At 62.8% G+C, this 54,638-nt stretch carries 58 protein-coding genes (2 of these 58 only partly in view); 40 read left to right on the top strand and 18 right to left on the bottom strand.

What is annotated here, in order from left to right; translation table 11 throughout:
* A protein-coding gene (locus NKJ46_RS21565) for a LabA-like NYN domain-containing protein (protein ID WP_023677774.1) crosses the window boundary here: on the bottom strand, positions 1-141 show its beginning. Its footprint begins 441 nt before the window's first position; the window shows 141 of its 582 coding nt (coding positions 1-141); the start codon lies at positions 139-141; the stop codon falls past the left edge of the window.
* Between the two features lie 279 nt (positions 142-420).
* On the opposite strand from NKJ46_RS21565, the gene rpoZ reads away from it, so the two are divergent.
* The 9 genes from rpoZ to era all read left to right on the top strand — a co-directional run bounded on the left by rpoZ (position 421) and on the right by era (position 7,939).
* Complete coding sequence (gene rpoZ, locus NKJ46_RS21560) at positions 421-822, top strand: DNA-directed RNA polymerase subunit omega (protein WP_352667364.1); 402 nt, start codon at positions 421-423, stop codon at positions 820-822.
* A 111-nt stretch (positions 823-933) separates the two neighbouring features.
* On the top strand, positions 934-3,162 hold the full coding sequence (locus tag NKJ46_RS21555) for a RelA/SpoT family protein (RefSeq protein ID WP_352667361.1): 2,229 nt from the start codon (positions 934-936) through the stop codon (positions 3,160-3,162).
* Between the two features lie 101 nt (positions 3,163-3,263).
* Positions 3,264-3,842 (top strand): orotate phosphoribosyltransferase, encoded by a 579-nt coding sequence (pyrE, locus tag NKJ46_RS21550; protein ID WP_352667359.1) that lies wholly within the window; start codon positions 3,264-3,266, stop codon positions 3,840-3,842.
* Between the two features lie 13 nt (positions 3,843-3,855).
* Positions 3,856-4,236 (top strand): VOC family protein, encoded by a 381-nt coding sequence (locus NKJ46_RS21545; RefSeq protein WP_352667356.1) that lies wholly within the window; start codon positions 3,856-3,858, stop codon positions 4,234-4,236.
* A gap of 231 nt (positions 4,237-4,467) precedes the next feature.
* Positions 4,468-5,049, top strand: coding sequence for a DUF2062 domain-containing protein (locus tag NKJ46_RS21540; protein ID WP_352667353.1), 582 nt, complete (start codon positions 4,468-4,470; stop codon positions 5,047-5,049).
* Entirely contained in the window at positions 5,046-5,459 is a 414-nt protein-coding gene (gene acpS / locus NKJ46_RS21535) for a holo-ACP synthase (protein ID WP_023719885.1), read from the top strand. Before NKJ46_RS21540 ends, acpS begins: the two co-directional genes overlap by 4 nt.
* A 77-nt stretch (positions 5,460-5,536) precedes the next feature.
* Positions 5,537-6,286, top strand: a complete 750-nt coding sequence (lepB, locus tag NKJ46_RS21530) for a signal peptidase I (protein ID WP_352566173.1) — start codon at positions 5,537-5,539, stop codon at positions 6,284-6,286.
* A 4-nt stretch (positions 6,287-6,290) separates the two neighbouring features.
* Complete coding sequence (gene rnc, locus NKJ46_RS21525; protein ID WP_352667350.1) at positions 6,291-7,016, top strand: ribonuclease III; 726 nt, start codon at positions 6,291-6,293, stop codon at positions 7,014-7,016.
* Entirely contained in the window at positions 7,013-7,939 is a 927-nt protein-coding gene (gene era, locus NKJ46_RS21520) for a GTPase Era (protein ID WP_023677765.1), read from the top strand. The genes rnc and era overlap by 4 nt, the downstream gene beginning before the upstream one ends.
* Positions 7,940-7,983: 44 nt before the next feature.
* On the opposite strand, the gene NKJ46_RS21515 is transcribed toward era, so the two are convergent.
* Both NKJ46_RS21515 and NKJ46_RS21510 read right to left on the bottom strand, forming a co-directional pair.
* Positions 7,984-9,480: a winged helix-turn-helix domain-containing tetratricopeptide repeat protein gene (locus NKJ46_RS21515; RefSeq protein WP_352667347.1), complete on the bottom strand. Its 1,497-nt coding sequence runs from the start codon at positions 9,478-9,480 to the stop codon at positions 7,984-7,986.
* Positions 9,481-9,587: 107 nt separating this feature from the next.
* On the bottom strand, positions 9,588-10,391 hold the full coding sequence (locus tag NKJ46_RS21510; RefSeq protein WP_352667345.1) for a CPBP family intramembrane glutamic endopeptidase: 804 nt from the start codon (positions 10,389-10,391) through the stop codon (positions 9,588-9,590).
* 341 nt (positions 10,392-10,732) lie between these two features.
* Here NKJ46_RS21510 and NKJ46_RS21505 point away from each other — a divergent pair, with 341 nt between their 5' ends.
* The 10 genes from NKJ46_RS21505 (at position 10,733) to NKJ46_RS21460 (ending at position 21,393) form a co-directional block, all read left to right on the top strand.
* Positions 10,733-11,434, top strand: a complete 702-nt coding sequence (locus NKJ46_RS21505; RefSeq protein ID WP_352667342.1) for an antitoxin Xre/MbcA/ParS-like domain-containing protein — start codon at positions 10,733-10,735, stop codon at positions 11,432-11,434.
* Positions 11,435-11,794: 360 nt separating this feature from the next.
* Positions 11,795-12,883: a porin gene (locus NKJ46_RS21500; protein ID WP_292658018.1), complete on the top strand. Its 1,089-nt coding sequence runs from the start codon at positions 11,795-11,797 to the stop codon at positions 12,881-12,883.
* A gap of 115 nt (positions 12,884-12,998) precedes the next feature.
* Positions 12,999-13,787 (top strand): DNA repair protein RecO, encoded by a 789-nt coding sequence (recO, locus tag NKJ46_RS21495; protein ID WP_352667339.1) that lies wholly within the window; start codon positions 12,999-13,001, stop codon positions 13,785-13,787.
* Between the two features lie 144 nt (positions 13,788-13,931).
* The gene (locus NKJ46_RS21490; protein ID WP_352667336.1) at positions 13,932-14,057 is read left to right on the top strand and encodes a hotdog fold domain-containing protein; all 126 of its coding nucleotides are present in this window, start codon (positions 13,932-13,934) and stop codon (positions 14,055-14,057) included.
* An 84-nt stretch (positions 14,058-14,141) separates the two neighbouring features.
* On the top strand, positions 14,142-16,859 hold the full coding sequence (locus NKJ46_RS21485; RefSeq protein WP_352667333.1) for a DUF2339 domain-containing protein: 2,718 nt from the start codon (positions 14,142-14,144) through the stop codon (positions 16,857-16,859).
* A gap of 153 nt (positions 16,860-17,012) precedes the next feature.
* Positions 17,013-17,525 carry a sigma-70 family RNA polymerase sigma factor gene (locus tag NKJ46_RS21480; protein WP_292657948.1) on the top strand — a complete coding sequence of 171 codons (513 nt, stop codon included), beginning with the start codon at positions 17,013-17,015 and terminating at the stop codon, positions 17,523-17,525.
* Between the two features lie 2 nt (positions 17,526-17,527).
* Entirely contained in the window at positions 17,528-18,322 is a 795-nt protein-coding gene (locus NKJ46_RS21475; protein ID WP_352667331.1) for an anti-sigma factor family protein, read from the top strand.
* A gap of 208 nt (positions 18,323-18,530) precedes the next feature.
* A complete protein-coding gene (locus NKJ46_RS21470; protein WP_352667328.1) occupies positions 18,531-19,637 on the top strand; it encodes a peptidase C39 family protein in 1,107 nt (368 codons plus the stop codon).
* Positions 19,634-21,097 carry a RimK family ATP-grasp domain-containing protein gene (locus NKJ46_RS21465; protein ID WP_352667325.1) on the top strand — a complete coding sequence of 488 codons (1,464 nt, stop codon included), beginning with the start codon at positions 19,634-19,636 and terminating at the stop codon, positions 21,095-21,097. The genes NKJ46_RS21470 and NKJ46_RS21465 overlap by 4 nt, the downstream gene beginning before the upstream one ends.
* A gap of 23 nt (positions 21,098-21,120) precedes the next feature.
* Entirely contained in the window at positions 21,121-21,393 is a 273-nt protein-coding gene (locus NKJ46_RS21460) for a DUF3303 domain-containing protein (protein WP_352566187.1), read from the top strand.
* A gap of 76 nt (positions 21,394-21,469) precedes the next feature.
* Here NKJ46_RS21460 and NKJ46_RS21455 read toward each other — a convergent pair whose 3' ends face one another.
* The 3 genes from NKJ46_RS21455 to ygfZ form a co-directional block, all read right to left on the bottom strand.
* A complete protein-coding gene (locus tag NKJ46_RS21455) occupies positions 21,470-23,608 on the bottom strand; it encodes a putative bifunctional diguanylate cyclase/phosphodiesterase (protein ID WP_352667322.1) in 2,139 nt (712 codons plus the stop codon).
* 64 nt (positions 23,609-23,672) lie between these two features.
* Entirely contained in the window at positions 23,673-24,305 is a 633-nt protein-coding gene (locus tag NKJ46_RS21450) for an HD domain-containing protein (RefSeq protein WP_352667319.1), read from the bottom strand.
* Positions 24,305-25,165: a CAF17-like 4Fe-4S cluster assembly/insertion protein YgfZ gene (gene ygfZ / locus NKJ46_RS21445; RefSeq protein WP_352667317.1), complete on the bottom strand. Its 861-nt coding sequence runs from the start codon at positions 25,163-25,165 to the stop codon at positions 24,305-24,307. Before ygfZ ends, NKJ46_RS21450 begins: the two co-directional genes overlap by 1 nt.
* Positions 25,166-25,248: 83 nt before the next feature.
* Here ygfZ and NKJ46_RS21440 point away from each other — a divergent pair, with 83 nt between their 5' ends.
* Positions 25,249-26,580 (top strand): dihydroorotase, encoded by a 1,332-nt coding sequence (locus tag NKJ46_RS21440; RefSeq protein WP_352667314.1) that lies wholly within the window; start codon positions 25,249-25,251, stop codon positions 26,578-26,580.
* A 34-nt stretch (positions 26,581-26,614) separates the two neighbouring features.
* Here the strand turns inward: NKJ46_RS21440 and NKJ46_RS21435 are convergent, their stop codons facing one another.
* From NKJ46_RS21435 to NKJ46_RS21420, 4 genes are all read right to left on the bottom strand, one after another.
* A complete protein-coding gene (locus NKJ46_RS21435; RefSeq protein WP_352667312.1) occupies positions 26,615-27,418 on the bottom strand; it encodes a hypothetical protein in 804 nt (267 codons plus the stop codon).
* Positions 27,419-27,499: 81 nt separating this feature from the next.
* Positions 27,500-27,757, bottom strand: a complete 258-nt coding sequence (locus NKJ46_RS21430) for a hypothetical protein (protein WP_023677749.1) — start codon at positions 27,755-27,757, stop codon at positions 27,500-27,502.
* Between the two features lie 375 nt (positions 27,758-28,132).
* Complete coding sequence (locus NKJ46_RS21425; RefSeq protein ID WP_352667309.1) at positions 28,133-28,510, bottom strand: TIGR02301 family protein; 378 nt, start codon at positions 28,508-28,510, stop codon at positions 28,133-28,135.
* A 48-nt stretch (positions 28,511-28,558) separates the two neighbouring features.
* Positions 28,559-28,984: an NUDIX hydrolase gene (locus tag NKJ46_RS21420; protein WP_352667306.1), complete on the bottom strand. Its 426-nt coding sequence runs from the start codon at positions 28,982-28,984 to the stop codon at positions 28,559-28,561.
* Positions 28,985-29,107: 123 nt separating this feature from the next.
* On the opposite strand from NKJ46_RS21420, the gene NKJ46_RS21415 reads away from it, so the two are divergent.
* Positions 29,108-29,869 (top strand): SOS response-associated peptidase, encoded by a 762-nt coding sequence (locus NKJ46_RS21415; RefSeq protein ID WP_352667303.1) that lies wholly within the window; start codon positions 29,108-29,110, stop codon positions 29,867-29,869.
* Between the two features lie 57 nt (positions 29,870-29,926).
* Here NKJ46_RS21415 and NKJ46_RS21410 read toward each other — a convergent pair whose 3' ends face one another.
* Positions 29,927-30,076 carry a hypothetical protein gene (locus NKJ46_RS21410; protein ID WP_023677745.1) on the bottom strand — a complete coding sequence of 50 codons (150 nt, stop codon included), beginning with the start codon at positions 30,074-30,076 and terminating at the stop codon, positions 29,927-29,929.
* A 413-nt stretch (positions 30,077-30,489) separates the two neighbouring features.
* Between NKJ46_RS21410 and cysS the strand changes: the two genes are divergently transcribed.
* The 8 genes from cysS to rarD all read left to right on the top strand — a co-directional run bounded on the left by cysS (position 30,490) and on the right by rarD (position 37,590).
* Positions 30,490-31,959, top strand: a complete 1,470-nt coding sequence (cysS, locus tag NKJ46_RS21405; RefSeq protein ID WP_352667301.1) for a cysteine--tRNA ligase — start codon at positions 30,490-30,492, stop codon at positions 31,957-31,959.
* Positions 31,960-32,240: 281 nt separating this feature from the next.
* Positions 32,241-32,648 carry an endonuclease domain-containing protein gene (locus NKJ46_RS21400; protein WP_352667298.1) on the top strand — a complete coding sequence of 136 codons (408 nt, stop codon included), beginning with the start codon at positions 32,241-32,243 and terminating at the stop codon, positions 32,646-32,648.
* Complete coding sequence (locus NKJ46_RS21395) at positions 32,645-33,031, top strand: VOC family protein (RefSeq protein WP_352667296.1); 387 nt, start codon at positions 32,645-32,647, stop codon at positions 33,029-33,031. Before NKJ46_RS21400 ends, NKJ46_RS21395 begins: the two co-directional genes overlap by 4 nt.
* A 6-nt stretch (positions 33,032-33,037) precedes the next feature.
* Positions 33,038-33,529, top strand: coding sequence for a GFA family protein (locus tag NKJ46_RS21390; RefSeq protein WP_352667293.1), 492 nt, complete (start codon positions 33,038-33,040; stop codon positions 33,527-33,529).
* Positions 33,526-34,002 (top strand): GFA family protein, encoded by a 477-nt coding sequence (locus tag NKJ46_RS21385; protein ID WP_352448982.1) that lies wholly within the window; start codon positions 33,526-33,528, stop codon positions 34,000-34,002. The genes NKJ46_RS21390 and NKJ46_RS21385 overlap by 4 nt, the downstream gene beginning before the upstream one ends.
* Positions 33,999-34,955, top strand: coding sequence for a prolyl aminopeptidase (gene pip, locus NKJ46_RS21380; protein ID WP_352667291.1), 957 nt, complete (start codon positions 33,999-34,001; stop codon positions 34,953-34,955). Before NKJ46_RS21385 ends, pip begins: the two co-directional genes overlap by 4 nt.
* Positions 34,952-36,574 (top strand): citramalate synthase, encoded by a 1,623-nt coding sequence (cimA, locus tag NKJ46_RS21375; protein WP_352667289.1) that lies wholly within the window; start codon positions 34,952-34,954, stop codon positions 36,572-36,574. The genes pip and cimA overlap by 4 nt, the downstream gene beginning before the upstream one ends.
* Positions 36,575-36,657: 83 nt before the next feature.
* The gene (rarD, locus tag NKJ46_RS21370; protein ID WP_352667286.1) at positions 36,658-37,590 is read left to right on the top strand and encodes an EamA family transporter RarD; all 933 of its coding nucleotides are present in this window, start codon (positions 36,658-36,660) and stop codon (positions 37,588-37,590) included.
* Between the two features lie 55 nt (positions 37,591-37,645).
* Here the strand turns inward: rarD and NKJ46_RS21365 are convergent, their stop codons facing one another.
* Positions 37,646-37,936 (bottom strand): muconolactone Delta-isomerase family protein, encoded by a 291-nt coding sequence (locus NKJ46_RS21365; RefSeq protein WP_352490924.1) that lies wholly within the window; start codon positions 37,934-37,936, stop codon positions 37,646-37,648.
* A gap of 118 nt (positions 37,937-38,054) precedes the next feature.
* Here NKJ46_RS21365 and NKJ46_RS21360 point away from each other — a divergent pair, with 118 nt between their 5' ends.
* A complete protein-coding gene (locus NKJ46_RS21360; protein ID WP_352667283.1) occupies positions 38,055-38,942 on the top strand; it encodes a LysR family transcriptional regulator in 888 nt (295 codons plus the stop codon).
* A 94-nt stretch (positions 38,943-39,036) separates the two neighbouring features.
* On the opposite strand, the gene NKJ46_RS21355 is transcribed toward NKJ46_RS21360, so the two are convergent.
* On the bottom strand, positions 39,037-39,648 hold the full coding sequence (locus NKJ46_RS21355) for an LOG family protein (protein ID WP_254820219.1): 612 nt from the start codon (positions 39,646-39,648) through the stop codon (positions 39,037-39,039).
* A gap of 114 nt (positions 39,649-39,762) precedes the next feature.
* On the opposite strand from NKJ46_RS21355, the gene NKJ46_RS21350 reads away from it, so the two are divergent.
* The 4 genes from NKJ46_RS21350 (at position 39,763) to NKJ46_RS21335 (ending at position 44,039) form a co-directional block, all read left to right on the top strand.
* Positions 39,763-41,262, top strand: a complete 1,500-nt coding sequence (locus tag NKJ46_RS21350; protein WP_352667280.1) for a LysM peptidoglycan-binding domain-containing protein — start codon at positions 39,763-39,765, stop codon at positions 41,260-41,262.
* Between the two features lie 59 nt (positions 41,263-41,321).
* The gene (locus NKJ46_RS21345) at positions 41,322-41,696 is read left to right on the top strand and encodes an ArsR/SmtB family transcription factor (protein ID WP_352667277.1); all 375 of its coding nucleotides are present in this window, start codon (positions 41,322-41,324) and stop codon (positions 41,694-41,696) included.
* A 20-nt stretch (positions 41,697-41,716) separates the two neighbouring features.
* A complete protein-coding gene (locus NKJ46_RS21340) occupies positions 41,717-43,603 on the top strand; it encodes an ABCB family ABC transporter ATP-binding protein/permease (protein WP_352667275.1) in 1,887 nt (628 codons plus the stop codon).
* A gap of 88 nt (positions 43,604-43,691) precedes the next feature.
* Positions 43,692-44,039 (top strand): antibiotic biosynthesis monooxygenase, encoded by a 348-nt coding sequence (locus NKJ46_RS21335; protein WP_352667272.1) that lies wholly within the window; start codon positions 43,692-43,694, stop codon positions 44,037-44,039.
* A 5-nt stretch (positions 44,040-44,044) separates the two neighbouring features.
* Here the strand turns inward: NKJ46_RS21335 and NKJ46_RS21330 are convergent, their stop codons facing one another.
* Positions 44,045-44,911 carry an SMP-30/gluconolactonase/LRE family protein gene (locus tag NKJ46_RS21330; RefSeq protein ID WP_352667270.1) on the bottom strand — a complete coding sequence of 289 codons (867 nt, stop codon included), beginning with the start codon at positions 44,909-44,911 and terminating at the stop codon, positions 44,045-44,047.
* 399 nt (positions 44,912-45,310) lie between these two features.
* On the opposite strand from NKJ46_RS21330, the gene NKJ46_RS21325 reads away from it, so the two are divergent.
* The 4 genes from NKJ46_RS21325 to NKJ46_RS21310 all read left to right on the top strand — a co-directional run bounded on the left by NKJ46_RS21325 (position 45,311) and on the right by NKJ46_RS21310 (position 48,627).
* On the top strand, positions 45,311-46,468 hold the full coding sequence (locus tag NKJ46_RS21325; RefSeq protein WP_352667267.1) for a DMP19 family protein: 1,158 nt from the start codon (positions 45,311-45,313) through the stop codon (positions 46,466-46,468).
* 127 nt (positions 46,469-46,595) lie between these two features.
* On the top strand, positions 46,596-47,294 hold the full coding sequence (locus tag NKJ46_RS21320) for a phosphatidylserine decarboxylase (protein ID WP_023677729.1): 699 nt from the start codon (positions 46,596-46,598) through the stop codon (positions 47,292-47,294).
* A 3-nt stretch (positions 47,295-47,297) separates the two neighbouring features.
* Positions 47,298-48,113 carry a CDP-alcohol phosphatidyltransferase family protein gene (locus tag NKJ46_RS21315; RefSeq protein ID WP_023719846.1) on the top strand — a complete coding sequence of 272 codons (816 nt, stop codon included), beginning with the start codon at positions 47,298-47,300 and terminating at the stop codon, positions 48,111-48,113.
* Positions 48,114-48,363: 250 nt separating this feature from the next.
* On the top strand, positions 48,364-48,627 hold the full coding sequence (locus NKJ46_RS21310; RefSeq protein WP_352667264.1) for a hypothetical protein: 264 nt from the start codon (positions 48,364-48,366) through the stop codon (positions 48,625-48,627).
* A gap of 122 nt (positions 48,628-48,749) precedes the next feature.
* Here the strand turns inward: NKJ46_RS21310 and NKJ46_RS21305 are convergent, their stop codons facing one another.
* Both NKJ46_RS21305 and NKJ46_RS21300 read right to left on the bottom strand, forming a co-directional pair.
* The gene (locus NKJ46_RS21305) at positions 48,750-50,972 is read right to left on the bottom strand and encodes an AMP-binding protein (RefSeq protein ID WP_352667261.1); all 2,223 of its coding nucleotides are present in this window, start codon (positions 50,970-50,972) and stop codon (positions 48,750-48,752) included.
* Between the two features lie 141 nt (positions 50,973-51,113).
* The gene (locus tag NKJ46_RS21300; protein WP_023677725.1) at positions 51,114-51,521 is read right to left on the bottom strand and encodes a tautomerase family protein; all 408 of its coding nucleotides are present in this window, start codon (positions 51,519-51,521) and stop codon (positions 51,114-51,116) included.
* 114 nt (positions 51,522-51,635) lie between these two features.
* Between NKJ46_RS21300 and NKJ46_RS21295 the strand changes: the two genes are divergently transcribed.
* Positions 51,636-52,490 carry a LysR substrate-binding domain-containing protein gene (locus NKJ46_RS21295; protein ID WP_352667258.1) on the top strand — a complete coding sequence of 285 codons (855 nt, stop codon included), beginning with the start codon at positions 51,636-51,638 and terminating at the stop codon, positions 52,488-52,490.
* A 136-nt stretch (positions 52,491-52,626) separates the two neighbouring features.
* Here NKJ46_RS21295 and NKJ46_RS21290 read toward each other — a convergent pair whose 3' ends face one another.
* Positions 52,627-53,595, bottom strand: a complete 969-nt coding sequence (locus tag NKJ46_RS21290) for a DMT family transporter (RefSeq protein WP_502903426.1) — start codon at positions 53,593-53,595, stop codon at positions 52,627-52,629.
* A gap of 318 nt (positions 53,596-53,913) precedes the next feature.
* Here NKJ46_RS21290 and NKJ46_RS21285 point away from each other — a divergent pair, with 318 nt between their 5' ends.
* On the top strand, positions 53,914-54,420 hold the full coding sequence (locus tag NKJ46_RS21285; RefSeq protein ID WP_352667256.1) for an OsmC family protein: 507 nt from the start codon (positions 53,914-53,916) through the stop codon (positions 54,418-54,420).
* Between the two features lie 157 nt (positions 54,421-54,577).
* On the opposite strand, the gene NKJ46_RS21280 is transcribed toward NKJ46_RS21285, so the two are convergent.
* Positions 54,578-54,638, bottom strand: partial view of a hypothetical protein gene (locus NKJ46_RS21280; protein ID WP_292662211.1) — the end only. The gene runs 161 nt beyond the window's last position; 61 of the gene's 222 nt are visible here — the last part of the coding sequence; the start codon falls outside the window, past its right edge; the stop codon is at positions 54,578-54,580.

The raw sequence follows: 54,638 nt of genomic DNA, 5'->3' as shown, positions 1-54,638 counted from the left end.
ATAAGCGCGCAGCAGATAGCCGCGTTTCTGGAAGCTCGCCAGAAGTTTGCGGTAGTCGATGTCGAAGCCCAGCGCGCGCGAGGTGGCGTAGAGATTGGCACCGTCGATAAAGAGAGCGATTTTTTCACGAGGATCGAACATGGAAAAATGTCCTTTTTCGAAATAAGCAGTCGTCTAAATGCGTGGCGACTATCGGCCGGTCTGATAATAAACCTGTTGGCCTTCATCGTTCGAGATAACGCCAGTTTTACGGCAATCCAAGGCACCATGCCGCACCGCAAGCAATTGTGATCGGCGCTGTGTCGTCGCAGGCGGCCCGCGTCAGAGCTGCGCACCGCCATAAAAGCTTGTATTTTGGCGGCGTTCGGGTTATGGACCGCGCCTGTTTTCCATCAAATCCAGGCATGAAAGGGGCAACTCATGGCCCGCGTAACCGTTGAAGATTGCATCGACAAGGTCGACAACCGCTTCGAGCTGGTGCTCCTGGCCGGCCACCGCGCCCGTCAGATCAGCCAGGGCGCGCAGATCACCGTACCGCGCGACAACGACAAGAACCCGGTCGTTGCGCTCCGCGAAATCGCCGAAGAGACGCTGTCGCCGGACGACCTCAAGGAAGATCTCATCCATTCGCTGCAGAAGCATGTCGAGGTCGATGAGCCGGAAGCCGATGGCGAGGCGATTGCCGACCAGACCGGTAGCGCCGTTGTGGCCACCGATGCCGACGACGCCGAGGACAACGTCACCTTCGATCGCATGACCGAAGAAGACCTGTTGGCCGGCATCGAGGGCCTGGTGCCACCGGAAAAAAGCGACGACTATTGATCTTAGCGACAACTGCCGACACTTTCGCGTCGGCAGTTTCGTGGCTATCTATGACATGCGCCGTACGCCAGTGCGGCGCATGATTCATTTCAGCATTGCGAGATCCCGCCCATGATGCGGCAGTATGAGCTTGTCGAGCGCGTGCAGCGCTACAAGCCTGACGTCAACGAGGCGCTGCTCAACAAGGCGTATGTCTACGCCATGCAGAAGCATGGCCACCAGAAGCGTGCCTCCGGCGATCCCTATTTCTCGCATCCGCTCGAAGTCGCCGCCATCCTCACCGAAATGCACATGGACGAGGCGACGATTGCCGTTGCCTTGCTGCACGACACGATCGAGGACACCACGGCGACCAGGGCCGAGATCGACGAATTGTTCGGCCCGGAAATGGGCAAGCTGGTCGAGGGCCTGACCAAGCTGAAGAAGCTCGACCTCGTCTCGAAGAAGGCCGAGCAGGCGGAGAACCTGCGCAAGCTGTTGCTGGCGATCTCGGAAGACGTGCGCGTGCTTCTGGTCAAGCTCGCCGACCGCCTGCACAATATGCGCACCCTCGACCATGTGCCGGAAGCCAAGCGCCTGCGCATTGCCGAAGAGACGATGGACATCTACGCGCCGCTGGCCGGCCGCATGGGCATGCAAGGCATGCGCGAGGAGTTGGAAGAGATCGCCTTCCGCTTCATCAATCCGGAAGCCTACCGCGCCGTCACCGCACGGCTCGCCGAAATCTTCGAGCGCAACAAGGGCGTGCTGTCCGAGATCGAGAAGGCGCTCTCCACGCTGTTCGACAAATATTCGATCAAGGCCGAGGTCAAGAGCCGGCAGAAGAAGCCGTGGTCGGTATTCCGCAAGATGGAGGCCAAGGCGCTGTCGTTCGAGCAGCTGTCCGACATTTTTGGCTTCCGCGTCGTTGTCGAGACGGTCGAGGACTGCTATCGCGCGCTCGGCGCCATCCACACCACCTGGTCGATGGTGCCCGGCCGCTTCAAAGACTACATCTCGACGCCGAAGCAGAACGACTACCGCTCGATCCACACCACCATCGTCGGCCCATCGCGCCAGCGCGTCGAATTGCAGATCCGTACCTATCAGATGAACAAGATCGCCGAATACGGCGTCGCCGCTCATTCGATCTATAAAGATAGCGGCGGCAAGATGAATGGTGCCGCCCATGCGATCTCGAAGGAAACCAATGCCTATGCCTGGCTGCGGCGCACCATCGAGCAGCTTGCCGAAGGCGACAATCCCGAGGACTTCCTCGAAAACACCAAGCTGGAACTGTTCCAGGACCAGGTATTCTGCTTTACGCCGAAGGGCATGCTGATCGCGCTGCCGCGCGGCGCCACGCCGATCGACTTTGCCTACGCCGTCCACACCGACGTCGGCGACACTTGCGTCGGCGCCAAGGTCAATGGCCGCATCATGCCGCTGATGACGGAGCTGAAGAATGGCGACGAGGTCGAGATCATCCGCTCGAAGGCGCAGGTCCCGCCGGCGGCGTGGGAATCGGTGGTCGTTACCGGCAAGGCACGCTCGGCCATCCGCCGCGCCACCAAGAACGCTATTCGCAAGCAATATTCGGGTCTCGGTATCCGCATTCTGGAGCGCGCCTTCGAACGGTCCGGCAAGACCTTCACCAAGGAAAGCCTGAAGCCGGTGCTGCACCGGCTGGCGCGCAAGGACATCGAGGATGTGCTGGCCGCGGTCGGCCGAGGCGAACTTGCCTCCACCGATGTCATGAAGGCGGTGTTCCCCGACTACAAGGACGAGCGCGTCACGCTGGTCGCGCCCAAGCAGCGCGAGGAGGGCTGGTCGAAGATCCGCAACGCCGCCGGCATGCTGTTCCAGATTCCGGGCCGCGCCGCGCGCAAGGACAAAAACCAGCCGCGCGACGATGCGGTGCCGATCCGCGGCGTGCGCGGCGATCTGCCGGTGCGCTTCGCGCCGGAAGGGGCAGTGCCTGGCGACCGCATTGTCGGCATCGTGCAGCCGGGAACCGGTATCACCATCTATCCGATCCAGTCGCCGGCGCTGCAGGCCTTTGACGACCAGCCCGAGCGCTGGATCGACGTGCGCTGGGATATTGACGAGCGCACCAAGGAGCGGTTCCCGGCGCGCGTCTCTGTCACCGCCATCAACGCACCGGGTTCGCTCGCCGACATTGCACAAGTCGTCGCATCCAACGATGCCAACATCCACACTTTGTCGATGGTGCGCACCGCGCCCGATTTCACCGAAATGCTGATCGATCTCGAAGTGTGGGACCTCAAGCACTTGAACCGGCTGCTGTCGCAGCTAAAGGACAATTCGAGCGTCAGCGATGCAAGGCGCGTGAATGGGTGAATAGTGAATAGTGAATAGTGAATAGTGAATAGTGAATAGTGAATAGTGAAAGAGAGTGCTCTCACTACCATTCACCATTCACCATGGGCATGGAGCGAACAATGAACACCGATGAAGTGCTAGGCATTTTCCGCGAGGCCGGCGCCGTTCTCGAAGGGCATTTCATCCTGACGTCGGGCCTGCGCAGCCCGGTCTTCTTGCAGAAGGCGCGCGTTTTCATGCATGCCGACAAGACAGAGCGCTTGTGCAAGGCACTCGCCGAAAAGATCCGCGCTGGCGTGCCCGGCAGGATCGACTACGTCGTCGGCCCCGCGATCGGCGGGCTGATCCCGGCCTATGAGACCTCGCGCCATCTTGGCGCGCCGGCGATTTGGGTCGAGCGGGAAGGGGGCGAATTCAGGCTGCGCCGTTTCGAGATCGCCAAGGGATCGCGCGTTGTCATTGTCGAGGACATCGTCACCACTGGCCTGTCGATCCGCGAGACCATCGACTGCCTGCGCGGCCTTGGCGCCGAGGTCGCAGCCGCCGCGTGCATCATCGACCGCTCGGCTGGCAAGACCGATGTCGGCGTGCCGCTGATCGCGCTCGCCGAATATGAAGTTCCGGCCTATCCAGCCGACAGGCTGCCGCCCGAACTCGCCGCCATACCGGCGATCAAGCCCGGCAGCCGCAATATATGACGGAGGCGCTGCCGTGATTGCCGGTATCGATCATTTCGTGCTGACAGTTCGTTCGGTGGACGATACCTGCGCCTTCTATCAGCGCGTGCTTGGCTTCGAGCGTCTCGACGAGCCGGATCGACCAACGGCGCTGCTGTTTGGAACGCAAAAGATCAATGTGCATCAGGTCGGGCGTACCTTCGAGCCGAAGGCCAAGGCGCCGACGCCGGGCTCCGGAGATTTCTGCTTGATTGCTAGCCGGCCGCTCGCCGAGATATGTGCCAGCCTCGCCGCCAATGGCGTGGTGATAGAGGTCGGCCCGGTCGAGCGCGCCGGCGCTCGTGGCGCGATGATATCGGTCTATTTCCGTGACCCGGACGGCAACCTCGTCGAGGTCAGCGAATATCGAACCTAAGCGGCGCTCCTTAAATTCGCCGCGATCATACCCTGTTCAGAACGGCGATACCCAGGGCTGGCGCGACCGGCCACCGAGCGGATGCCCTCGGCCTCGTTGTTCTTCGGCCAGCGCATCGCTATATCAAAGTCGTAGTTGCTTTTCGGCGACCGCAGAGCGCAGCATGGGCTGTCGCGCCTGGCTGGAAAAGCCGGCGATGAAGCCATCGATGGAACTAGGAACAGGAACAGAGTGCTTTTTCGACGGCGCAAGCCTGATGGTTTTTTCGAGCGGGTGCGTACTTATTTGTGGCCGCGCCGCTCGTTCTCGCGCTCGCTGCGGTATTTTTCCAAGCGCATCCTGCGGCTTAGGGCCACGCCGCACGCAGTGGCCGCCGGTGTTGCGGCGGGCGTATTCGCGTCGTTTTTCCCGCTTGGCTTCCACTTCATCATTGCTGCCATCCTGTGCTGGCTAATCGCCGGCAATCTGGTCGCGGCGGCACTCGGCACGGTCTTCGGCAACCCCCTGACCTTTCCGCTGCTATGGGCCGCCTCCTGGGAGGTCGGCAAGCTGATCCTGCATGAACACCTGCCGGCGCATGGCCCACCCGCGCATCTCGGCGACATGCTGCATAATCTTTCCTTTGCGCAGTTGTGGGGACCGGTGCTGAAGCCGATGACAATCGGCGCAATACCGCTCGGCCTGGCTTTCGGCCTGCTGTTCTACGGCATCACCCGCTGGGGCATGGTCACTTTCCAGGAGCAGCGCCGCAAGCGGCTGGCCGAAAGAGCGGCAAAGGCTGGAAAAACCGGGCCGGAAGTTCCCGCCGAATGATTATCGGTATCGGCAGCGACCTCATCGACATCAGACGCATCGAGAAGTCGCTGGAACGTCATGGCCAACGCTTCATCCAACGCATCTACACCGAGATCGAACAGGCGCGCTCCGAAAACCGCGCGGCGCGTGCGGCCTCCTACGCCAAGCGTTTCGCCGCCAAGGAAGCCTGCGCCAAGGCATTGGGCACCGGTCTGGCGCAGGGTGTGTTCTGGCGTGACATGGGGGTCGTCAACCTGGCCAGCGGCAAGCCGACCATGGCGCTGACCAACGGGGCGGCAGCGCGGCTGGACGAAATCCTGCCTGAAGGGCATCGCGCGGTGATCCACCTCACCATCACCGATGATTTTCCGCTCGCTCAAGCCTTTGTGATCATTGAAGCGTTGCCGGTCGAAGAAGCGCCACATTGATTGCATCTGACCACCGGCATGACGTTGCCCAGCGCGCGCCGAGACTCTATACCATCCAACGCACAATCGAGGACGACATGAGCGTGGCTGAAAAAACCCAGAAGAAATCCGGCGGACTTGGCGAAACCGTCAGCGTCATCGTCCAGGCCCTGCTGCTTGCGCTGGTGATCCGCACGCTCCTGTTCCAGCCGTTCTCGATTCCGTCAGGCTCGATGCGGCCGACTTTGCTCGAAGGCGATTATCTCTTCGTCACCAAATGGTCCTACGGCTTCTCCCGCTATTCTCTGCCGTTCGGGCCGAACATCTTTTCGGGCCGCATCTGGGGCTCCGAGCCGAAGCGCGGCGATGTGGTGGTGTTCAAGTTTCCGCCGGATCCTTCCGTGGACTATATAAAGCGCGTCGTCGGCCTGCCGGGCGACAAGATCCAGGTCAAGGATGGCCAGCTCTTCATCAACGACGTAGGTGTGCCGCGCGTCAAGGTCGGGCAGATCGACAACCGCGACATCACCGAGGAGAACGGGCCGGTCGATGTCTATCGCGAAACGCTGCCGAACGGCGTCACCTACGACACGCTCGACCTGACGCAGGCTTCGATCGGCGACAATACCAAAGAGTTCAAGGTGCCGCCCGGCCACTATTTCATGATGGGCGACAATCGCGACAACTCGTCGGACAGCCGCTTCACCGTCGGCTTCGTGCCGGACGAGAATTTGGTCGGCCGCGCCAACCTCATTTTCTTCTCGATCGGCGGCAGCGCCAGCCCGCTCGAAATCTGGAAATGGCCGTCGCTGATGCGCGCGTCGCGCCTGTTCCATTTCGTCAATTAGGGCCATGGCGGCGACGAAACGGCTGACCGCCGATGCGCTCGCCGAGGCGCTCAGGGAGCGTACTGGCCACAGTTTTGGCGACCATCAGCGCCTGCAGCGGGCGCTGACCCATGCCAGCGCTCGCGGCAGTCATGCCGGCATCGACTACGAACGTTTCGAATTCCTGGGCGACCGCGTTCTCGGACTTGTCGTTGCCGATATGCTGCTGGCGGCATTTCCCGACGCCGCCGAGGGTGAGCTGTCGCTGAGATTGAATGCGCTGGTCAACGCCGAGGCCCTGGCGGAGATCGCCGAGGAGATCGGCCTGCCGGAACTTATTCGCGCCGGTTCGGACGTACGTGGCCTCGATGGGCGCAAGCGCGTCAATCTGCGCGCCGATGCATTGGAATCGCTGATCGCCGTGCTCTATCTCGACGGCGGGTTGGAAGCGGCCCGTGCCTTCATCCACAGATACTGGCAGCCGCGTTCGCAAGCCATTGACGCCGCCCGTCGCGATGCGAAAACCGAACTCCAGGAATGGGCGCATCAGGCGGCAGGCGCAGTGCCGGTTTACATAATCGACAGCCGCGAGGGACCGGACCACGATCCGCTGTTCACCGTCAGCGTCAAGGTCGGCGCCTATCCGCCGGCGACCGGCAGCGGGCGCTCCAAGCGCGAGGCGGAGCAGGCTGCAGCCGCGGCGCTTCTGCAGCGGGAAGGCGTCTGGCTTAATCAAGGGAGTGCCGCATGACCGCCACCGAAGCTCCGGCAACAGAAGCTCCCGCTACCCGCTCCGGCTTCGTCGCGCTGATCGGTGCGCCCAATGCGGGGAAATCGACGCTGGTCAACCAATTGGTCGGCGCCAAGGTGTCGATCGTGACGCACAAGGTGCAGACCACGCGCGCTATCGTGCGCGGCATTGCCACCCATAACAACGCGCAGATCGTCTTCGTCGACACGCCGGGCATATTCAAGCCGAAGCGCCGGCTGGACACCGCGATGGTGACGACCGCGTGGGGCGGTGCCAAGGACGCCGATATCGTGCTGCTCTTGATCGATGCCGAGCGCGGCATCCGGGGCGATGCCGACGCCATCCTCGAGCGGCTGAAGGACGTCCGGCAGCCGATGGTGTTGATCCTCAACAAGGTCGATCGGGTCAAGCACGAGACGTTGCTCGCATTGTCGGCGGCAGCCAATGAAAGGGTGCCGTTCAAGCGCACCTTCATGGTTTCGGCGCTGACCGGGTCTGGCTGCAAGGACCTGCTCGACTATCTCGCCGAGACCTTGCCGGCCGGCCCCTGGTACTATCCGGAAGACCAGATCTCCGACTTGCCGATGCGCCAGCTCGCGGCCGAGATTACCCGCGAAAAGCTCTATCTCAGGCTGCATCAGGAACTGCCCTATTCCTCCCACATCGAGACCGAGAAATGGGAAGAGAAGAAGGACGGCTCGGTGCGCATCGACCAGACCATCTATGTCGAGCGCGACAGCCAGAAGAAGATCGTGCTCGGCCATAAGGGCGAGACGATCCGCGCCATCGGCCAGGCCGCGCGCATGGAAATCGCAGGCATACTCGAGCAAAAGGTGCACCTCTTCCTGTTCGTCAAGGTGCGCGAGAACTGGGGCGACGATCCCGAGCGCTACCGTGAAATGGGGCTCGAATTTCCGCACTGAGCCTATTGGGCGATCCGCCGAGCGGCCTGTTGGCCGCCTCAGGATTACCCAAGTGCTAGCGACACGCCGTCGGCAAGATGTTCGGCGTCGGAGGCGTTTTCGAACGGGATGCCCGTTCTTGCATAGTCGAGTGGCGAGAAATCGGAGCCGTCGGCGTTGATCAGCGCAGCCTGGCGCCTTGCCGCCTGCATGTCGCCGAACTGAGCGTAACAGGCGGCAAGCCGAGTGCGGATCCACGGCGTCGGTCGCGTCGCCAGCTCCAGCGCCTCGGCAGCCGTGCGGTATTCGCCCAGCATGTATAGCGCAAGCGCGCGATCGTACTGATACCAGTGAGGATGCAGCGGGTTGATGCGGATGGCACGCGCCAGCCAGGCGAGCGCGTCGAGCGGCCGGCCGCGCATCGTCAACAGATGCCCCATCTGCTCGATACAGTCTGCGTCGCCCGGATTGAGCTCGAGCGCGATGCGCAAATGATGCTCGGCCGCCTCGTGGTCGCGCATATTGAGCCGCACCAGCGACTGGATGCGGTGTGCCGTTGCCTGGTCCGGCGACAATGCGATGCCCCGGTCGGCCAGGTCGCGGGCCTTCGTCAGAACGGCGTCGCTGATGGGCCCGAATTCGCTGTTAAGTACATGCGACAGCGCCAGATAGGTGTAAGCAAGGCCATAGGCCGGGTCCCTGACGATCGCCGCTTCGAAAAACGCTGCCGCTTCTTCCAGTTCGCTTTGCGCCGGATCGCGCAGCAAAGCGACGCCGCGCAGCACCAGTTCATGGGCGGCGAGGCTGGCTACCGGCTGCCGCGAGGCACGTTGCAGGCCGGCATTGTTCGCCCGAACCACCAGCCGGCCGACGATCTTTTCGACGATCTCCTGCTGGATGGCGGACAGCCCGGCGTAATCGGCCTGGTAGCGATCGCCCCAGAGCTGGGAAGCGCTGGCTGCGTCAACGAGATTGACCGCACAGACGATGCTGCCTGCCTGCCGCCGCACCGAACCCTCGACGAGATAATCGGCGCCGATACGCGAACGCACGACAGGCCATTCACTGGGCGAATAGGAGGCAAACGAGAAGCTCGAATTGCGCGCCAGCACTGTCAGCGTGCCGAAGCAGGCGAGACCGTTGATAATGTCTTCGGCAATACCGTCGACGATCGCTTCGTCGGCCGGATCGGCGCCGTCATTGCGGAACCTGAGCACCGCCACGATCGGCTGCGCGCCGGGTTCGGGCACCGGTTCAATTTCAGGGATCAGCATGTAGCCGCGCTTCGATACGGTCCGTATCGTTTCCTCGCCGAGCACCCTGCGGATCTCGCGAATCGACTGCGTCAGCGAGTCCTCGGTGACGAAAACACCCGGCCAGACCGCATCCATCAATTCCGACTTCGGCACCACACGGCCGATGTGGCGGGCGAGATGCGTCAGCAATGCGTAGGCTTTCGGCCGCAGGAAGGCCGGCTGTTCGGCCCGGCCGAGCGTGCCTTTGCCCAGATCGAGCGTGAAACCGCCGAACTGAAAAACCTGATCAGTGGCCGAAACCGCCATCGAAATGGCCCGCTCCCTGAAGCCGTGCCTGTATTGGCCTACGGCTGGGGGGCTGGGTCAAGGTCTGTCGCCGCCGAAAGCGGTGCTTTGGATTTGGGCGCCGCAAATTAGACGGCGCCAGCGAGGGCGGGCTGCATTGCCGACCTGCGGACGAAGCTCTCGGTGCCGTAGACGGCAACGATGGCGACCGCAGCCACCGCCCAGATCGCAACACCGATCCATTGCTGCTGCACATGGTCGGCGTCGATGAACACCTTGCCCAGGAAGCGTACGCTGTTCTGATGGGTGACATGCATCAGAATGGCGAGAAGCACACTACCGGTGTTCTGATAGAGCCAGGTGAACACCACTGCCGCCAGTAGGACGTTAATCGTGCCGTAGACGCTGAGATCGCCGACCAGGCCGAGCGGAAAATGCCAGATCGCCCAGATCGCGCCGAGGATCAGGCTTCCGGCCAGCGCCGAATGCTTGGCCAGAAGACGCGGTGTCGCAAAGCCGCGCCATCCCGGCTCTTCGCCAAGCGGGCCGCTGAACACCGCATAGAGCGCGATGATCGGCAGTATCTCAGTGACGGCTGGAATATTGCTCCAGGCCGGCGTCGCCGAGCCAAACAGCGGATTGACCAGGATCGAGGCAAGCTGCGTGCCCAATGGCAGGCCGAATGCCACCAGATACCACAACGGAGATACCCGCCACTTCACCATGGAAGCGAGAATGGCCTTGACCGAAGTCCAGCCTCCGGAAAGGGCTGCGACAACGAATCCGGAGATCATCGGGCCGAAGGTAAACCAAGGAATGCTATCGCCGCTCGACAGGTAGAACGGGATGAAGGCAAACCAGGTAAGGGCAAGCGCCAACGAAAAGAAGGCAGTCAACTGATGCTGCCGCACCAGGCGCAGGAACGAAGTCATGTCGGGCCTCTCACGGGCAGATGACAATGAGAGGTCGCCGGACTGCCCAATCGGTCGACTTGCATCTTGAACCGCCGGCCGAATCCCTCCGGGAGGCCATGCGTCGACCACCCTCGGTCGACCCGTTTCTTATTGGCACCGGCGCGACACGAAATCCTGAGCGGGTTCTGAGAAATTTCCGATATTTCATGCAGAACCGGACCGGCTGGAGCACCTGCCGACATTGCAATCGTGCACGGTTCCCGTTTGTCGTCTCTCCGTCATACACCCTGCCTATACGCTGTTCGAAAGACCCGCTTCCGAGCAAACCGGAACCGGCAGGCAAGCAGCCAGATCAGGACATGACCGGGACTTGGAATCGCATCGACCCCATCCGTCAGATCGAGTTTGCAAACGCCGTCGCTGTTGAGATCGAGCGCGTGCTGGCGCGGCAAGGCAAGGTGACGAACAGCGATGCGGTCGTTGCAGCGGGCAGGATCGCCGGGGCCGTTGCCGCCGCCGTCGCCCTGCTTGCACCGACCGACATCAGGGCGATCGACACCATGCAGGAAAGATTGCCCGGCATGGCCTCGCGGTTCGTGCGGATATTGGCGGCCGAAGCTGCGGAACGCAGTGCCCGGACGCGTCTGTCGAGCGCACACCGAGCCCAAGGGACGGACGTCCAACCGGTTGGAAGCGGCGACCTTGACGCGATGCGGGTCGAGGACTGGGCCGGTCGGGTCGCCGGGTCGACGTTCCTGCAGCAAAATCTCGGCATATCGCGCTCGACCCTGCATCGCTGGCAGCGGAGCGGCACGGTCGTTGCGTTGCGCACCGGTGGCCGCAAACATGTATTTCCCCTGGCCCAGTTCGTCGACGGCAGGCCGGCTCCGGGTATCAAGGAAGTCTTGTCCGCGATGCCCGAGCCACGGCATGCCTGGGCGTGGCTGATCGGCCCCGCGCCCGGCCTCGCCGGACGTACTCCCATTGAAATGCTCAGGCAGGATCTGGTGGCGGAAGTCGTTCTTGCCGCACAGAACGCAGCGATGGCGAAGTTGGCTTGATCTCGCTGCCAACGTTAGAAGTCCATTCCAAAAAAAGAACACGTAAAAGGAATGTCTGTCGGATTCCGATCGGTTTGCCGGCTAATGGTACAAGTATATTTTCGTACAATTGTGACAATGTCTCGTTTGTGCCGGGAGCGATCATGAAGAAAATATGAAGTGATATTTGTGCAACATGGATTTCTTCTGTTATTAAAACATTGATTATTTTTATAATCGTCATTGAGACTGGAATGCCGATGAGTATGTTCGCCGCCTGAAGAGGGGGTGCAGTGCGCGCCTTTTTCGACGTGGGTGAGGCGTTCAGCCGTTCAACCATGGGTTCAAAGCCATTTTAACTTTGACTGGAGAGGTCAGAAAATGAATATCAAGAGCCTTCTTCTCGGCTCAGCCGCGGCATTCGTCGCGGTCTCCGGCGCGCGCGCCGCCGACGCTGTTGTGGTCGCCGAGCCGGAACCCGCCGAATACGTCAAGATTTGTGACGTCTACGGCGCCGGCTACTACTACATCCCCGGCACCGAGACCTGCCTGCGCATCGGCGGCTATGTCCGCTATGACGCCAGCTTCGGCGACGGTGGCCGCGTTTTCGACGGCGCGACGACACACGACCTTATGGACGGTGACGAACAGCAGACCTGGAACAAGAATGCGCGCTTCAATTTGAAGACGTGGACAGGCCAGGAAACCGAGCTCGGCACTTTGAAGACCTACACCGAGACCCGTTTCAACTTCGGCAATACCAAACGCACCGTGAGCGGTGTTGATTTCAGCGTGCAGGACAACAAGGCGGTTACCCTGAACTTCGCCTGGATCCAGCTTGGAGGTTTCCGCGTCGGCAAGGATGAAACTGTCTATGATTCGTTCATCGGCTACGCCGGCAGCGTCGTCCAGGACACTATCATTCCTTACGGCACCAAGGACACCAACCTGATCAGTTACTATTTCGACGGCGGTAATGGCTTTACGGCAGTCGCCTCGGTCGAAACGGGCTCCGGCGCTGACCAGTCGATCGACAGCTACGTTCCGTTTGTCGTCGGCGGCGTGAAATACAAGGGTGACTGGGGTGCGATCACCGCGGTCGGCGCCTATAACAGCACGTCGGAAGAATGGGCCGGCAAAGCCCGCCTCGACGTCAAGCCGATTACTGACCTGACCCTGTTCGTGATGGCGGGCTACGGCAGCGACGACAACGTCGCAAAGAACTTCTACAAACCGTGGACTGGCAACTTTGCCGTCTGGGGCGGCGGCAGCTATGCCGTCAACAAGAAGACCGCTTTGAACGCCCAGGTCTCCTATACCGACGACAAAGACTTCGCCGTTGCGGCCAACGTCGCCTACACGATCGTTCCTGGTTACACGATCACCGCCGAAGTCGACTATTACGACAATTTCGATGCCGACGATGCCGACGCAATCGGCGGCATCTTCCGCTTCCAGCGCTCGTTCTGATCAAACGACGATCTCGCCGAAACGGCCCGTAGCGATACGCTACGGGCCGTTTCGGTTTGCGGCGGATAGGTCGCTCATCTTGATTTCGCCATCCAATCGGTGACAAGCTCTCGTCATGGAATGGCGCGACGAGGGAATCATTCTCGGCACCCGCAAGCATGGCGAAACCAGCGCCATTCTCGAGGTGATGACACGTGCGCATGGCCGCCATCTCGGTCTCGTGCGCGGCGGCCGTTCGCGCAAACAGCAGCCTGTCTTGCAGCCCGGCAATCGCGTCGACCTGTTGTGGCGGGCGCGGCTCGACGAGCATCTCGGCACCTTTCAGGTCGAGGCCATCGAGATGAACGCCGCCCGGCTGATGGACAGCGCCGTTGCCGTCTATGGCCTGCAGACGATGGCCGCGCATTTGCGTCTTCTGCCTGAGCGTGACGCCCATGGCGGCCTTTACGAGACGCTTGCGGTGATGATCGCTCATCTCGACGATGCCGATGCCGCCGGCGAGCTGGTGGCCCGCTTCGAGCTGCTGGTCCTCGACGAACTCGGCTTCGGCCTCGATCTCAGCCAGTGTGCGGCGACCGGCACCAGGCAGGACCTTGCCTACGTCTCGCCGAAATCCGGCCGCGCCGTGTCGCGGGCGGCGGGCGCGCCGTGGCGCGACAAGATGCTGGCGCTGCCTGCCTTCCTGCAGCGCGGTTCGGGCCTGCGCGCCGATCCGGCGGCGATCGAGGACGCCTTCCGGCTAACCGGCTTCTTTTTGACCCGTCATGTCTACGAACCACGCGGCATCGAGCCTCCCGGCGCCCGCGCCGGCTTCCTCGCCGCCTTGCGCAGGCACCATGCGCCCGGCCATGGATCCGGCAACCCGAGCGCCGCAGAAACCGCCGCCGGGGAAACCACCAGATGAGCGAAGCGGAACTCTATCCCGGCCGGGTCTCACCGCTCGGCCTTGGCACCATTCCGCAGGTAGGCGAGGCCTATGCGACGGCCAAGTTCAAAGTGAATTTGACGCGGCCGATCTAAGGACGGGCGAGGTGGTGCGAGGGGCAAAGTGGTGCACAAGGGCCGCACGCTGGCCGTTTCGGAAGCGGCGCTGAAGGACGCCAATGGCAAGCTGCTGGCTTTCGGCACCGAAACATGCTCGATCTTTGCGGCGGCCAATCTGGCGGCACGTTGAATGGACCGGCCGTTTGGCCGCCGCATTTGAATGTCACTGAAGATTGAATGTCAGTGACAACTGGTTTGGTTTGGGGGAACCGCCATGTTTGAAAGCCTGATTGGCCTCGTCGCCATCATCGCGCTGTTCGTCATCATTTCACGCCAGCAGAGCCGCATCGGCCTGATCGAGCGCGAGCTTGGCGCCTTGCGCAGCCTTGTGCTTTCGGGCACGCCTGCGCTACCGCCGCAAGCCAAGGAACCGGCTGCAAACGATAGCAAACCGGCTGATGCCGCAATCCCACTTGCGGCCGCAGCCGACATGGCCGTATCGCCGGGGACCGCAGCGGTCGTGTCAGCCACAGAGGCCGATGCCGATACAACGGCGCCGTCCGCGCCGGAGTCGGCGCAACCGGCGGCAGCGGCGAAGGCAGCTCGCCAGTCCGACGTCGAAACGGCGCTCGGTACCCGCTGGGCGGTCTGGGTCGGCGGCATCGCGCTGGCGCTGGGCGGCCTGTTCCTGATCCGCTACACCATCGAGGCCGGCATTTTCGGGCCACGCGTGCGGCTTGTCATGGCGGCGGCACTCGGGCTGGTGCTGGTCGCCGGCGGCGAGTTCATCCGGCGCACCGGCTTCAGGGTGCCGGTGCAAGGTGCCGCCGGTGCCTATATCCCGGCGATCCTGACGGCGGCCGGCGCCTTCATCCTGTTCGGTACCGTCTACGCCGCGTACAGCATTTACGGCTTCATCGGCCCGACGCTCGCTTTCACGCTGCTCGGCGCCATCGGGGTGGCGACGATCGCGGCGAGCCTGGTCCACGGTCAGGCGCTGGCCGGCGTCGGCCTGCTCGGTGCCATGGTGACGCCGCTGCTGGTCGCCTCGCAGGCGCCCAATCCGTGGGCGCTGTTCGGCTATCTGGCGATCGTGCTCGCCGCCACCGGCGTCATTGCCCGCATCCGCGACTGGAGGCTTTTGATGGCCGCAGCCTTCGTCGCCACGGGCATCTGGACCATCTTCTACATGACCGACGCGCCGGGGGCGGACCTTGCCGTCATCCTCTTTATCGACGGGACGACACTGGCCGTGCTCGCCTTCGTCTGGCTTGGCCGCCGCGGCGAAGCGGTCGCCGGTAGCAGCTTCGACTGGCCGTCGATCGCGCCGGGCTTCTTCGTCGCGCTTTCGGCGCTGGCCCTGTTCGTCGATCCGGTCTTTGCCGCCGCCGGCGATGCCTTGCAGGGCGCAGCCCTTGTCGCAGCCCTGGTGGCGGTGGCGCTCTACCGGCCGCGGGCGCTTGCACTGCTGCACGCCGCCGGGCTGGCGACTGTACTCGTCTATCTCGGCATCATTCCGCCGACCACGATCGCTTCCGATTTTTCGAGTGGCGCTCTCGGCGTCGACGGCATGCCGGTCGTGGCGTCCGATGCCTTGATGCTCAGGGTCGGCATCGCTCTCGGCCTGGTCTTCATCGGCGCTGGCTTTTGGGCGGCGCGCCGTTTTGCGGCCTATGGCTGGCTGCGCGCCGCCACATGGGCCGCCTGGAGCGCTGTCGCGCCACTGGTCATCCTGCTGGCGCTCTGGTCTACCTTCGGCAATCTCGACCGCGACCTTGCTTATGCGGCGGTCGCAGCCGTTTTGGTCGGCGTCTTCGTCGCCGGCGGCGAATGGATAGCGCGCGGCGAAGCGCCGCCGCTGACCGGCGGCGCTGCTGTCTCCTTCGCGCTCGGCGGGGCGGCGATTGCCTGCCTGCTGATGCTGCATATGGCCTTTGGTTCCGGCTGGACAACCATCCTGCTCGGAGCAGCCGCCGCCGTGCCGGCGCTGGCGACGCGCTGGCGTAGCTATCCGGTGCTTGGCTGGATTTCCGTTGGTGCGGTGATTGCAGTGCTCGGCCGCGTTGCCTTCGACCCGACCATCGTCGGTGCCGAGTTCCTGTCGAAGACGCCGGTGTTCAACTGGCTGCTGCTTGGATATGGCGTGCCGGCGCTCGCTTTCGGTTTTGCCGCCTGGCAGCTTGCCCGAACCACCAATGGCCGACCGCGCCTCGCCATGGAGGCCGGCGCCGCGTTGTTTTGCCTGCTCACCGTCGCCATGCTGGTGCGCCATGCCATGCATGGCGGCGTCATCGATACCGCTGCTGCAACGCTTGCCGAACAGGCGATCTACACGCTGATCGCCATCGGTGCCGGTGCCATCCTGGTCGCCATAGACATGCGCTCGCCAAGTTCGGTGCTGCGCTACGGCTCGATTGCAGCGGGCGTGGTCTCGGTCGCCTTCATCGTCCTCCAGCATTTTCTGGCGCTGAACCCGCTGCTGACGGATGAATCGACCGGCAGCATCCCGGTGTTCAACCTTCTGTTCCTCGCCTACCTCTTGCCGGCGGTTGCGGCAGGCGCATTGGCACTCTATGCCCGTGACAAGCGGCCGAAATGGTATGCGGCGATGCTGGCGGTGGTGGCGGCGGTGCTCGCCTTTGCCTATGCCACGCTGTGGGTCAGGCGCCTGTTCAAGGGCGAGTTCATCGGGCTGTGGAGCGGTCTCGGCCAGCTCGAGACCTATACTTATTCGGCACTGTGGCTGGTCATCGGCGTGGTGCTGCTCACCGCCGGTGTCTGGCTGAAGTCGCAGGTGCTGCGCATAGCGTCGGCGGCGCTGATCTCGATCGCCGTGCTCAAAGTCTTCATCTTCGACATGTCGGAGCTAGAAGGCGTGTTGCGGGCGCTGTCCTTCATCGGCCTCGGCGCGGTGCTCATCGGCATCGGCTTGTTCTATCAGCGGCTGCTGACAAGGGCGGCGAAAGCAAAGCTCGAGACGAGCAATAGCTGACGATTTCAATTTGGCCGGGAATAAACCTGCCACTGGCAGCGTTACTTAGTTGCTTGGGTGACCGGGGCGGCGGACCGCTTCGCGCTGGCCGCTTGCGCCGCGCTGCAAAGGCGCGTTCAATCACCACGGACAGGGGCCCCAGAACCAGCGGTCATGGACGAAAAGAAGGCAGCAATCCTTGGCGAAATACCGCGTCTGCGCCGCTATGCACGCTCGCTGTTGCGCGACCGCGATTCCGCTGACGATCTCGTCCAGGATTGTCTCGAGCGCGCGCTTGTGCGGCTCGACAACTGGCAGACAGGAGAAAGCCCCAGGAGGTGGCTGTTTACGATCATGCACCATTTGTTCATCGACCAGATGCGCAAGGTGAACCGGCGCGGCGAGGCGGCGATGCTACCGCTCGAGGCAAGCGAGGCGCAGGCAGCACCCGCCGAGCAGGTCGAGAGCATCGCTTCGCGCGAGATCGTGGACGCGCTGCAGGCGATCAGCCCTGACCGGCGGGCGGCACTTGTGATGGTCGCCATCGAAGGGTTTTCCTACGCCGAAGCCGCCAACATCCTTGGGGTTCCCGCCGGCACCTTGATGTCGCGCATCGCGCGCGGGCGTGAGGAACTGCGCGCGCTGCTGGATGATACCGCGCGCCGCCGCTCGATAAGGATCGTCTAGAAATGAGCCGGCGCGATTTTTCCGAACGCGACATCCACATGGCTCTCGATGGCGAGTTGCCGGGCGACGAGCGGACGGCCTATGAGGCGTGGCTCGAGGCCAATGCCGAGATGAAGGCCAAGAGCGCACGCTACGCCGCCGACCGGGCAGCATTGCGCGCAGCCTTTAACGGCGTGCTGGACGAACCCGTCCCGGTGCGGCTGAGCAAGGTGGTGCTTGGCGAGACGCCAGCGGTCAGAGCGTCGCCGTCGCGCTCGCGTTGGTGGCTTGCGGCCGCCGCTGCCGCCATCCTGGCGATTGGCGGTGCTGGCGGCTACCTTGCCGGCATCGGTCGCCTTGGCCTGGAAAATACGGCCGAGGACCAGCTTGCCGAAGAGGCGATCGCCGCCCACGTCATCTATGCCGCCGAAAAGCAGCATGCGGTGGAAGTGCCGGCAAGCGACAAGGATCATTTGCAGAGCTGGCTGTCGAACCAGGTGGGTTTGAAGCTGGTCGCGCCGGATCTGGCGGCGCAAGGATTCCAACTGGTCGGTGGCCGGCTGCTGCCTGCCGGCCAGGGCAAAGCCGCGATGCTGCTTTATGAGGACGTCAAGGGCGAGCGCATATCGCTCTTCGTCACCGCCGAATCAGCGGCCAAGGCCAAGGGCACCTATGGGTCTGAGGAAGATGGTCCTGAGGCCGTCTATTGGCTGGACAAGGGTTATGGCTGCGCCGTCGTCGGCTCGCTGCCGCGCGAGCAATTGGCCGCGGTGGCCAAGAGCGCCTATGGCCAGCTTCTGGCGGGCTTGCAAAGCTGAGCAGGCGCTTGTTTTTCCGGAGCCGCGCCCACGCCGAAACACGGTGGTCGTCCAAAGCCTTTGCGCGACCTGCCTGCCGTCAAAACTGTCACAATTCGGCCCTAATCGAGGTGCGATAGCGCTTGCTGAATGCTGGCACTTCGGCTGGTGTGACCGATGTTTAGTCTAGGGCCTTTTCCACAACCCAATCGAGGTTTTCTGAGCCCGCATGCCTGCCGAGATTCGCAAGGCCCGCGCGTCCGACGTCGATGACCTCGCCGCCATCGAAAAAGCCGTTTTTTCGAGCGATCGCATTTCTCGCCGCTCCTTTCGCCAACTGATCGAACGCGACACCGCCGAACTGCTGGTTGGCGAAAACGATGGCCGCGTCGCCGGCTATGCAGTCGTGCTGTTTCGCAAGGGCAGCGGCGTCGCGCGGCTTTATTCGATCGCCGTCGGTCCATTTTTCGGCGGCCGCGGCGTTGGCCGGCTGCTGCTGGAAGAGGCCGAGGCCGCCGCTTTCGAGCACGGCCGCATGATGCTTCGTTTGGAAGTCCGCGAGGACAACCCACGCGCGATCCAGATCTACGAGCAGAGCGGCTACCGCAAGATCGGCCGCGAACCGGACTATTACGAGGATGGCGCCACGGCACTGCGCTATGAAAAGACCTTGCGCGGTGACATTCCGGTCGCCACCGAAGTGCCGTTTTATCAGCAGACTTGCGAATTCACCTGCGGACCATGCTGTCTGATGATGGCGATGGCTTACTTCGGCCCCGGATTCGTGCCGGACCCGGTGATGGAAATCCGGCTGTGGCGTGAGGCGACGACCGTTTTCATGATGTCGGGGCCGGGCGGCTGCGAACCATTCGGGCTGGCCGTCGCCGGCTATGAGAGCGGGCTTGCTGCTGAGATCTATGTCTCTTTCTACGGAGCGCTGTTCCTGCAGTCGGTGCGCAGCGAGGACAAGCGCCGGGTCATGGAGCTGGCGCAGGTCGACTTTCGCCGCCGCGCGGAACTTTACGGCATCCCGGTGAATTACCGTCCATTCGGGCTTGACGACATTCGTACCGCGATCGCAGAGGGAAAACTGGTGCTGGTCCTGATCAGCGGCTTCCTGATGTTCGGCAAGAAGGTTCCGCACTGGGTATTGGCCATCGGTGACGACGGCGATCATATCCTGATCCACGACCCCTGGGTCGAGGACGAGCGGCAGGAGACGATCCTCGATGCTGCCAACATTCCCGTGCCTTACGGCATCTTCATGAACATGGCGCAATTCGGCCGCGACGGATTGCGCGCCGCCATCACTCTCGGAAAGCGCGATAGCCAATGACCTGGGTCATCCTTACCGGCCGGCAGAACGATCTCGACCAGGTGGCGACGCCGCACAAGATCATCACCAATCGCGACTACCTTGCCCATCCGGCACTGTTTCGCGGTCAGCGGCCGAAGGTCATCAACCTGTCGAACAATTACGGCTACCAGAGCCGCGGCTATTACGCGTCGCTGCTTGCCGGTTCGCGCGGCCATAAGGTCATCCCGACGGTCGAAACGATGATCGACCTGTCGGAGCGCAAGCTCTATGAGCACGCGTTACCGGAACTCGAACTCGCACTCAACAAGTGCCGCAAGGACCTGGGCGGCGCCTTCCCGCAGAAGGTCTGCATCTTCTTCGGCATCGGACCGTCCAGGATCTGGGACCGCTTCGCCAAGCTGCTGTTCGACTGGTTTCGTGCCCCGGCGCTCGAGGTCCACATCAGGGACAGCGCCGAATGGGCCTCGATCCGCAAGATAGGCTTCCATCCCCTGGCCAGGATGACCGAGGACGAGGAAACGCACTTTCTCCAGTGCCTGGAAACCTATACCAACCGCGAGTGGCGCGACACCAAAGGCCGCACGCCGGCGCGCTACACTTTCGCCACGCTGGTCGATCCGCATGAGGAACTGCCGCCGTCGGAGATTTCGTCGCTGCGCCACTGGGCCAAGATCGCTGAAAAGATGGGTGTCGAAATCGAGCCGATCACCAAGCGGGATCTGGCCAAGCTCGCCAACTACGACGCGCTGTTCATCCGCGAGACCACCTCGATCTCCAACCACACCTACCGCTTTGCCCGCCGCGCCCAGCAGGAAGGCATGCCGGTCATCGACGATCCGCTGTCGATGATCCGCTGCACCAACAAGGTCTATCTCAACGAGCTGATGACCTACAACAAGGTACCGGTGCCGCCGACGGTGATGATAGCCGGCATCTCGGATCTGGAAGTTGCGGCGCAGACACTGGGCTTCCCCCTGGTGTTGAAGATCCCGGACTCCTCGTTTTCGCGCGGCGTCAAGAAATGCGGCACCTTCGAAGAGTTGAAGACGCTCGCAACCGAATGGCTGGAAGATTCCGACCTCCTGATTGCGCAAAAATTCATTCCGACGGAATATGACTGGCGCGTCGGTGTCCTCGGCGGCCAACCTTTGTTTGCCGTCCATTATCTGATGGCCAAGAAACATTGGCAGATCGTCAATCATAAGGCCAACGGCAAGCCCGACCAGGGCGGCATCAAGACCTTCACCCTGAAGGAAGCGTCGGCGCATGTCGTCGAGACGGCGGTGAGCGCGGCGCGCTGCATTGGCGACGGCCTCTACGGCGTCGACCTCAAAGAAACCAGGGACGGCGTTTTCGTCATCGAGGTCAACGATAACCCCAACCTCGACCACGGCTGGGAAGACTCCGGCGAGAAAGACGAGGTCTGGGTGCGGCTAACGCAGTGGTTCCTGGAGCGGCTGGACCGGCCGGGGCGATAATATCCGAACTGAGGGCAAAAAAGATGCTGTTCTTCGTAACCGAGGATTTTCGCGGCTGCGACCGCAAGGAGATCTACCGCCGTTTCCGCGACCAGGGCCGCCTGAAGCCGGACGCGCTTGTCGTGCACCACAGCTGGATCGCAGCGGATATGAGCCGCTGCTTCCTGCTGGTGGAGGCCGCTGACGTCACGCTCCTGCAGCGGTGGGTCATCGAATGGGCCGATCTGGTCGAATTCGAGATCGTTCCCGTGGCGACGAACAAGGATATGGTGGAGGCATTGAGCGGGCACCTCTGACCTGCGCGCTTCGACGAGAAATATGTATTGATGGCAGATGTCCAGGCTGAGCCGCCGGCTCGCCCGGCTGCCGTACTCAGCCGGATTGCCTGATCGTCGCGCTCGACCTCAGCAGCCGGTTGATGTCCGACGCATTTGACGGCATGCCGATCAAATAGCCTTGAGCCTCGACACAGCCCTCCTTTTGCAGGAATTCAAACTGCGCTTCGGTCTCGACACCTTCGGCGGTGACGGTGATGCCCAGCTGTGCGCCAAGCCCGATGATGGTGCGCACGATCGCCGCGGTATCGGGGCTGTCGATATCGCTAGTGAAGGAACGATCGATCTTGATCTTGTCGACGGGAAAGCGCCTGAGGTAGCCCAGCGAGGAATAGCCGGTGCCGAAATCGTCCAGTGCGATGCGGACGCCCAGATCGCGTAGCTGCCTGAGTGTCTTGAGCACCAGATCGCTCTCGTCCATCAGCACCGTTTCGGTGATTTCCAGTTCAAGCCGGTTGGCCGGCACGCCCGAGAACGCCAGTGCCGAAATGACGCTGCGGGCAAAGGTACCGCTTTTGATCTGCACGGCGGAGACATTGACTGCGATGCGCCAAGGCGCCCAGCCTGCCGCGGTCGTGCAGGCTTTTCGCAGCGCCCATTCTCCAAGCGGCACGATCAGCCCGGTCTCCTCGGCGGCCGGAATGAAGTCGTCCGGCCGTACCAGGCCGCGCACCGGCGAACGCCAGCGCATCAAGGCTTCGGCACCGACGATCTCGCCGGAGGCGATGTTCATGATCGGCTGGAAATCCAGCTCGAATTCGCGGCGCGACAGCGCTGCCCTAAGATCGATTTCGAGCGCCCGGCGTGCCCGCACCATCGCGTCCATGGCTGGTTCGAAGAAGCGGTAGAGGTTGCGCCCTTCGCTCTTTGCCCGATAGAGCGCCATATCGGCGTTTTTCAGCAAAGTGTCGGCGTCCTTGCCGTCACTCGGAAACAGCGCGATGCCGAGACTGATGCCGACGCGCATGTCGTGTCTCTTGTCGCGAAACGGCTTTCCGATGATCTCGACGATGCGTTTGGCCAGCTTTTCCGCGTCGCCCGGGCTTTTGAGATTGAACTGGATGATGACGAATTCGTCGCCGCCGAAGCGGGAGACAACGTCCGTTTCATTGCGCAGGCACCGTTGCAGCCGTTCGGCCACGCATTTCAGCAGCCAGTCGCCGGCGGGGTGTCCCCAACTATCATTGACTGCCTTGAAGTGGTCGAGGTCGAGCGAGAATATCGCCAGCGATCCGTTTGTCGTCTCGCTGAGGGCTTGGTCCAGCCGTTCGCGAAGCATAGAGCGATTGGGCAGGTTGGTCAGTGTGTCGTGGTGCGCAAGATGGGTCATGCGCTCTTCCACGCGCCTGCGCTCGGTGACGTCGTCGAACGTCGCGACCCAGCCGCCGCCGCTCATCGGCCGGCGTGCAACCAACAGCGTCCTGCCGTCGGCGAGATGGCGATGCGTTACGTGTGTTTTCCCCGCCCGCAGGCAGGCTTCGATTTGCGAGATTTCGCTGTCGGGGTCGAGCTTTGTGTAAATGCCCAGTTCCAGCAGCCGCTTGAACGCATCATGATGGCTCATGCCAAGCGGGAAGTCGGCCGGCCTGACATGATAAAGTTCCAGGAAACGTTCGTTGCGCACGATCAGCTTGCCATCCGCATCGTACATCAAAAGGCCTTGCGACATGTTGGCAAGTGCCGCGTCGAAACGGCGGTGCTGCTCCTTCAACTCCTGCTCGGCGCGCCGTTGCTCGGTGATGTCCTCGTAGATCGATACCCAACCGCCTGACGCCAGCGGCCGGTGCGAAATGTTGACGATGCGCCCGTCCGCAAGCGTTTCCTCATAGGTGGAAGGTTTTGCCTGGTCGATATAGGGCTTGCGGATGGCATAGAGTTGCTCAGCGCTTTGCGAGGCGATGCCGATATCCACGCTGTGCTGGAGGATGTCGAAAAACCGGATGCCAGGCCGCACCACTTCGGCGTCGAGGCGAAAGATGCTGATGTAGTTCCTGTTGCAGATGATCATCCGTTCATCGGCATCGAACATGCACAGGCCATGCGACATGTTCTCGACCGCTGCCGAAAAACGCTCGTTCTGTTCGCGCAGTTCGTCTTCGATCCGTCGCGGCAGACCAACGCCTTTGGCCCTCCGTCGGCGGACGGATGAACCAGCCTTGATACCGGCAACGGGCATGAGGCAAGCCTATGGACCATGGTTAACCACGGCACTGTTGTCCCTGCCGGTTAATTTACCGTTTTCAGCCGGCTGGAACGGCAGTCTGGCGTCGCGACTTTTCGATCGCCGCAAAGCGCTTGAGAAAGGCATTTTGCGCCCAGGTCACCGAGCGCGGCGTGACATCGAAGCGCTCGGCGTTGAAACCGCGCGGTCTGCCGAAGAACTCGGTCGCCTCTGCCGTCGAAAATCCCGCAAGCAGCGTCGCTTCGAAATAAGCGGCGATCTGGTCCGCTCGCTTGATTTCCTTGCGCAGCCCCGCGTCGACTTCCGCCGGCAGTGAAAAGCGCAGATGGATGGCGCGCTGCAGCCTAATCTCGCAATCCCTGTAGCTGCCGCCCATCACGGATTTGAACGGCGAGATCATGTCACCGATGACATATTCCGGCGCGTCGTGCAGCAGCGCCGCCAACCGCATATCGGCGTCGGCATCCGGCATCAGCTCGCCGACAAGCGTTTCGACCAGCAGCGAATGCTGGGCGACCGAAAAGGCGTGCTCGCCTCTGGTCTGGCCGTTCCAGCGCGCGACGCGGGCAAGGCCGTGAGCGATATCTGAGATCTCGATGTCGAGCGGCGAGGGGTCGAGAAGATCGAGCCGGCGGCCGGACAGCATACGTTGCCAGGCGCGCGGCGGCGCCCCGGCGCGATCGGCAGCCATCAGGCGTCCTCCGCGCCGACGGCTTCCTGCGGAAAGCTGAATTTCGCCCAGGACGGGATAGCGAGCGACACGGCGACGTCCTCCGCCAGGATCGGCTGGCCGGCGTCGAGCGCTGCCTTGACCCGGTCGATGCGGGCAATCGCAAGGCCTGTCCTGCCGGCGGTCGAGCCAAGCGTGCCGACCGGTCGCCCCTCCACGGTCAACTCTGCGCGCGAAGTAGGCAAGGGGCGTTCGGCCGAGACAATCAACATCCGGCGCCTGGCAGTGCCGCGATGCTGCATGCGCGAGACGACCTCCTGGCCGACGTAGCAGCCTTTCTTGAAGCCGACACCGCCGATCTCATCGAGCAGCACGTCATGCGGAAACGCGTCGCCGAGTTGATAGTCCGCACCGCTTTCGGCAATGCCATGGGCGATGCGAAAGGCTTGCCATTCGGCAAGGTCGCCGCCATCTGCGGTGTCATCATAGAAGCGCTTGACGGCAGTATCGATAAACCGCGCATCGGCAAACGGGGCTGATTCAAATTGCGAAGTGGTTGAATCGCTTCCCCATGCGACGGCCACAACCGGCTGATCCACCTTGGCAATTTGGACGTTGGCGCGCAATTTGTAGAGCGTCAGCCGGCGCATGAAATCATCGGCGGTCTCGGTACGGCATTCAAGTCGGAAAGCATTTTCGCCGGCGCGCGAGATCAGGAAGTCGAAAAGGACCTTGCCTTGCGGCGTTAGCAGCGCGCCGGGCTTTGCTTCGCTGCTGCCGAGCACGTCGAGGTCGGTGGTCAGGATGTTCTGTAAAAAGTGCTCGGCATCCGGCCCGGACACGGAAACGAGTGCGCGATCTCTGAGCGAGGCAAAGGGCATGGTGGGAAAACGAGCCTGATCTTGCAAAACTATCGGCCATTACGTAAGCCGCTGGCACTTCCCCCGCAAGAGACCGGATCCGCATGGCCCCCATCTACGATCTCATCCTGACAGGCGGCACCGTGGTCAATCACGACGGCCAGGGTTTTCGCGACGTCGGCATCAATGGTGGGCGCATCGCTGCCATCGGCGACCTCCGCCAGGCGTCGGCCGGTGAGACGATCGACTGCCGTGGGCTGCACATCCTGCCGGGAGTCGTCGACAGCCAGGTGCACTTCCGCGACCCGGGCCTGGAGCACAAGGAAGATCTGGAGACGGGCTCGCGGGCAGCGGTGCTCGGCGGCGTCACCGCCGTCTTCGAGATGCCGAACACCAATCCGCTGACCACCAGTGAGGCAACCCTTGCCGACAAGGTGCGGCGTGCCACCGGCCGCATGCATTGCGACTTTGCCTTCTGGGTCGGCGGGACCCGCGACAATGCAAAAGACGCTGGCGATCTCGAGCGGCTGCCTGGTGCGGCCGGCATAAAAGTTTTCATGGGCTCGTCCACTGGCGACCTGCTGGTCGAGGACGACGAAGGCGTTGCCTCGATCCTGAGGAACACACGCCGCCGCGCCGCATTTCACTCAGAGGACGAGTTCCGGCTGCGCGAGCGGCTTGGCGAGCGCATCGCGGGCGATCCGTCCTCACATCCGGTGTGGCGCGACGAGATCGCTGCGTTGCGCTGCACAGAGCGCCTTGTGCGAATCGCGCGCCAGGTCCGAGCCCGGATCCATGTGCTGCACATCTCCACCGCCGAGGAGATAGGCTTCCTCGAACAGCACAAGGATGTCGCGACCTGCGAGGCGACGCCGCATCATCTGACGCTGAGCGCCGATGATTATGCGCAGTTGGGCACCCTGATCCAGATGAACCCGCCGGTGCGCGCCACGCGCCACCGCGACGGCATCTGGCACGGTGTTGGCCAAGGCATCATTGATGTGCTCGGCTCCGACCATGCGCCGCACACCCTGGCCGAGAAGGCAAAGCCTTATCCGGTGTCGCCGTCCGGCATGACCGGGGTGCAGACTTTGGTGCCGATCATGCTGGACCATGTCAACGCCGGCCGGCTGACCTTGCAGCGCTTTGTCGACCTGACCAGCCACGGCCCGCAGCGTATTTTCGGCATCGCCAGGAAAGGCCGTATTGCCGCTGGCTATGACGCCGATCTGACCATCGTCGATCTGAAGCGCCGCGAGACCATCGCCAACGCCCAGCAGGGCTCCAAGGCCGGCTGGACGCCTTATGACGGCAGGCAGGTGACCGGCTGGCCGGTCGGCACCATCGTTCGCGGCCGGCGCGTGATGTGGGAAGGCGAGATCGTCGCGCCGGGCCAGGGTAGGGCGGTGGAGTTTTCCGAGGCGTTGGCGGGCTAAGCTCCCCGCCTCGATAACGGCCAGGCTAAACCACTCAATCCCCAGCGACGAAGAACGTCCATTGTCCGGTCGGCGTGATGCCGACTCGGTAGAAGATGTACGCACCGAACTGCTTCATATCGTCATAGTCGCTGGCGGTGACGATCTTGAACAGCTCGACCCGCTGCCTGGCATCGAGCTTGTCCAGCGGCAGGGCGAAGAAATAGGGCCAGACATAGAGATCCTGCGGCGTGCCGGCATCGACATGGACAAAACCCGCATTGAGCACCTCTTCCAGGATGGCGAGGATCTCCTGGCCCTCCGTGTCGCCGGAAAGGCCTTTCAGGAAGGCGATCGGGTCGCCCTCCATGTCGCCCAGCGACAATTGGGTCATCATGTTACCCGTGCCAATCAGCGGCCGCAGTCTTTCGATGTCGCCGCTCTTGCACGCCTCGACGATCAGATCGTGCATGCGCCTGACCGGTTCCGGCAACTTGGCAAGGTCGTAGACGACTTCGGGCACAGGCGCATCCGGATCGACATGCGGATTGGCCATGCCGCCATCGTCCGCTGGCCCTTTCGGTTCGGTTTGCTCCGGCTCGTCGGACGGAGTCGGCTGGCTGGCTGCAGGTGGCGTCGTGCCGAGCGGGCCGGGCATCGGCACGGTACTTCCAGGCGGCGACATGTCGCCGTCGGGCGGAGGCGTGACCGGCGAGGGCAGGTCTTCGCGCTTGATCTCGCTGAGGGCGTGAGCGGGACTGCTCGCAAGAAGCAATGCAAGGGGAATTGTGGCGCATGAAGCAGTAAGCCAAATGCTGAGGACCAGGCCGCGCGGCTTGCCTGATATCAAAAAATTCACCGCCTGCTACTCCCTGGTTCCAGCCCATCCATGTGCCCGGACATGATGTCCGGGCGGCGCGCCGTCGTCAAAGAACCGGGGTCAGTGCCGCAGTCTTTCGGGCTCGAAGGCGCCGGCAATCACCTTTTCACGCATGCGATCCAGCAGGGCAAGCGCCGAGGTCTCGCCATTGGTGCGCAGCATTTCGCCGAATGCCGTTTCGAGGGCTGCCTCGGCGATGATTTCCGGCTCGATCCCGGCCGACAATCCTTCTGCCCAGGCTTCGCTGTGGCTTTCCACGGCGGTCAGGCGCTTTTCTTCCCTGACCAGCGCGTCGATGTCGTTGACGCCATGTTCCATTGCGATGTCCACCCTTTCAAGCGGTGATCCGTTGGACAGGGATCAAGCTTGAGTTGTCCCTATTTACACGCAGGCGCAGTAAGTATTTGTAATTGCGACATTTTTTTGGTCGTCTTCTACAAATTCTGTCGCGTCCGGCAAACCTGCGTCCGATCCGTTTCAAACTTAGCCGATTAGGACGGCCAAGGGGACGGAAACCTTCAGTTTGAGTTAATTCCACATCTGCGCGCTAACGTTTCGTTAACATAGTTGCAAAAGTGCAACATCAGGTTTGCACCAAGACCTCACTCGAGGCAAGCGGAGAAGTGTCGAACGCGTCCGCCGCCCACAGCACCGGCGCTTGATGCCGGTTTGCCGGAACGGCAGCTGCCGCCGTCAGTTTCCGTAGCGAGAGGCTATGTCGCGAGACAGCGTCTCGCCTTCCTTCATGTAGCGGCTGATAGCTTCCGTCGCCGATGCCGTGCATTGCGTATAAGTACCGCCGAACGACCGGTAGCCGCGGTTGAAGCTGGCGATGAAGCGGGCGCGCCGCTCCGGGTTCGGATTTTCCGATGCGATCAGTTTTTCCATCTCGGCTCGCCACCGGTCTCCCTTCTCGCCACACAGATTACGCAGGAAATGCAGCGAGCCGAGCACTTCCGCCAGCCGCATCAGGCCGGGCTCGAACGGGGCCTCGGCGGCAATCGCCGGGCGCGCACCGACAACCACACTGATGGCGAGGCATGCGGCGAGAAACGAAGACGTGCGGCTCATGAGTCCTTGTGCTGAAACAATTTGTCGCCTGCAAGGCGATTCTCTGGCTCAGGTCTCGCCGTCTTTGTTGGGACCGAGTAGATCGTCCGCAATTTCAAACACCGCATCGGCGAGCGGCATCGCTGTCATTTCGGCCAGCGTATAGAAAGCCGCGGTTTCGGCGTCGTCGCTGGCCACCGCCTCGCCGCCGGCATACTCGGCCCCAAACACCGTCAGCCAGTAGTCGACCGGATGCCCGTCGCCGCTGCCGTCGATGTGGATTTCCCGCAGCGGCCGGTAGCTGCGCGCCAGCAATCCAGTCTCTTCCAGCAATTCGCGCCGTGCTGCCTGTTCCAGCGTCTCGCCGGCTTCGACCTTGCCGCCGGGAAAGGCATGGAGGCCCTGCGAGGGCGGCCTGGCGCGCTTGACCAGCAGCACCGTGTCCTCGCGCGCGACGCAGACCGAGACTGCTGGAATGATCTTGCGTGCTTCCATGGGCTCAGGATCGCTCGATTGGCACAGCCCGTTGTGGACGGGCTATCGGCGAACAGCTTTAGCGGTTGCGAAAGGCGGGTTCCATGGCCACTTTCACATGCCACCAATTCGAGAGCTGAATTCATGTGCGGACGCTTTGCTTTGACAGCCACTCCGGACCAGACCGCCGCCTTTCTCGGCCTGGCGGAACTTGAGGAGTTTCCGGCCCGCTACAACATCGCGCCGACGCAGCCGATGCTGGTGGCGCTCGCCGGATTGCCGCAGGCGCCGGGCTCGAACCTGCCCGACCGCCGCTCGATGCTGGTGCGCTGGGGCCTGATCCCGGCCTGGGTCAAGGATACGCGTAACTTCCCGCTGCTGTTCAACGCGCGTTCTGAGGGGGCTTCGGAAAAGGCGTCGTTTCGCGTTGCCATGCGCCATCGCCGCGCCCTGGTGCCGGCTTCGGGATTCTACGAATGGCACCAAACCGGTGGCAGAAGAGGGCAGCCCTATTGGGTGCGGCCACGGCGTGGCGGGCTTGTCGCCTTCGCCGGGCTGATTGAGACCTATGCCGAGCCGGGCGGCTCGGAAATGGACACCGGCGCCATTCTGACCGCCCACGCCAATGCCGATACTGCCCATATCCACGACCGCATGCCGGTGGTGATCCATCCCAAGGATTTCGCGCGCTGGCTGGATTGCCGCACGCTCGAGCCGCGCGATGTGGCCGATCTGCTGAGACCCGCCCAGCCCGATTTCTTCGAAGCGATCCCGGTTTCCGACCTCGTCAACAAGGTCGCCAATACCGGGCCGGAGATTCAGGAGAAGGGCGTCGTCGAGCCTGAGCCCGAGAAGGTCAAGCGCCAGAAGTCCGGCGCGAACGACAGTCAGATGAGTTTATTTTAGCCAAAGCTACTATTACTGGTTCGCCGTGAGCGCCTCAATCTTTTCCCGACGGCATTGTCAGGCAGCGCGCGGCGAAACGATCTTCTGCGCCGGCTTCTTCTTCTTCGCGGTGTGCAGAAGAGCTGCGACGATTGCTGCCGGGCCGATCGCCCGGTAGTGGCTGGCGAGCGCCGGTTGCTTGGCGCGGTTGGATTCTTGCTTAGGCATTGTTCTCTTCCCTGGTAACGTCTTCGTGTCCGCGTTTGCTGGCCGAATCCGACCAAATCGTGACGCTTGCTGATCTAGCCGGCGAATGTTTCATGACAGTGCCGACCTGTTTAATAAAATGTTTCAACGGCTCAATTCCTGTGAGCCAACGATATTTTTGGCGAAGGTAGCGACTTGACGGCAACACCGGGCAAGGCGATAAAGCCGGCCATGAGAACGTCTTTCGCCATTTGTGGCATTTGCATTATCGGCTAGCCTCGCGCTGGTCCTGGACGTTTTCGCCTCATCTCCTCCCAGATTGGACAAACGCCCCGGCCAGCAGGCTGGACCCCGATTTGCGCCTCGGCGTAACCGACTCCATCCAGAGCACGATCCCAAAAGATCATGCCAAAGTACGCACCGGGAACGCACGTATGTCTGACGCATCGAAGAGCCTGCGCCTCTACAACACGCTAACGCGGAGCAAGGAGGATTTCTTCCCGATCGATCCGCGCAACGTGCGCATGTATGTCTGCGGCCCGACGGTCTATGACTTCGCCCATATCGGCAATGCGCGGCCGGTGATCGTCTTCGACGTGCTGTTCCGTTTGCTGCGCCATCTCTACGGGCAAGCGCACGTCACTTACGTCCGCAACATTACGGACGTCGACGACAAGATCAACGCCCGCGCACTGCGCGATTTCGGCGGCGAGATCGCCTCTGGCAAGCTGTCGCTGAACGAAGCGATCAGGCGGGTCACCGAAAAGACCGCCGACCAGTTCCACAAGGACGTTGCGGCGCTCGGTTGCCTGGAACCGACGGTCGAGCCGCGCGCCACCGAGTTCGTCGAGCCCAGGCCCGACGGCAAGGTCGACATGATCTTCTTGATTCAGCGCTTGATCGAACGCGGCCATGCCTATGTCGCGGCTGGAGAAGTCCTGTTCGACACCGCTTCCATGCCGGACTACGGGCAGTTGTCGAAGCGCAATCTCGACGAGCAGCAGGCCGGCGCCCGCGTCGCCGTCGATGCGCATAAGAAAAACCCGCAGGATTTCGTGCTGTGGAAATTGTCTTCGCCCGAGGAACCGGGCTGGGACAGCCCGTGGGGCAGGGGTCGGCCGGGCTGGCACATCGAGTGCTCGGCGATGTCGGCCGCCTATCTCGGCGAAGTGTTCGACATCCATGGCGGTGGTCTCGACCTGATCTTTCCGCACCACGAGAACGAGATCGCGCAGTCGCGTTGCGCCCACGGCACCGAAACGATGGCCAAGGTGTGGATGCACAACGGCTTCCTGCAGGTCGAGGGCCAGAAGATGTCCAAGAGCCTGGGCAATTTCTATTCGATCACCGAATTGCTGGAGACGGATACCTTTGGCGGCCGCAAATGGCCGGGCGAGGTGCTCAGGCTGGCGATGCTGATGACGCACTATCGCGAGCCGATCGACTTTTCCGTGCGCAAGCTGGAAGAGGCGGAGAATACGCTGCGCAAATGGAAGCGGGCGGCCGATCTGGCGCCGCCGACGGCAAAGCTGGTGCCGGCGGATGTGATCGAAGCGCTGTCGGATGACCTTGCCACCTATGCCGCATTCCAGTTGCTGACGCAGTTGGCTGGCGATGCTGTTGATTTCAACGCTGGTAGCGGCAACGCAGCCGCCGAAGACAACGATGCTGCCGCTTCACTGAAGGCATCGCTGTTGTTCCTCGGCTTCGATGTCGAAACAGCCAAGGTGGATGAAGAAGCCATTGCCAAGGCGATCGCCAAACGCCTCGCGTTGATCGCCGCCAAGAACTGGGCCGAGGCCGACCGCATCCGCGACGAGTTGCTGGCGCAAGGCATCCAGTTGAAGGACGGCAAGGACCCCGTCACCGGCGAACGCGTGACGACTTGGGAGGTGAAGCGGTGAGGGTGGCGCTGGACATCGTTGCAAGATTGGCGGAGGCGCGGGTGACAGCCGATCTCCCCCCTTGCGGGGGAGATGTCCGGCAGGACAGAGGGGGGTGTGAAGGAACGCCAAGGTTTCGGTTTGCCCACTTTGGCTCCTGTCATCTCTTGCGAGCGTTGCCGTCTCCGGTTGATAGGTTGGAGGGACAGCACCCCCCTCTGCCCTGCCGGGCATCTCCCCCGCAAGGGGGGGAGATTGGCTGTCATCAATGACTTCGCCAATCGCGAAGACGAGGGTGCTTGATGGGTCACGATCTCGTTCCATCACGTCAGCGCAAGAACGCAAAATCCATGCGTCGCGTTATGACCGACGCAGGGCTGAAGCTCTGGAATGAGCTTCGCGCGCACCGGCTGATGGGGCTGAGCTTTCGCCGGCAGGTGCCGATTGGATCGTACATCGTTGATTTTGCCTGCCCGACTCGCAGCTTGATCGTCGAGGTTGACGGCAGCCAGCACGCGGATCCCGAAAACGTCGAGCGTGACGAGGCACGAAGCGCCTACTTGAAGGCCAGCGGCTGGGCCATCCTGCGTTTCTGGAATGACGACGTCATTCGCGATATCGACAATGTCTGCCAGCACATCGTGATTGCGGCCGGTCTGGCCAGCGCCGAAATGCGGACCGACGAACCAGCAAGGGAGGCAGTTCCATGATCGATCATCTCGGCATCACCGTTTCGGATTTCGACGCGTCGAAGGCTTTTTATGACAGGGCGATGGCGCCGCTCGGCGCCTCGCTGCTTTACATGGTGCCGCAGGAATATACCGGCGGCGCCAAGGTCGGCGGCTACGGCCGCGACCGGCCGGTGTTTTGGCTGCATGCCGGCAAGGACAAGCCGAAGGATCATCAGCATGTCGCTTTCACCGCGCGCAGCCGCGCCGAGGTCGATGCCTTTCACGCAGCGGCGATCGCCGCCGGCGGCAAGGACAATGGCGGGCCGGGCCTGCGACCGCACTACCACCCCAACTATTACGCTGCCTTCGTCTTCGATCCCGACGGCAACAATGTCGAGGCGGTCTGCCATGCTCCGGAGTAATGCGCGATGAGCCTCGACAACAAACCAGTGTATTCAGGCGGCTGCCAGTGCGGCGCGGTGCGCTTCCGCGTCGAAGGCGCGCTGGGCGATGCTTCCGTCTGCCATTGCCGCATGTGCCAGAAGGCGAGCGGCAATTTCTACCTGCCGCTGGTCTCGGTGCGCGGCGCAAGGCTGGACTGGACGCGCGGTGAGCCCAAACGCTTCCGATCGTCCAACGCGGCTTTGCGCGGTTTCTGCGCCGAATGCGGCACGCCGCTGACCTTCGAAGCGCCCGACGGCGTGGCGCTCGCCATCGCCACATTCGACCACCCCGAGGAGATCGCGCCGACCATCCAATGGGGTGTCGAAGCCAAGCTCCCCTACGTAGATCACGTCCACGAATTGCCCGGTGAGGAGACAATGGCCGACGTTTCGTCTGCCTCCTATCTCGCCGATCTCGTCTCCTACCAACATCCCGACCACGACACCGAACAATGGCCGCTGGAGGAAAAATCATGACCGAAACCGTTCGTACCGGCGGCTGCCAATGCGGCGCCGTTCGCTTCCGCATCCACGGGGCGCTCGGCCGGCCGTCCATTTGTCATTGCCGCATGTGCCAGAAACAGTTCGGGTCGTTTTTCGGCGCGCTGGTGACAGTGCCGAGCGACGGCGTCGAATGGGTGCGCGAGGAGCCGAGTTACTTTCAGTCGTCGGTCAACATCGATCGCGGCTTCTGCGCCCGCTGCGGCACACCGCTGACCTACCGCCAGCCCGGTGCGCTGGAGATCGCCATCGGCGCCTTCGACGACCGTTCCGATCTGGCGCCGCAGATCCAGGTCAACTACGCCGCGAGGCTGCCTTGGGTCGAGACGATCTTCGACGCGCCGATCCATGACGACCCGGATTTCTACGCGCGACAGGAATCCATCATCTCCTTCCAGCATCCCGATCACGAGACGGCCAACTGGCCGCAGCAGGGCCTGAAATTATGAGCAGCGACTTCCGTACCCTCTATCCCGAGATCGAGGCTTTCGAGTCCGGCATGCTCGACGTTGGCGATGGCCATCAGGTTTATTGGGAGCGCTCCGGCACCCGCGGTGCCAAGCCGGCTGTATTCCTGCATGGCGGGCCGGGCGGCTCCATTTCGCCAAAGCACCGGCGGCTGTTCGATCCGAAGCTGTACGATGTCATCCTATTCGACCAGCGCGGCTGCGGAAAATCGACGCCCAATGCCTCGCTTGAAGCCAACACCACCTGGCATCTGCTCGCCGACATCGAGCGCCTGCGAAGAATGTGCGGCTTCGATAAATGGCTGGTGTTCGGCGGCTCGTGGGGTTCGACGTTGGCGCTGGCCTATGCCGAGACCCACCCCGAGCGGGTCAGCGAACTGGTCGTGCGCGGCATCTATACGCTGACCCGCGCCGAACTCGAATGGTACTACCAGTTCGGCGTGTCAGAGATGTTCCCCGATAAGTGGGAGCGGTTTCTGGCGCCGATCCCGGAGGCCGAGCGCGGCGACATGATGGCCGCCTACCGCAAACGGCTGGTCGGCAGCGATCCTGTGGCGCAGGTCGAGGCCGCCCGCGCCTGGAGCCTGTGGGAGGGCGAGACGATCACGCTGCTGCCGGAACCGGAAACCAGTGGTCCCTTCGGCCAGGATGATTATGCCCTGGCTTTCGCCCGCATCGAGAACCACTATTTCGTCCATGCCGGCTGGCTGGAAGAGGGACAGCTGCTGCGCGATGCATGGAAGCTTAAGGATATCCCGGGTACCATCGTTCACGGCCGCTACGACATGCCGTGCCCGGCGCGCTATGCCTGGGCGCTGCACCAGGCGTGGCCGAAAGCGGATTTCCATCTGATCGAAGGCGCCGGCCACGCCTATTCGGAGCCGGGCATCCTCGACAGGCTGATCCGCGCAACGGACATGTTTGCCGGGAAATGACCATGGCTCGCGAGCGCCTTTATCTGTTCGACACCACGCTGCGCGATGGTCAGCAGACGCCGGGTATCGATTTTTCCGTCGAGGACAAGATCGCCATCGCCAAGCTGCTCGACGAGTTCGGCATCGACTACGTCGAGGGCGGCTACCCCGGCGCCAATCCAACCGACACCACCTTCTTTGCCGAGCGTCGCACGGCCGATGCCAAGTTCGTTGCCTTTGGCATGACCAAACGAGCAGGAGTGTCGATCTCGAACGATCCTGGGCTTGCCGCGCTGGTCCAGTCGAAGTCGGACGCCATCTGCTTCGTCGCCAAGAGTTGGGACTACCATGTCCGCGTCGCCCTCGGCTGCACCAATGAGGAGAACCTCGAGGCGATCAAGGCCTCGGTCGAGGCGGCGCTCACGGCCGGCAAGGAGGCGATGGTCGACTGCGAGCATTTCTTCGACGGCTTCAAGGCCAACCCCGATTATGCGCTGGCCTGCGCCAGGACGGCCTACGATGCCGGCGCGCGCTGGGTGGTGCTGTGCGACACCAATGGCGGCACGCAGCCCTCCGAGGTGCGCGCCATCGTCGAAAAGGTGATCGCGGCCGGCATACCGGGCGACCATCTCGGCATCCACGCCCATGACGACACCGGCCAGGCGGTGGCGAATTCGCTTGCCGCCGTGGAGGCCGGCGTGCGCCAGATCCAGGGCACGCTGAACGGCATTGGCGAGCGCTGCGGCAACGCCAACCTGATCTCGATCGTGCCGACATTGGCGTTGAAGCCGGCCTTTTCCCGCCGCTTTGCTACAGGCATTTCGGCAGAGACGTTGACCGGTATATCGCGCCTGTCCCGCGCCTTCGACGAGTTGCTGAACCGCGCGCCCGAAGCGCAGGCGCCCTATGTCGGGGCCTCCGCTTTCGCCACCAAGGCCGGCATCCATGCCTCGGCGCTCGCCAAGGAGCCGGCGACCTACGAGCATGTGCCGCCAGAGACTGTCGGCAACCGCCGCCGTGTCATGGTTTCGGACCAGGGTGGCAAGGCCAATTTCCTGGCCGAGCTGAAGCGGCGCGGCATCGACATGCCCCGGGATGACCATCGCCTCGACGCTCTGATCGCTGTAGTCAAGGAACGTGAGGCGGAGGGCTACGCTTACGAAGGCGCCGACGCCAGCTTCGAGCTTCTGGCGCGCAAGATGCTGCACGGCCTGCCGGAATTCTTCCGCGTCACCTCGTTCCGCTGCATGGTCGAGCGCCGCTTCGACGCCAACGGCCAGCTGAAGACGGTCTCGGAGGCGATCGTGAAAGTGCTGGTCGAGGGCGAGGAGAAGATGTCGGTCGCCGAAGGCCATGGCCCGGTCAACGCGCTCGACATTGCGCTGCGCAAGGATCTCGGCAAATTCCAGAGCGAGATCGCCGATCTCGAGCTGGCCGACTTCAAGGTGCGTATCCTCAATGGCGGCACCGAGGCGATCACCCGCGTGCTGATCGAATCGCATGACGGCACCGGTGCGCGCTGGTGGACGGTCGGCGTCTCCGAAAACATCATCGATGCTTCGTTCCAGGCACTGATGGATTCGATCGTCTACAAGCTGATGAAGAACCGCGACATGGCGGGATTGGCAGCGGCGGAATAGCGTTGAACCATCAGCGAGACTCCATTGATCCATCAGCAATTTGCGATGGTTTTGGGCAAGCCGCTGGCGCATAGCCTTGGGCCATGACTGCCCAAGCACTTCAAATCGAGGCCGACACCAAAGCTCGTCGCGGCTTCCTGCTGGCCCTCGGCGCCTACCTCCTTTGGGGGCTGCTGCCCTTCTATATGAAGGCTGTCGCTCATCTGCCTCTGGCCGAGGTCATCGCCCACCGCGTCGTCTGGTCGGTGCCGATCGCGGCCGCTGTCCTGGTCTGGGCCGGCCGCACTGCCGATTTCAAAGCGGCAGTTCGTTCGCCGCGCATCATTTCGATGGCGGTGCTGACGGCGGCGCTGATCTCGGTCAACTGGGGCATCTATGTCTGGGCGATCGCGGTCGACCGCACCATCGAGACCGCGCTCGGCTACTACATCAACCCGCTGGTCAGCGTCGTTGTCGGCGCTCTGCTCCTCGGCGAGCGGCTCGACCGCCTGCAGATTGCGGCGGTGGTGCTGGCGGCAATCGCGGTCGCGGTGCTGACCATCGACGCCGGCAAGCTGCCCTGGGTGTCGCTGGTGCTGGCCTTTTCCTTTGCCGCCTATGGCTTCTTCCGCAAGACCCTGCCGATCGGCCCGAGCCAGGGCTTCCTGCTTGAAGTGCTGCTGCTGTCGGTGCCGGCACTCGGCTACATCATCTTCCTGATCGCCACAGGACAGGATCATTTCGTCTCCAGCTCGCTGAACGACACCGCCTTGCTGATCGGCTGCGGCCCGGTCACCGCCGTGCCGCTGCTGTTGTTTGCATTCGGCGCCAGGCTGCTGCGCCTCTCCACCATCGGCATCATGCAGTATATCGCGCCGACAATCGTCTTTTTGATCGCGGTGCTGATTTTCGGCGAACCGTTCGGCAGCGTTCAGGCCATAGCCTTCGGGCTGATCTGGGCGGCGCTGGCGATGTACTCCTGGTCGATGTTTTCTACGGCGCGCAAGACCGTTGCCGCATCCGCTCGAGCCGCCTAACGAAGAAAGGCGGCTGGCCGGTCTTAATGCCGGCAGCCGCGTCTTTCACGAGCGCTCAGCGCTTCGGCCCAAAGCCGGGATATGGCTGCAGCGGCACGACGGCGGCAATATCCATCATGCCGGCCTTGACCAGCGGTAAAGTTGCGAGATGGTTGCGCACATCGGCATCGCTGCCGGCTTCGAACATCATGCCGCTGCCGGGAATGTCGCCCCGATTCCACACCTGACGCACGGCGCCTTCGGCATAGAGCGTGCGGCGCTGCTCGGCCTCGCCAGGCAGCAGCGGCGCGAAATCGGCGTCGGTAAACTTTTCGGTGTTGCGCGCAAGAAGGGCAAAGAACTGCATCGGAATCTCCTGATGTTGGCCGTTGGAATGGCGGAAATATTCACTTCTGCTGGCCAGACAGTCCAAGACTGATTAAGCTAAAGTTGAGACCTCACGGGACTTGAGAATCGAAGCAACAATGTTCGACCTGCGCCAGCTTCGCTATTTCATCACGGTGGCCGAAACCGGCAACGTCGGGCGTGCCGCCGAATTGCTGCACATCTCGCAGTCGCCGCTCAGCCGTCAGATCATTCAGCTGGAGGAGCAGCTGGGCGTCGCACTGTTCGAGAGGGCGAGGCAGCGTGTTCATCTCAATGCCGAGGGCCGCGCTTTTCTTGCTGAGGCGCGTGCGCTGCTGGTCCATGCAAGACGGCTGGAGGAGCTCGGCCGCAATCTCGCCGGTGGTACCGTCGGCCGTCTCGCCATCGGCTATGTAGAAGGTGCGGTCCATGCCGGGCTTGTCGCTCGGATGCTGCGCCAGTTTCGCCGCGACCGGCCCGAATTTCATCTTCAACTGAAGGGTCAGCGTTCCGCCGCCCAGATCGAAGCGCTGCGCGAACGATCGCTCGATCTGGGCCTCGTCTACACGCCTCCTTCTGCCGATGATCCCGACATCGCCGCCATGCTCATCATGCGCGAGCCGCTGGTTCTGGCGATGCCTAAAGGCGATTCATTGGCCGAAATCGCGGAGATACTGCCGCAGCAACTGGACGGCCGTAGCTGGATCACGGTGGTGCGCCAGCCTGACGACACCAACCGCAGCCAGTTTCTCGCCGCCTGTGCGAAGGCCGGTTTCCTGCCCGACATAGCCTATGAGACGACCGATCCGTTGACGTCGTTGGGCCTGGTCAGCGCCGGGCTTGGGCTGGCGACGGTGCAGGCCAGCCTGCGGAGTGCCGCGCCGCCTCAGATCGTGTTTCGCGATCTGCCGTGGTTCGAACGCACCGTCTCGATCCATCTCGCCTGGCGGCGTCAGGACAAGCGGGTGGTCATCGGAGACTTGAGGAAGGCAGTAGGGAAGGAGTAAATAGCGAATAGCGAATAGTGAATAGTCAGTAGAGGATAGACAGGTTCCGATTCGGAAGGTCTTGTACTTCGCTATTCACTAGTCACCATTCACTCTACATCTTATCAATCACCGACTGCACGCCCTCCGTCGGTGCATCGACGGAGGATCCCGCCACCATGATAGCGGCGACGATTGCTTCCGGATCCTCGACCACCAGCGGCTTGACCCGTTGCGCCGTGTGGATGAAGCCCTCCGTTGCCATGTGGTCGAGCAACGCCAGCATCGGATCCCAGAACCCCCCGACGTTGCCGAAGACGATCGGCTTGCGGTGATGGCCGAGCTGCGCCCAAGTCATGATCTCGACGATCTCCTCGACGGTGCCGATGCCGCCGGGCAACGCCACAAAGGCGTCGGATTTCTCGAACATCCTGTGTTTGCGCTCGTGCATGTTGTCGGTGATGACGAGCTCGTCGAGCCTGTTAAGCGCGGTTTCGGTCGCCTCCCGGTTGATCAGAAAACGTGGAATTATGCCGGTTACCTTGCCGCCTGCCTTTAACGCCCCTTCAGCGACGGCACCCATGATACCTTTAGTGCCGCCGCCATAAATCAGACGCAGGCCGGACTTGGCGATCGAGCGGCCAAGCAGGTGTCCGGCCTTGATATAGGTTTCATCTCGGCCCGGGGACGAGCCGCAATAGACGCAGACAGATCGAATCGTGTTCATGTTATGATTGGTGATAGGGACTATTGGCATGGTCAAGCCCTGGGGCGGGCTTTTTCTTGTCGGCTTTGGCAAAACAGGCTAGACCGAAATTAGGTGGCTAAGGGGCAGGGAAACATGGCAATTAATCCGTTGAAGGCGTTTTTGTTCGCGGCTGGCGGCTCTGTCGCCGCGGCGGGAACCGCCTATGTATCGGGCGCACTCGACCCGTATCTCAATCTTACCCGGCCTGCGGAGGTCGCGGCGCTGACGCCGCCGGCTTCGAAACCGGCCGCTCCGGCGACCGAGGGCCGGCTGCCGCCTGCGCCCGCCGCGTCCACCGATGCCGCAGCGCCCGCCGCGCCGGCCGCAGCAGGTGCAATCGTGCCGACCTTCGACATCGTGCGCGTCGAAAGCAACGGCTCGATCGTCGTCGCCGGCAATGCGGCGCCCAACGCCAAGGTCGAGATTCTCAACGGTTCGGCTGTGCTCGGCTCGACGGTCGCCGGCCCTGACGGCGCCTTTGCCATTATTCTCGACGATCCGCTGAAGCCCGGCGACTATACGATCACGCTGCGCTCGACGGCTGGCAATGTCGTGACCGCCTCGGCGCAGACCGCCGTCGTTTCGATCCCCCAGAATTCCACCGGCCAGGTGCTGGCAATGGTCGAGGAGCCGGGCAAGCCGTCCGAACTGCTCACTGTTCCGGCCCCTGAGGCAAAATCTGACGCCTCGCCGCCTGTCGGCGAACAGGCGGCCGTTCAGCCACCCGCCACCGGCACCGAATTGCCGGCTGCCGCAGCGCCGGCGGCTGATGTTCCAGCAGCGCCTGCTCCTGCCGCGCCGGCCGCTGTTGAAGCCGCGCCGACTCCGGCAGCACCCGCCACATCGGCAGCGCCCGCTACTCCCGCGGTGGAGCCGAAGATCGTCGTCGAAGCTGTCGAAATCGACGGCAACAAGATTTTCGTTGCCGGCCTCGCCGATCCCGGCCGCAAGGTGCGTGCCTATGCCAACGATATCCTGCTCGGTGACGCAAAGACCTCGCCCGACCGCCACTTCCTGGTCGAAGCGACACGCGACATCCCGGTCGGCACCTACACCATCCACGTCGATGCGCTCGACGCCGACGGCTTGACGGTGGTGGCCCGTGCCGCTGTGCCGTTCGAGCGCGAGCCTGGTGAGGCGGTTGCGGCCGTGGCGCCGGCCGAGCAGAAGCCTGCCGAGATAAAACCAGCCGAGCCGAATGCTCCGGCGACCAAAGCCGCGCCGGCTACACCGGCAACAGCCGCCGAAACGCCCGCAACTACGCCGACTCCTGCCACCGAGGCCCCGGCCGAAATGGCCGCCACAACGCCTTCGGGCGAAACCCCCGAGACCGTGGCTCCAAAGCTCGAACATGCCGATGGCGCAGTCATTATCCGCCGCCATGACACGCTGTGGCGGATTTCGCGGCGGGTCTATGGCCAGGGCATGCGCTACTCGACCATCTATCTCGCCAACCAGGACCAGATCAGCAATCCGAACCGCATCTGGCCGGGGCAGGTGTTCAAGGTGCCGGAGAAATCGAAGGAAGGCGAGCCCGCCGATCTCAAGGCAATGGGCGACCAGATGACGACGGCGCCAGCCAAGGCCGAGTAGCGTTCTGCCCATCGGGATAGCTTGCGGCGGGGCCAGTCATCGTTTATCGCCGATGGACGATGACCGAATCCCCCCTCGTAACGGACCGAAGCCGCGCGGCAGATGAACGCGCGCCGGCCAACTGCATGCCGGCGAACTGTACGCCGGATAGCCGCGCTGTCGCCGTCCGGCTCGCGGCCCTTTCGCATCCCGCGCGGATCGAAATTCTCAAGCACCTTTCCGCCAGCCGTTCCTGCTGCTGCCGCGAGGTCGTCGAGCATCTCGACCTGGCGCAGTCCACTGTTTCCCAGCATTTGAAGATCCTGGTCGAGGCCGGGCTGATCCGCTTCGAGCCTGACCGCCAGCGCTCGCGCTATGAGATCGACCGTGCCGCGCTCGCCGATGTTTCGGCATCGCTGGCCGCGCTGGTCGATTCCTGCTGCTCCGGCCGCTAAAATCAAAAAGGTAAATAAAAATGGCCGAGAAAACCGTTTCCGCCGATTCCGGCTCGACCTTCAGAACGTTGCGCAATCTCTGGCCCTATATGTGGCCGGCCGACCGCGCCGACCTGAGGGCGCGGGTGGTGTGGGCCACCGTGCTGCTGGTTGTCGCCAAGCTGACCCTGGTGGCCGGACCCTATTTCTTCAAATGGGCGACCGACGCACTGGCCGGCGATAGCAAATCGCCGCCGCCGCTGCCGGCCTTCCTGCTGGCGCCGGTCATGCTGGTCGTCGCCTATAATGCCGTGCGGCTGGTGCAGCTCGGCTTCAACCAGCTGCGCGACGCCCTGTTTGCACGGGTCGGCCAGCATGCGGTGCGCCGGCTCGCCTTCCGTACCTTCGTGCACATGCACGAACTGTCGCTGCGCTTCCACCTCGAACGGCGCACCGGCGGACTGTCGCGCGTCATCGAGCGCGGCACCAAGGGCATCGAGACGATCGTCCGCTTCACCATGCTGGCCACGGCGCCGACAATCGTCGAATTCGCCCTCACCGCCGGCATCTTCGCCGTCACCTATGGCTGGCTATACGTCTTGGTGATCGCGGTCACGGTCTGGCTCTATGTCTGGTTCACCGTCAGGGCGAGCGATTGGCGTATTTCGATCCGCCGCGAGATGAACGACAGCGACAATGAAGCCAGCACGAAGGCGATCGATTCGCTGCTCAACTACGAAACAGTCAAATATTTCAATAACGAAGCCATGGAGGCCGAGCGCTTCGACCGGTCCACGGCGCGCTATGAGGTGGCGGCGACCAGGACCTGGACCTCGCTTGGCTGGCTGAACTTCGGCCAAGGTGTGATCTTCGGCATCGGCATGACCGTCGTCATGGTGATGTCGGCGCTCGAGGTGAAGGCAGGCACACAGAGCGTCGGCGATTTCGTCTTCGTCAACGCCATGCTCATGCAGCTTTCGGTGCCGCTGAATTTCATCGGCATGATCTACCGCGAAATTCGCCAGGGCCTGACCGACATCGAAAACATGTTCGATCTGCTCGACGTCAAGCGCGAGATCGTCGATCGGCCGGGCGCCAAGCCACTGGTCGTAGATGCCGGCAATGTCGAGTTCCGCGACGTGCATTTTTCCTACGACCCCAACCGCAAGATCCTGAAGGGCATCAGCTTCGAGGTGCCAGCCGGCAAGACGGTGGCTATCGTCGGTCCCTCCGGAGCCGGCAAGTCGACCATTTCACGGCTTTTGTTTCGTTTCTACGACATCCAGCGCGGCAAGATTCTGATCGACGGTCAGGACATTCGCGACGTGACGCAGGAGAGCTTGCGCGCTGCCATCGGCATGGTGCCGCAGGACACGGTGCTGTTTAACGACACCATCGCCTACAACATCCGCTACGGCCGCGTCGGCGCCAGCGAGGAGGATGTGCGCAAGGCGGCAGAACTGGCGCAGATCGGACCGTTCATCGAGCGGCTGCCCGATGGCTATCGCTCAATGGTCGGCGAGCGCGGGCTGAAACTGTCCGGCGGCGAGAAGCAGCGGGTGGCGATTGCCCGCACCATCTTGAAGGCGCCGCCGATCCTGATGCTCGACGAGGCGACCTCGGCGCTGGACAGCCACACCGAGCAGGAGATCCAGGCGGCACTCGACCTGGTCAGCCAGGGCCGCACCACCATCGTCATCGCCCACCGGCTGTCGACGGTGATTTCGGCCGACGAGATCATCGTCCTGCAGGATGGCCAGATCGCCGAGCGCGGCACCCATGTCGCCTTGATAGCCAAGCGCGGCCTTTATGCGTCGATGTGGGACCGTCAGCGCGAGGCAAGCGAGGCCGAGGAGCGGCTGCGCATTGCCCGCGAAAGCGACGAGTTCGGCGTCGTCGTCCGCCGCCGCACCTCCGAGGTGAGCTGAAAATTCGTGCTTGACCTCAACTTAAGTTGAGATCGTAGGCCGTTTTGGATCGCAGCAAGATGCGTCGTTCAAAACGGAGACAATCGATATGAATGGGATAAATCAGGCAGTCAGTGGCGGCAGCGTATTCCGGGTGGACAAGTTTGTCGTTCCGGCCAACGCCCGCGAGGAGATTCTTGCCAAGGTCCGGATGACGCATGAATTGCTGCGCCAGCAGCAAGGGTTCGTCCAGGATTTCCTGCTCGAGCAATTCTCGGGGCCGGGCGAGTTCAACCTCGTGACCATTGTCGAATGGGAAGGGCAGGCCGCTGTCGACAAGGTCGTGTCGATCATCAAGGCTGCGCATGAGCGCAGCGGCTTCAATCCTCAGGAGACCATTGCGCGACTTGGCGTCAAGGCCGATATCGCCAACTATCGGCGGATCCCCGGGATGTAAGCTCTCTACGGCCAGCCGGCGCCCGGCGCGATAGCCTCGACGCTGAGCACTTGGCCGGTACGGGCATCGCTGATCATATGTTCGAAGCCGCGCCATTCGGCGGCGACGATGAACAGCGTTTTTCTCTCGCTGCCGCCGAGCATGCAGGCAAAGCAGCCGCGATCGACGTCGACGCTTTCGAGCATCGCGCCGCCCTCGCGCACCCGCACGCAATGCCGGTTCGGAACATCGGCATACCACGCCGCACCTTCGGCATCGAGGCAGATGCCGTCGGGAAAACCGTTGCCGAGATTGGCCCAGACCCTCCGGTTGGAAAGGCCACCATCGGCAGCGATGTCGAAGGCGGTCAGCCGGTTGGCGTGGGACTCGGCAACGATAAGCGTCTTGTTGTCAGGCGTCACCGCCATGCCATTGGCGAAGGCGAGGTTCTCAGCCACCTGCTGAACCGAGCCGTCAGGCGCGACCAGTACGATGGTGCCGGGGCCGAAATGCTGGCCGGGAGCCGGAGCAGGCCCACCGCCATTGACGTATATGTTGCCGCGCCCATCGACCACGATCTCGTTCCACGGGCTCTTCGACAGGTGTCTCAGGTCGGCATGGGTGACCAGCCTCCCGTCTGCCTCCTGCCTGAGGACCAGCCCTTCGCGGCCGGAGACGACAAGCAGGCGCCCGTCCGGAAGCCAGTCAATGGAATAGGGCAGGGTGGCCGGCACGGTGAGCACGATCTCGCTGTTGCCCAGAGCGTCAACGGCAATGATCTGGCCTGTGCCCCAGTTGCAGAACCACAGCCGGCCGTCGTGCCAGCGCGGCGACTCGCCGAAGGCCAAGCCGTTCATCACCACTTGCACTTGCCTAGCTGCTGATTTCTGCATGGGCCGAGAACCTCCGGGTTTGCGCAAATCGTCATGGCTGAAAGGCCGATGAGAGGCGCTGTCTTGCCAAGGACGGGCGAGAGTGCTGCGTTCCGACAACGAGGATGGCGACTGCGTCGTTTATATTTGACCTGAGTAGCCGCACGGAACCGCGCGATGCGCGTGCGCATCCACTCATCCTTCTTCAATGAAGTATAACCGGCCGGTGCTTGCGGACGGGAAAGTCAAATGCAAGAATCACGTTGACCCGCAGAAATCCTGTTGTGGCAAGCAGGAAGGGCGTTTGGCGTGTTCGAAAGATTTTCCCGCTGGGCCAAGAAGAAATTTCAGCGATCAGCGACCGTATCACCGGCTCGGTCCAAGCAGTCATTCCCAGGCAAGCCATCATCTTCGGTGATCGTGCCGCGCTCAGTCGTGGAAGACGCGGCCGACAATCCTTTCGGTCTCATTGTAGCCGTCAGAGAATTCGTCGAAGCCATGGTCTCGCAAGGCCTTTATCGTTCCACCGAAATCAGCCCCAAGGCAATGCAGGCCTGTCATGCCGATGACTATTTGGCTGAGGTCAACAATGGCGGCCATAGCCAGTTCATCTATAATTCTGGCAAAGAACTCGACACCGTCATTGCCGACGCACGCACCGCCCTCGCTGAGATGGGCGCGCACGGACAACTGGCGACTTTGGACCAAATGGCTGCCTGGGTCGCGGAGCACCCCGAGGAGACTGAGGAACAGACAGGCTTCGAAGGAGGTACTGACGATAAGCTCAGTACGCTCGACCGTCTATTCTACCAAGCCGATCAGGCCGCATCGATGCTCGCTCTATCGGCGCGCTGGATAAACTCATGGCCTGAACTCGCAATCGTCGAGGATGCCGACTACGGAGAAGCCATCCATCAGCTGGCCGTGACCAATCCCCGGCGCGAGCCGAGGCTACTCCATCGTTCTGTTGGCAAGCTGGTCAACCAAATGACGGGCTGGCGTGATGTCGGCGTCGGCCTTGCATGCGCCGAGGCGCCTAGGCCCGAGGTCAAGCTGGCGCTCGGCATAGCAAGGGTGCTGGACGTCGAGGGCGAAAAACTGTTGGCTTTTCAGCTGCGCACCAATGCCAAAGAGCCGCGTCTAGCCGTCGCCACGCCCGCGCATGCGGCCGTCTATGAATATATCGCGCCGGAGGATCCGTCCGTCGCGCGTCCGGGCGAGAATCCATTCGCTGCCGGCGCCCCGCGCGTCGGCAAGAGACTTGGCCGTGTTGAAGCGCAGGCAATAGAAACGGTGCTCGAATTAGCCGCAGCCTATCATGCGCCGGTCGCTGTCGACCTCTTGCTGCGCAGGGCCGGGTTCGATCCGACCGATGCTGTCGTCTCTGCGAACTCGGTCGTGCCTATGGAAGGCGGCGCGGTTGTGAACTGGGTGGTTATGGCCGACGAGCATGTATTCCTCCTCCAGTCGACCCCGAAAGGCGGCGTGCTACGCGGCAGCCACGAAGAGAGCTTGGCGGAGGCCGATCGGCGCGAGCTCGAGGATTATTTCGACCAAGCGGCGGCAGCGGGTGCCTGAGGGGATTTCGCTTGGCCGTTCTGAGACGGCGACGACCGCCACCTCCAAGCGCTCCCATTGTCGCGTTGCGACCGCGGGGTGTTTCCGCTATTGAGGCCGGACTTGGAACCAAGGTTGCCCTGATCCCATGAGCCTCGTCGACACGATCAAGAATGCGTTCGTTCCGATCCATCGCGAGGGTTATCCCTTTATCGCTGCGTTCGGCGCGGCGACGCTCTTTCTTGGCTATTTCTCCTCGACCCTGTTCTGGATCGGTCTCATCCTGACCGCCTGGTGCGCCTATTTCTTCCGCGATCCCGAGCGTGTCACGCCGATCGACGACCGGCTGGTTGTCAGCCCTGCCGACGGCATCGTCTCGGCGGTCGGCCCGGCCGTGCCGCCGCGCGAGCTCGGCCTAGGTGGTGGTGAAATGACCCGCATCTCGGTGTTCATGAACGTCTTTTCCTGCCACGTGAACCGCTCCCCGGTGCGTGGCCGCATTTCCAGGATCGAGCATCGGCCAGGAAAATTCCTCAATGCCGAACTCGACAAGGCAAGCACCGAGAACGAGCGCAACGGGCTGGTCATCGAAAGCCCCAATGGAACGGTCGCCGCGGTGCAGATCGCCGGCCTGGTGGCGCGGCGCATCGTCTGCTGGGCCGAGCCCGGCGGCGCCATTGGCACCGGCGAGCGCTTCGGGCTGATCCGCTTTGGCTCGCGCGTCGATGTATTCCTGCCCTCGACCGCGACGCCGCGCGTCGCCGTCGGCCAGACCGCGGTCGGCGGTGAGACGGTGCTGGCGGAATTCGGCGGCGTTGCCGCAACGCCGCTCGTGCGGATCTCCTGACCGGTGGCGCCGCCGTTCAAGAAATTCGAGGCGCATGGCGGCGGTGGCCCGCGCATTCGCGAAATCCCGATGCGCATGGTGCTGCCCAACTTGGTCACTGTGCTCGCCATTTGCGCCGGCCTGTCCGGTATTCGCTTCGGCTTTGAGGGCCGCTTCGAGCCAGCGGTGGTGATGGTGCTGCTCGCCGCCTTCCTCGATGGTATCGACGGCCGTCTGGCGCGAATGCTGAAGGCGACTTCCAAATTCGGCGCCCAGATGGATTCGCTGGCCGATATCGTCAATTTCGGCGTGGCACCGGCGCTGGTGCTCTATGCCTTTCTGCTCGACAGGGCAGGTTCGCCGGGTTGGATCGCCGCCCTGCTGTTCACCATCGCCTGTGGGATGAGGCTTGCCCGCTTCAACGTGCTCGACGAAGAGCTCGACCGCCCGCAGTGGCAGACCGAATATTTTGTCGGCGTGCCGGCGCCAGCGGGTGCGGTGTTGGTGATGCTGCCGCTCTATCTGTTCTTCCTCAGGCTTGGCCTTGAACCCAGCCGCCTGGCAGCCTTCATTGCCACCGGCTTTACAATATTGGTGGCATTCCTGCTGGTCAGCAGACTGCCCGTCTATTCCGGCAAGAGCGTCAGGATACCGGGCGACAGGGTGCTGCCGATCATCCTCGCAGTCGTCCTCTACGTTCTGCTTTTGATGACCTATCCCTGGTATACGCTGACGGCCTCGGTTGCCGGCTATCTGCTCTTCTTGCCGTTCAGCGTGCGCGCCTATTCGAGACGCGCCAAGCGCGAAGGCGAGAAGGTGCCGTCCTCGGATATTGGCTGACAGATTTGGTGCCAGTTCGCGTTGCACCTGGCAGTGCATGATTCCGAAAAGGGTCATCCGTTTAGACTTAGGACCGGCTCGCAGAGCGCGCGGCGCCGCGGAATGCACTTCAAAAACCCCGTTTTCGGAACTTGCTGGGCGGCTAGACCGTTTGTGCTTGGTAGGTCCGTTTTAAGCGGCAGCTGGTAGTACGCAATCAGCGTCGCGCAAGCTGCCGCATCGGGCGCAGAACCATCGGAAACGAGGAGAAATGGCTGTCATCCTCATCGGCGCGTTACTGACTGTCGCCGGCCTCGTCTATATGGCGGTTGCTGCCATCATGCGCGGGCGGCTTAGTGAGCCGGCCGCTGTCTCCACCGCGCCGGATAGTGCGACGCCCAATCTCGCAACACCAGGTCCAACCCTGGAGCCGCGGCGGCGCGGGCTCCGTTTTCTCGGCCTGTCGCAGAACTGGCCGGGCCTGCTGATGATGGCCGTCGGCGCCATTCTGCTGTTGTCGGTGGTGGTCTTCTGATGCATGTCGCGCAAAAGTGTGCAGCGGTTTTGCGATAACGGCATGCATAAAAGCAAGAATCCAAAGCGCGTCGCACAAGGCAGGTCGAACGCGACGCGCTTTAGAGTTTTCGACAGCAAACCTCACGCGGCTGCGCTCAGTCCCAGCCTCTCGAGTGCCAGCTTTCTAGTCGAGACATAGTCTGTCTTGCCCGAGCCCAGTACAGGGATCTCCGCGACCTTGACGATGTCGTTCGGCACCATCAGTTCGGCCGCCCCGGCTTTTTTGCCGAATTCGCGCAATTCGTTGGGATCGGCATTATCGGCGGTGGTGACCAGGACGAGGCGCTCGCCGCGCCGCTTGTCCGGCACTGCCACCACGGCGTGATGCTCTTCGGGCCACAGCGACTGCACCAGCATCTCGACCGCACCAAGCGATACCATCTCGCCGGCTATCTTGGCGAAGCGCTTGGCGCGGCCGCGAATGGTGATGAAGCCTTCGCGATCGACCGAAACGATATCGCCGGTGTCGTGCCAGCCTTCGAGCGGCTGCAACTCGCCAGGCCGGTCGCCGGTCATGTAGCCCATCATCAGGTTCGGCCCGTCGAGCCATAGCCGGCCGGCGTCGCTGATGCCTTCGACCGGTTCGAGTTTCATGCGCATGGCCGGCAGCAGCCGCCCGACCGTGCCGTCGCGGCCGTGGATGGCGGTGTTGACGGCAACCACCGGTGCGGCCTCGGTCAAGCCAAAACCTTCGATGATCTCGGCCTGGAAGCGTTCCCGGTAAACCCGGCGCGTCTCCGGCTTCACCGCCTCGGCACCGGCGACAACGAAGCGCAGGCTGGAAAAATCGCCGTCCTTGGCGGTGCGGGCATAGTTGGCGAGGAACGTGTCGGTGCCGAACATCACCGTCGGCCGGACCTTGCGCGCCACCTCCGGAATAAGCTTATAGTGGAGCGGTGAGGGGTAGAGGAACAGCTTTACGCCGGTGACCAGCGGCAGGATGGTGCCACCGGTCAGGCCGAACGAGTGGAACACCGGCAGCACGTTGAGCAGGATGTCGACCGGCGAGATGGTGATGCGGGCTTCCGCCTGCATCGCATTGGCAAGAAGGTTCCGGTGCGACAGCACCACGGCCTTGGGCGTGCCTTCCGAGCCGGAGGTGAACAGGATCACCGCCGGCTTGGCTGCATCCTGGCGCTGCAACGGCCAGCGCCACAGCAAGGCGGCTGCGGCCTTGTCCAGCACGGTCACGCTTGCGCGGACATCCTCCAGCCACAGCAGTTTCGCCCCGCCCTTTTCCACCGCCTCGACGATGTCGGCGAGGTTGGCCTTTTCGACAAAGGCGCGTGAGGAGACCACGGTGCGGATCATCGCCGTGCGGACGGCGGCGGTGACGCTGGCCGGGCCGGCGGTATAGTTGATCATTGCTGCCACCCGCGCAGACGACAAAAGTCCGACGAACGACAGCACGACGCCATTGGCGTTGGGAAGGAGCAGCCCAACCGCTTCGCCCGGCGCTGTTATTGCCTCGAACCGTCGGCCCAAAACCCTGGCGCCGATGAACATTTTCCGGTAGCTCAGCGCACCGCCAATGACGTCCTCGATTATTGGGTGCGAAGCGCCAACACGGTCGGCCGCATCGCGCATGGCGAGGAACAGCCCTCGGTCGAGATCACTGCCGAAAAGCCTGGCCTCGGCGAAGCGATCAAACAGCGCATTGGTGTTGGAGGCCTGATCTGGGTTCCGCGCCACCAGCTCGGCGACGGTCATCGGCTCCAGCGCGCTGATCGACAGCCGCGGAAACCAATTGCGCGGCGCCTTGTCCGCCGGCGTCAGCGAGGCCGGCAGGCCGCGTGAGCCGGCAATGAAAATCGGCACGATGCGGGCGTCGGCCTGCATGGCGATACGGGTGATGGCGCGAAACAACCGAAACGACTTGACGTCTGGCTCGACCGCATCCGGCAGGTAAACGGCGAGCCGGCCCTTGCCTTTCAGCACCCGCACGAGTCTGCGGCTGACGAAGACATGCTCGGCGTTGAAGGCGATGGTGCGGCCGAGCTCGCGCCACGGCTCCAACCACGGCGATCTGGCCGAAGCCTGGTCGAGGATGTGCAGCGTGTCCTCCGGCAGCAGCGACAGCATCAGCGCCGGCTCGATGCGTGACTGATGCCAGATGACATAGATGACCGGGGCCACCGACCTGCGCGCAATCTTGATGCGCTCGTCGCTGATCCGATAGGCGAGCTTGAACGGCACGTAGAGCAGCGCCTGGCTCAAACGCAGGCCGAGGCGGAACGTCTCCACCACGCCGATCAGCAGCCAGGCCGCGACAAGACCCGCAAGCAGCGCCAGTGTCAGGATCATCGCCGCATCTCCCAACGATCTCACGTCACGGCTCTTCAGTGGCCGCTTCGGGTGAGAACCTAGCCGAAGTTGGATCAACGTCAATGCGGCTCCATTTTTCCTTCTCTCTTATGTTTGATTCGGCTCGGCTGCCTATCGCAGCTATGCCGCTTTCATCCTTCCGCTGATGAAGCGGAATTCCTGCGTCTTGCCGCCAAAGCCATAGGCGGCCGCAGGCACTTCATGCACGAGGGCGTAGCTTTCCTCATGCACCTTACCCAGCAGCCGGCCGAATGCCGCGAAAATTGCCTGCAGATACGCCTCCAGTTCGAGCTTGGTGTTGGTGCCGTCGACAACCTTGATGTCGAGCCAGGCCGTGTTGGTGCCATGCTCGGCCAGCGACTTGCCGCCGGCGAACCAGTGCTCGGGGTCGTGATAGGAAATGGCAACAGCTGTGATCGTCGCGTCCTTGCGCAGATGCGTGGCCGTCAGTTCGGTCACCTCCTTGGCAATGGCGGCGGACAAAGCGGCATCAGGCTTGCCGGTAACGCTGACATTGATGATCGGCATATTTCTTCTCCTGGGTTTCAAGCGGCGTCTCTTTGCCGTCGAGAAAATCATGCCATCGTCCTTTGATCAAAAAAATCGAATTGTTTTTGATAAACACTTTGATAATATCGAATTATGCAGATGTTCGATCCCGACCTCCTCAAGACTTTCCTCGCTTTCGTCGATGGCGGTTCCCTGGCGCGGGCTGCGTCGATCGTCGGCCGCTCGCCGTCCGCAGTGACCGCGCAGATGCAGCGGCTGGAGGATGTTGTCGGCGAACCGCTGCTGGTGCCGCAGGGGCGAGGGCGCGGCCTGACGCCGGCAGGCGAGGATCTGGCCGGCCACGCGCGTCGCATCCTTGCCGCGCATCGCGAGGCGTGGCTGGCCCTCAAAGGGGCGCACGCCGACGGGCGCGTCGCCATCGGCACGACGCAGGATTTCGCCGACAGCGGCTTGCCGCAGCTGCTCAGGGCTTTTGCTGTCAGCCATCCGCGCGTCAGGATCGAACTGCGCGTCGGCCGTTCCGCCGAACTGGCGCAGGCTTTGCAGGCCGGCACCCTTGATCTGGCCATTGCCATGCGGCAGGTGCCGACACGGGACGAAGTCGGTGTGCTCAAGGAACCAATGATCTGGCTTTGCTCACAGAACGGGCTGGCCACCCGCCACGACGAACTGCCATTGGCGCTGCTCGATCCCCATTGCGGGTTTCGCGAAGCGGCGACAAGTGCACTCGATGCGGCCGGCCGTCGCTACCGCATTGCTGCCGGCAGTGCCAGCCTTGCCGGCCTGCGCACGGCGGTGCGCGCCGGCATCGCCTTGACGTTGAGGACGGCGCGCTTCGCTCATTCCGGCATCGTCGAGGCGCCGCGCGATCTTGATCTGCCGCCGGTGCCGGTCGCCGCATTCGCCGTCCGCTTGCGTGAGGATGCCGACCGGCCGGCGCAGGATCTGGCCGCGTTGTTGAGCGGCAACCTGGCCTTGGCCAATTGAGCCAGCAAAGAAAAAGCCGACCTTGCGGTCGGCTTCTGAGTAGGACGGGCCGAGGGGTTTGGGGGGACTTGGGGTGGCCCGTCGCAGCCATAATGCCTGAGCCCTATGATGGTTCCATGACTTTTCAAATTAATTTTCAGGACCGGATTTCTCGTGATCGGACCACCAATTCGCGCTCGGACGCGGCGAGGATTGGTCGTGCATCCGCTGCGCGCTGCCTCGCCATCAGCCAGTCGCGGCCAGCGTGAGCGAACACCGCGCAAAGCACGATGGCGCCGCCGACCATGCTGGCTGCCGGCGGAATCTCCGCCAGGAACAGGAAGGCAAACAGGATCGCGAATGGCACTTCTGCCGAGCCCAGCAATCCGGACTCGGCCGCCGGAATAAGCCGGGTGCCCTCCGTCCACAGGATCGAGGCCAGCGCGAACGAGGCGCCGAAGGTGGCAAGAAGCACAGCGTCCCTGGCCGAGACAGCCAGCGGATCGGTGATGAACCAGCCGAGCACGAACAGAAGGAACGCCGACACGGCACCCGCCCACACCACCGGCGTGTCGCGGAAGGCGCGCACCATGATCATGTAGAGCGCGCTGCCGATCGTCATCAGCAGCGCCAGCCCGTCGCCGAACAAATGGCCGGTGCCGAAGCCGGACCAGACCATGATCGCCACACCGCATAGTGACACGGCGGCGGCGGCAAGCGTCTGCAGCCGGAACGGCTCGCGGACCAACAGGAGTGCCAGCAGCGCGGTGACGAACGGTGCGGTGGCATAGATGATCGCGACATTGGCGACAAAGGTGAACTTGAACGCCGAGATGAAGGCGATGCTGGCGAGCGCGCCCTCGATCGCCAGCAGCCAGCCTCGCCAGCCGAGCCGCAAGCTGTCGCGACCGCCGGAGCGCTGGCGGCGCCAAAGCACATAGAGGCTGATCAGGATCGAGCCGACGAAGCCGCGCCAGCAGGTAATGGTCAGCGGGTCGGCATGGATCGATTTGGTCAGCACGCCGGTGAGGCCGAAGACGGCCGCCGATGCCGAGACCAGGATGATGCCGAGGGTACGTTCGCGGGCGCTTTCCACTGTGCCTGGCATGTCCAGCAATTCCGTCATCTCTCACCAGCCTACTCTGCCCCGTCCTGACACCATAGTGTCAGCTTGATCGGGGCGTCGAAACAGCAGACCGGCAGCCCCGGTGAACAGGATGCCGGCGAAACCCTTTCGCGGGTTTCGAGGATGGCGATATCGGCCATATGTCCGGCGGCCTTACGAATGTGTTGCGAGAGAGGGTTTGAAGGCGTTGGATGCTCCCGTATCGTCAGGCTATACGGGCAAAACCCTGCCAAGCGCTACGCCAGCCGGGACTTGCGTTTGGGGCAGGCGACACCGCCGTTAAGCAGCGAAGCCAGGCAACTATGGGAGAGAAATGAAATGGACGCGATCGCATTGAAGGCCATGCAGACGCCGCTGAAGGAGGCCTATCGCGACGACGCCTCGCGCGCGCTGATTACCCTTAGGGCCAAGGGATCGATCGACGACCAATCGATCGCCTGCAAGGTTGAAACGGGCAGGGCGATTGCCATTGCCGGGCTGCATCCAGCGACCGGCGGCACCGGGCTCGAACTCTGCTCCGGCGACATGCTGCTGGAGGCGCTGGTGGCTTGCGCCGGCGTCACGCTGAAGGCGGTGGCGACGGCGCTGGAATTCCAGGTTGGGGCCGCTACAGTGGAAGCCGAAGGCGATCTCGACTTTCGCGGCACGCTTGGCGTGGCGAGAGATGCGCCGGTTGGCTTCCGCGCCATCCGGCTGACATTCGGCCTCGATACCGACGAGCCGCAGGAGCGTATCGATGCGCTGCTCAAGCTGACCGAGCGCTATTGCGTGGTGTTCCAGACCATCAGCCAGAAGCCGGAGCTGACGGTAAGCGCGCGACGCTGAGGCTGCTGATCTCCCTCCTTGAGGGGGAGATGCCCGGCAGGGCAGAGGGGGTTGTCGCGCATGAAGCGCCAACCGCTGCAGCAGGCCGAGCCCGGTCGGACCAACCCCCTCTGGCCTGTCGGCCATCTCCCCCCTCAAGGGGGGAGATCACGCTGTCCTACTGCGCCGACGGCTCCTCGGCGTCGCCCTCATCGGCGAAGGGAGAGGCGCTCGGCACG

Origin of the sequence: Mesorhizobium sp. M0166, from assembly GCF_040322255.1 — a bacterium.
In the GTDB taxonomy this organism is placed as follows: Bacteria; Pseudomonadota; Alphaproteobacteria; order Rhizobiales; family Rhizobiaceae; genus Mesorhizobium.
The sequence above is the reverse complement of the archived record's forward strand: the minus strand, read 5'-3'. Positions and strand labels throughout refer to the sequence as shown.

Excerpts from the sequence above, each read along its gene's own strand:
- rpoZ (WP_352667364.1), top strand. The coding sequence starts at position 421 with ATGGCCCGCGTAACCGTTGAAGATTGCATCGACAAGGTCGACAACCGC.
- NKJ46_RS21555 (WP_352667361.1), top strand. The coding sequence starts at position 934 with ATGATGCGGCAGTATGAGCTTGTCGAGCGCGTGCAGCGCTACAAGCCT.
- pyrE (WP_352667359.1), top strand. The coding sequence starts at position 3,264 with ATGAACACCGATGAAGTGCTAGGCATTTTCCGCGAGGCCGGCGCCGTT.
- acpS (WP_023719885.1), top strand. The coding sequence starts at position 5,046 with ATGATTATCGGTATCGGCAGCGACCTCATCGACATCAGACGCATCGAG.
- lepB (WP_352566173.1), top strand. The coding sequence starts at position 5,537 with ATGAGCGTGGCTGAAAAAACCCAGAAGAAATCCGGCGGACTTGGCGAA.
- rnc (WP_352667350.1), top strand. The coding sequence starts at position 6,291 with ATGGCGGCGACGAAACGGCTGACCGCCGATGCGCTCGCCGAGGCGCTC.
- era (WP_023677765.1), top strand. The coding sequence starts at position 7,013 with ATGACCGCCACCGAAGCTCCGGCAACAGAAGCTCCCGCTACCCGCTCC.
- NKJ46_RS21515 (WP_352667347.1), bottom strand. The coding sequence starts at position 9,480 with ATGGCGGTTTCGGCCACTGATCAGGTTTTTCAGTTCGGCGGTTTCACG.
- NKJ46_RS21510 (WP_352667345.1), bottom strand. The coding sequence starts at position 10,391 with ATGACTTCGTTCCTGCGCCTGGTGCGGCAGCATCAGTTGACTGCCTTC.
- NKJ46_RS21505 (WP_352667342.1), top strand. The coding sequence starts at position 10,733 with ATGACCGGGACTTGGAATCGCATCGACCCCATCCGTCAGATCGAGTTT.
- NKJ46_RS21500 (WP_292658018.1), top strand. The coding sequence starts at position 11,795 with ATGAATATCAAGAGCCTTCTTCTCGGCTCAGCCGCGGCATTCGTCGCG.
- recO (WP_352667339.1), top strand. The coding sequence starts at position 12,999 with ATGGAATGGCGCGACGAGGGAATCATTCTCGGCACCCGCAAGCATGGC.
- NKJ46_RS21485 (WP_352667333.1), top strand. The coding sequence starts at position 14,142 with ATGTTTGAAAGCCTGATTGGCCTCGTCGCCATCATCGCGCTGTTCGTC.
- NKJ46_RS21480 (WP_292657948.1), top strand. The coding sequence starts at position 17,013 with ATGGACGAAAAGAAGGCAGCAATCCTTGGCGAAATACCGCGTCTGCGC.
- NKJ46_RS21475 (WP_352667331.1), top strand. The coding sequence starts at position 17,528 with ATGAGCCGGCGCGATTTTTCCGAACGCGACATCCACATGGCTCTCGAT.
- NKJ46_RS21470 (WP_352667328.1), top strand. The coding sequence starts at position 18,531 with ATGCCTGCCGAGATTCGCAAGGCCCGCGCGTCCGACGTCGATGACCTC.
- NKJ46_RS21465 (WP_352667325.1), top strand. The coding sequence starts at position 19,634 with ATGACCTGGGTCATCCTTACCGGCCGGCAGAACGATCTCGACCAGGTG.
- NKJ46_RS21460 (WP_352566187.1), top strand. The coding sequence starts at position 21,121 with ATGCTGTTCTTCGTAACCGAGGATTTTCGCGGCTGCGACCGCAAGGAG.
- NKJ46_RS21455 (WP_352667322.1), bottom strand. The coding sequence starts at position 23,608 with ATGCCCGTTGCCGGTATCAAGGCTGGTTCATCCGTCCGCCGACGGAGG.
- NKJ46_RS21450 (WP_352667319.1), bottom strand. The coding sequence starts at position 24,305 with ATGGCTGCCGATCGCGCCGGGGCGCCGCCGCGCGCCTGGCAACGTATG.
- ygfZ (WP_352667317.1), bottom strand. The coding sequence starts at position 25,165 with ATGCCCTTTGCCTCGCTCAGAGATCGCGCACTCGTTTCCGTGTCCGGG.
- NKJ46_RS21440 (WP_352667314.1), top strand. The coding sequence starts at position 25,249 with ATGGCCCCCATCTACGATCTCATCCTGACAGGCGGCACCGTGGTCAAT.
- NKJ46_RS21430 (WP_023677749.1), bottom strand. The coding sequence starts at position 27,757 with ATGGAACATGGCGTCAACGACATCGACGCGCTGGTCAGGGAAGAAAAG.
- NKJ46_RS21425 (WP_352667309.1), bottom strand. The coding sequence starts at position 28,510 with ATGAGCCGCACGTCTTCGTTTCTCGCCGCATGCCTCGCCATCAGTGTG.
- NKJ46_RS21420 (WP_352667306.1), bottom strand. The coding sequence starts at position 28,984 with ATGGAAGCACGCAAGATCATTCCAGCAGTCTCGGTCTGCGTCGCGCGC.
- NKJ46_RS21415 (WP_352667303.1), top strand. The coding sequence starts at position 29,108 with ATGTGCGGACGCTTTGCTTTGACAGCCACTCCGGACCAGACCGCCGCC.
- NKJ46_RS21410 (WP_023677745.1), bottom strand. The coding sequence starts at position 30,076 with ATGCCTAAGCAAGAATCCAACCGCGCCAAGCAACCGGCGCTCGCCAGC.
- cysS (WP_352667301.1), top strand. The coding sequence starts at position 30,490 with ATGTCTGACGCATCGAAGAGCCTGCGCCTCTACAACACGCTAACGCGG.
- NKJ46_RS21400 (WP_352667298.1), top strand. The coding sequence starts at position 32,241 with ATGGGTCACGATCTCGTTCCATCACGTCAGCGCAAGAACGCAAAATCC.
- NKJ46_RS21395 (WP_352667296.1), top strand. The coding sequence starts at position 32,645 with ATGATCGATCATCTCGGCATCACCGTTTCGGATTTCGACGCGTCGAAG.
- NKJ46_RS21390 (WP_352667293.1), top strand. The coding sequence starts at position 33,038 with ATGAGCCTCGACAACAAACCAGTGTATTCAGGCGGCTGCCAGTGCGGC.
- NKJ46_RS21385 (WP_352448982.1), top strand. The coding sequence starts at position 33,526 with ATGACCGAAACCGTTCGTACCGGCGGCTGCCAATGCGGCGCCGTTCGC.
- pip (WP_352667291.1), top strand. The coding sequence starts at position 33,999 with ATGAGCAGCGACTTCCGTACCCTCTATCCCGAGATCGAGGCTTTCGAG.
- cimA (WP_352667289.1), top strand. The coding sequence starts at position 34,952 with ATGACCATGGCTCGCGAGCGCCTTTATCTGTTCGACACCACGCTGCGC.
- rarD (WP_352667286.1), top strand. The coding sequence starts at position 36,658 with ATGACTGCCCAAGCACTTCAAATCGAGGCCGACACCAAAGCTCGTCGC.
- NKJ46_RS21365 (WP_352490924.1), bottom strand. The coding sequence starts at position 37,936 with ATGCAGTTCTTTGCCCTTCTTGCGCGCAACACCGAAAAGTTTACCGAC.
- NKJ46_RS21360 (WP_352667283.1), top strand. The coding sequence starts at position 38,055 with ATGTTCGACCTGCGCCAGCTTCGCTATTTCATCACGGTGGCCGAAACC.
- NKJ46_RS21355 (WP_254820219.1), bottom strand. The coding sequence starts at position 39,648 with ATGAACACGATTCGATCTGTCTGCGTCTATTGCGGCTCGTCCCCGGGC.
- NKJ46_RS21350 (WP_352667280.1), top strand. The coding sequence starts at position 39,763 with ATGGCAATTAATCCGTTGAAGGCGTTTTTGTTCGCGGCTGGCGGCTCT.
- NKJ46_RS21345 (WP_352667277.1), top strand. The coding sequence starts at position 41,322 with ATGACCGAATCCCCCCTCGTAACGGACCGAAGCCGCGCGGCAGATGAA.
- NKJ46_RS21340 (WP_352667275.1), top strand. The coding sequence starts at position 41,717 with ATGGCCGAGAAAACCGTTTCCGCCGATTCCGGCTCGACCTTCAGAACG.
- NKJ46_RS21335 (WP_352667272.1), top strand. The coding sequence starts at position 43,692 with ATGAATGGGATAAATCAGGCAGTCAGTGGCGGCAGCGTATTCCGGGTG.
- NKJ46_RS21330 (WP_352667270.1), bottom strand. The coding sequence starts at position 44,911 with ATGCAGAAATCAGCAGCTAGGCAAGTGCAAGTGGTGATGAACGGCTTG.
- NKJ46_RS21320 (WP_023677729.1), top strand. The coding sequence starts at position 46,596 with ATGAGCCTCGTCGACACGATCAAGAATGCGTTCGTTCCGATCCATCGC.
- NKJ46_RS21310 (WP_352667264.1), top strand. The coding sequence starts at position 48,364 with ATGGCTGTCATCCTCATCGGCGCGTTACTGACTGTCGCCGGCCTCGTC.
- NKJ46_RS21305 (WP_352667261.1), bottom strand. The coding sequence starts at position 50,972 with ATGATCCTGACACTGGCGCTGCTTGCGGGTCTTGTCGCGGCCTGGCTG.
- NKJ46_RS21300 (WP_023677725.1), bottom strand. The coding sequence starts at position 51,521 with ATGCCGATCATCAATGTCAGCGTTACCGGCAAGCCTGATGCCGCTTTG.
- NKJ46_RS21295 (WP_352667258.1), top strand. The coding sequence starts at position 51,636 with ATGCAGATGTTCGATCCCGACCTCCTCAAGACTTTCCTCGCTTTCGTC.
- NKJ46_RS21290 (WP_502903426.1), bottom strand. The coding sequence starts at position 53,595 with ATGACGGAATTGCTGGACATGCCAGGCACAGTGGAAAGCGCCCGCGAA.
- NKJ46_RS21285 (WP_352667256.1), top strand. The coding sequence starts at position 53,914 with ATGGACGCGATCGCATTGAAGGCCATGCAGACGCCGCTGAAGGAGGCC.